The sequence below is a fragment of the Streptomyces nodosus genome (assembly GCF_008704995.1).
GTDB classification, from domain to species: domain Bacteria; phylum Actinomycetota; class Actinomycetes; order Streptomycetales; family Streptomycetaceae; genus Streptomyces; species Streptomyces nodosus.
Genome location: NZ_CP023747.1, coordinates 7,500,453 through 7,557,775, shown reverse-complemented (window position 1 = coordinate 7,557,775; position 57,323 = coordinate 7,500,453). Strand labels below are relative to the sequence as shown.

49 protein-coding genes are annotated in these 57,323 nt (G+C 70.3%); 33 read left to right on the top strand and 16 right to left on the bottom strand.

Annotation, left to right across the window (positions count from 1 at the left end; all coding sequences use genetic code 11):
• Positions 1 to 41: 41 nt before the first annotated feature.
• The 3 genes from CP978_RS33685 to CP978_RS33675 all read left to right on the top strand — a co-directional run bounded on the left by CP978_RS33685 (position 42) and on the right by CP978_RS33675 (position 2,427).
• Positions 42 to 347, top strand: coding sequence for a hypothetical protein (locus CP978_RS33685; RefSeq protein WP_043447377.1), 306 nt, complete (start codon positions 42 to 44; stop codon positions 345 to 347).
• A gap of 8 nt (positions 348 to 355) precedes the next feature.
• A complete protein-coding gene (locus tag CP978_RS33680; protein WP_043447374.1) occupies positions 356 to 817 on the top strand; it encodes an SUKH-4 family immunity protein in 462 nt (153 codons plus the stop codon).
• A 107-nt stretch (positions 818 to 924) separates the two neighbouring features.
• Complete coding sequence (locus CP978_RS33675) at positions 925 to 2,427, top strand: metallophosphoesterase family protein (RefSeq protein ID WP_043447372.1); 1,503 nt, start codon at positions 925 to 927, stop codon at positions 2,425 to 2,427.
• 271 nt (positions 2,428 to 2,698) lie between these two features.
• Here CP978_RS33675 and CP978_RS33670 read toward each other — a convergent pair whose 3' ends face one another.
• Positions 2,699 to 2,995: a hypothetical protein gene (locus tag CP978_RS33670; protein ID WP_043447369.1), complete on the bottom strand. Its 297-nt coding sequence runs from the start codon at positions 2,993 to 2,995 to the stop codon at positions 2,699 to 2,701.
• A 289-nt stretch (positions 2,996 to 3,284) separates the two neighbouring features.
• Here CP978_RS33670 and CP978_RS33665 point away from each other — a divergent pair, with 289 nt between their 5' ends.
• Together CP978_RS33665 and CP978_RS33660 are read left to right on the top strand one after the other, a co-directional pair.
• A complete protein-coding gene (locus CP978_RS33665; protein WP_207312859.1) occupies positions 3,285 to 3,722 on the top strand; it encodes an effector-associated constant component EACC1 in 438 nt (145 codons plus the stop codon).
• A complete protein-coding gene (locus tag CP978_RS33660) occupies positions 3,709 to 8,196 on the top strand; it encodes a caspase, EACC1-associated type (RefSeq protein ID WP_052454462.1) in 4,488 nt (1,495 codons plus the stop codon). Before CP978_RS33665 ends, CP978_RS33660 begins: the two co-directional genes overlap by 14 nt.
• A gap of 369 nt (positions 8,197 to 8,565) precedes the next feature.
• Here CP978_RS33660 and CP978_RS33655 read toward each other — a convergent pair whose 3' ends face one another.
• Positions 8,566 to 9,546: a quinone oxidoreductase family protein gene (locus CP978_RS33655; protein ID WP_043447366.1), complete on the bottom strand. Its 981-nt coding sequence runs from the start codon at positions 9,544 to 9,546 to the stop codon at positions 8,566 to 8,568.
• 105 nt (positions 9,547 to 9,651) lie between these two features.
• Between CP978_RS33655 and CP978_RS33650 the strand changes: the two genes are divergently transcribed.
• Positions 9,652 to 10,317 (top strand): TetR family transcriptional regulator, encoded by a 666-nt coding sequence (locus tag CP978_RS33650; protein ID WP_107070494.1) that lies wholly within the window; start codon positions 9,652 to 9,654, stop codon positions 10,315 to 10,317.
• A 151-nt stretch (positions 10,318 to 10,468) separates the two neighbouring features.
• Here the strand turns inward: CP978_RS33650 and CP978_RS33645 are convergent, their stop codons facing one another.
• From CP978_RS33645 to CP978_RS33635, 3 genes are all read right to left on the bottom strand, one after another.
• Positions 10,469 to 11,176, bottom strand: coding sequence for an isochorismatase family protein (locus CP978_RS33645; protein ID WP_043447363.1), 708 nt, complete (start codon positions 11,174 to 11,176; stop codon positions 10,469 to 10,471).
• 107 nt (positions 11,177 to 11,283) lie between these two features.
• On the bottom strand, positions 11,284 to 11,895 hold the full coding sequence (locus tag CP978_RS33640) for a TetR/AcrR family transcriptional regulator (RefSeq protein WP_043447360.1): 612 nt from the start codon (positions 11,893 to 11,895) through the stop codon (positions 11,284 to 11,286).
• A 54-nt stretch (positions 11,896 to 11,949) separates the two neighbouring features.
• Positions 11,950 to 12,318: a winged helix-turn-helix transcriptional regulator gene (locus CP978_RS33635; RefSeq protein WP_043447357.1), complete on the bottom strand. Its 369-nt coding sequence runs from the start codon at positions 12,316 to 12,318 to the stop codon at positions 11,950 to 11,952.
• A gap of 136 nt (positions 12,319 to 12,454) precedes the next feature.
• Between CP978_RS33635 and CP978_RS33630 the strand changes: the two genes are divergently transcribed.
• A complete protein-coding gene (locus CP978_RS33630) occupies positions 12,455 to 13,105 on the top strand; it encodes an FMN-dependent NADH-azoreductase (RefSeq protein ID WP_043447354.1) in 651 nt (216 codons plus the stop codon).
• 162 nt (positions 13,106 to 13,267) lie between these two features.
• Here the strand turns inward: CP978_RS33630 and CP978_RS33625 are convergent, their stop codons facing one another.
• The 3 genes from CP978_RS33625 to CP978_RS33615 form a co-directional block, all read right to left on the bottom strand.
• Positions 13,268 to 17,539: a discoidin domain-containing protein gene (locus CP978_RS33625; RefSeq protein ID WP_043447351.1), complete on the bottom strand. Its 4,272-nt coding sequence runs from the start codon at positions 17,537 to 17,539 to the stop codon at positions 13,268 to 13,270.
• Between the two features lie 554 nt (positions 17,540 to 18,093).
• Complete coding sequence (locus CP978_RS33620) at positions 18,094 to 19,170, bottom strand: fatty acid desaturase family protein (protein WP_043447349.1); 1,077 nt, start codon at positions 19,168 to 19,170, stop codon at positions 18,094 to 18,096.
• A 99-nt stretch (positions 19,171 to 19,269) separates the two neighbouring features.
• Positions 19,270 to 19,731 carry a MarR family winged helix-turn-helix transcriptional regulator gene (locus CP978_RS33615; RefSeq protein WP_043447346.1) on the bottom strand — a complete coding sequence of 154 codons (462 nt, stop codon included), beginning with the start codon at positions 19,729 to 19,731 and terminating at the stop codon, positions 19,270 to 19,272.
• An 83-nt stretch (positions 19,732 to 19,814) separates the two neighbouring features.
• Between CP978_RS33615 and CP978_RS33610 the strand changes: the two genes are divergently transcribed.
• From CP978_RS33610 to CP978_RS33595, 4 genes are all read left to right on the top strand, one after another.
• A complete protein-coding gene (locus CP978_RS33610; protein ID WP_158508378.1) occupies positions 19,815 to 21,263 on the top strand; it encodes an FUSC family protein in 1,449 nt (482 codons plus the stop codon).
• A gap of 105 nt (positions 21,264 to 21,368) precedes the next feature.
• Entirely contained in the window at positions 21,369 to 22,064 is a 696-nt protein-coding gene (locus tag CP978_RS33605) for a TetR/AcrR family transcriptional regulator (RefSeq protein ID WP_043450248.1), read from the top strand.
• 137 nt (positions 22,065 to 22,201) lie between these two features.
• The gene (locus CP978_RS33600; protein WP_043447340.1) at positions 22,202 to 23,371 is read left to right on the top strand and encodes an FAD-dependent oxidoreductase; all 1,170 of its coding nucleotides are present in this window, start codon (positions 22,202 to 22,204) and stop codon (positions 23,369 to 23,371) included.
• Positions 23,372 to 23,602: 231 nt separating this feature from the next.
• Entirely contained in the window at positions 23,603 to 24,415 is an 813-nt protein-coding gene (locus CP978_RS33595; RefSeq protein ID WP_174498707.1) for a hypothetical protein, read from the top strand.
• Between the two features lie 60 nt (positions 24,416 to 24,475).
• Here the strand turns inward: CP978_RS33595 and CP978_RS33590 are convergent, their stop codons facing one another.
• Positions 24,476 to 25,687 (bottom strand): L,D-transpeptidase, encoded by a 1,212-nt coding sequence (locus CP978_RS33590; protein ID WP_043447338.1) that lies wholly within the window; start codon positions 25,685 to 25,687, stop codon positions 24,476 to 24,478.
• A gap of 258 nt (positions 25,688 to 25,945) precedes the next feature.
• On the opposite strand from CP978_RS33590, the gene CP978_RS33585 reads away from it, so the two are divergent.
• Positions 25,946 to 26,644 carry a response regulator transcription factor gene (locus CP978_RS33585; RefSeq protein ID WP_107070493.1) on the top strand — a complete coding sequence of 233 codons (699 nt, stop codon included), beginning with the start codon at positions 25,946 to 25,948 and terminating at the stop codon, positions 26,642 to 26,644.
• Positions 26,634 to 28,415, top strand: a complete 1,782-nt coding sequence (locus CP978_RS33580; RefSeq protein ID WP_043447335.1) for a sensor histidine kinase — start codon at positions 26,634 to 26,636, stop codon at positions 28,413 to 28,415. Before CP978_RS33585 ends, CP978_RS33580 begins: the two co-directional genes overlap by 11 nt.
• Positions 28,416 to 28,499: 84 nt before the next feature.
• Here CP978_RS33580 and CP978_RS33575 read toward each other — a convergent pair whose 3' ends face one another.
• Positions 28,500 to 29,588: an acyltransferase family protein gene (locus CP978_RS33575; protein ID WP_052454461.1), complete on the bottom strand. Its 1,089-nt coding sequence runs from the start codon at positions 29,586 to 29,588 to the stop codon at positions 28,500 to 28,502.
• A 299-nt stretch (positions 29,589 to 29,887) separates the two neighbouring features.
• The gene (locus CP978_RS33570; RefSeq protein ID WP_043447332.1) at positions 29,888 to 30,805 is read right to left on the bottom strand and encodes an aminoglycoside phosphotransferase family protein; all 918 of its coding nucleotides are present in this window, start codon (positions 30,803 to 30,805) and stop codon (positions 29,888 to 29,890) included.
• Positions 30,806 to 31,147: 342 nt separating this feature from the next.
• Here CP978_RS33570 and CP978_RS33565 point away from each other — a divergent pair, with 342 nt between their 5' ends.
• The 14 genes from CP978_RS33565 (at position 31,148) to CP978_RS33500 (ending at position 46,671) form a co-directional block, all read left to right on the top strand.
• Positions 31,148 to 32,203 (top strand): ABC transporter substrate-binding protein, encoded by a 1,056-nt coding sequence (locus tag CP978_RS33565; RefSeq protein WP_052454460.1) that lies wholly within the window; start codon positions 31,148 to 31,150, stop codon positions 32,201 to 32,203.
• A gap of 103 nt (positions 32,204 to 32,306) precedes the next feature.
• Positions 32,307 to 33,095 (top strand): amidohydrolase family protein, encoded by a 789-nt coding sequence (locus CP978_RS33560; RefSeq protein WP_052454459.1) that lies wholly within the window; start codon positions 32,307 to 32,309, stop codon positions 33,093 to 33,095.
• Positions 33,092 to 33,949 carry an ABC transporter ATP-binding protein gene (locus tag CP978_RS33555; RefSeq protein WP_052454458.1) on the top strand — a complete coding sequence of 286 codons (858 nt, stop codon included), beginning with the start codon at positions 33,092 to 33,094 and terminating at the stop codon, positions 33,947 to 33,949. The genes CP978_RS33560 and CP978_RS33555 overlap by 4 nt, the downstream gene beginning before the upstream one ends.
• Complete coding sequence (locus CP978_RS33550) at positions 33,946 to 34,767, top strand: ABC transporter permease (protein WP_052454457.1); 822 nt, start codon at positions 33,946 to 33,948, stop codon at positions 34,765 to 34,767. The genes CP978_RS33555 and CP978_RS33550 overlap by 4 nt, the downstream gene beginning before the upstream one ends.
• A complete protein-coding gene (locus tag CP978_RS33545) occupies positions 34,767 to 35,615 on the top strand; it encodes an ABC transporter permease (RefSeq protein WP_150478359.1) in 849 nt (282 codons plus the stop codon). Before CP978_RS33550 ends, CP978_RS33545 begins: the two co-directional genes overlap by 1 nt.
• Positions 35,612 to 37,075, top strand: a complete 1,464-nt coding sequence (locus CP978_RS33540; RefSeq protein ID WP_043447327.1) for an amidohydrolase family protein — start codon at positions 35,612 to 35,614, stop codon at positions 37,073 to 37,075. Before CP978_RS33545 ends, CP978_RS33540 begins: the two co-directional genes overlap by 4 nt.
• Positions 37,072 to 37,959 (top strand): SMP-30/gluconolactonase/LRE family protein, encoded by an 888-nt coding sequence (locus CP978_RS33535; RefSeq protein WP_227745582.1) that lies wholly within the window; start codon positions 37,072 to 37,074, stop codon positions 37,957 to 37,959. Before CP978_RS33540 ends, CP978_RS33535 begins: the two co-directional genes overlap by 4 nt.
• A gap of 96 nt (positions 37,960 to 38,055) precedes the next feature.
• Positions 38,056 to 39,840, top strand: a complete 1,785-nt coding sequence (locus tag CP978_RS33530) for a gamma-glutamyltransferase family protein (protein ID WP_052454456.1) — start codon at positions 38,056 to 38,058, stop codon at positions 39,838 to 39,840.
• 36 nt (positions 39,841 to 39,876) lie between these two features.
• Positions 39,877 to 40,764 (top strand): allophanate hydrolase-related protein, encoded by an 888-nt coding sequence (locus tag CP978_RS33525; protein ID WP_207312861.1) that lies wholly within the window; start codon positions 39,877 to 39,879, stop codon positions 40,762 to 40,764.
• Positions 40,765 to 40,834: 70 nt separating this feature from the next.
• The gene (locus tag CP978_RS33520; protein ID WP_043447324.1) at positions 40,835 to 41,803 is read left to right on the top strand and encodes a thiamine pyrophosphate-dependent dehydrogenase E1 component subunit alpha; all 969 of its coding nucleotides are present in this window, start codon (positions 40,835 to 40,837) and stop codon (positions 41,801 to 41,803) included.
• Positions 41,800 to 42,840 carry an alpha-ketoacid dehydrogenase subunit beta gene (locus CP978_RS33515; RefSeq protein WP_043447322.1) on the top strand — a complete coding sequence of 347 codons (1,041 nt, stop codon included), beginning with the start codon at positions 41,800 to 41,802 and terminating at the stop codon, positions 42,838 to 42,840. Before CP978_RS33520 ends, CP978_RS33515 begins: the two co-directional genes overlap by 4 nt.
• Positions 42,837 to 43,607 (top strand): SDR family NAD(P)-dependent oxidoreductase, encoded by a 771-nt coding sequence (locus CP978_RS33510; RefSeq protein WP_043447319.1) that lies wholly within the window; start codon positions 42,837 to 42,839, stop codon positions 43,605 to 43,607. Before CP978_RS33515 ends, CP978_RS33510 begins: the two co-directional genes overlap by 4 nt.
• 146 nt (positions 43,608 to 43,753) lie before the next feature.
• On the top strand, positions 43,754 to 44,929 hold the full coding sequence (locus tag CP978_RS33505; protein ID WP_043447317.1) for a M20 family metallopeptidase: 1,176 nt from the start codon (positions 43,754 to 43,756) through the stop codon (positions 44,927 to 44,929).
• Positions 44,930 to 44,964: 35 nt separating this feature from the next.
• A complete protein-coding gene (locus CP978_RS33500; RefSeq protein ID WP_079162445.1) occupies positions 44,965 to 46,671 on the top strand; it encodes a PucR family transcriptional regulator in 1,707 nt (568 codons plus the stop codon).
• A 20-nt stretch (positions 46,672 to 46,691) separates the two neighbouring features.
• On the opposite strand, the gene CP978_RS33495 is transcribed toward CP978_RS33500, so the two are convergent.
• Both CP978_RS33495 and CP978_RS33490 read right to left on the bottom strand, forming a co-directional pair.
• On the bottom strand, positions 46,692 to 47,924 hold the full coding sequence (locus tag CP978_RS33495) for an MFS transporter (RefSeq protein WP_052454663.1): 1,233 nt from the start codon (positions 47,922 to 47,924) through the stop codon (positions 46,692 to 46,694).
• Between the two features lie 283 nt (positions 47,925 to 48,207).
• Complete coding sequence (locus CP978_RS33490; protein WP_144401528.1) at positions 48,208 to 49,119, bottom strand: hypothetical protein; 912 nt, start codon at positions 49,117 to 49,119, stop codon at positions 48,208 to 48,210.
• Positions 49,120 to 49,259: 140 nt separating this feature from the next.
• On the opposite strand from CP978_RS33490, the gene CP978_RS33485 reads away from it, so the two are divergent.
• Both CP978_RS33485 and CP978_RS33480 read left to right on the top strand, forming a co-directional pair.
• Complete coding sequence (locus tag CP978_RS33485) at positions 49,260 to 50,369, top strand: PP2C family protein-serine/threonine phosphatase (protein ID WP_043447309.1); 1,110 nt, start codon at positions 49,260 to 49,262, stop codon at positions 50,367 to 50,369.
• Positions 50,370 to 50,685: 316 nt separating this feature from the next.
• Positions 50,686 to 50,901: a hypothetical protein gene (locus CP978_RS33480; RefSeq protein ID WP_052454662.1), complete on the top strand. Its 216-nt coding sequence runs from the start codon at positions 50,686 to 50,688 to the stop codon at positions 50,899 to 50,901.
• A gap of 158 nt (positions 50,902 to 51,059) precedes the next feature.
• Here the strand turns inward: CP978_RS33480 and CP978_RS33475 are convergent, their stop codons facing one another.
• Positions 51,060 to 52,013, bottom strand: coding sequence for an aldo/keto reductase (locus tag CP978_RS33475; protein WP_043447303.1), 954 nt, complete (start codon positions 52,011 to 52,013; stop codon positions 51,060 to 51,062).
• 168 nt (positions 52,014 to 52,181) lie between these two features.
• Between CP978_RS33475 and CP978_RS33470 the strand changes: the two genes are divergently transcribed.
• Positions 52,182 to 53,072, top strand: coding sequence for a helix-turn-helix transcriptional regulator (locus CP978_RS33470; protein WP_052454455.1), 891 nt, complete (start codon positions 52,182 to 52,184; stop codon positions 53,070 to 53,072).
• Between the two features lie 9 nt (positions 53,073 to 53,081).
• Here CP978_RS33470 and CP978_RS33465 read toward each other — a convergent pair whose 3' ends face one another.
• Positions 53,082 to 53,915: an SDR family NAD(P)-dependent oxidoreductase gene (locus tag CP978_RS33465; protein WP_043447301.1), complete on the bottom strand. Its 834-nt coding sequence runs from the start codon at positions 53,913 to 53,915 to the stop codon at positions 53,082 to 53,084.
• Between the two features lie 165 nt (positions 53,916 to 54,080).
• Between CP978_RS33465 and CP978_RS33460 the strand changes: the two genes are divergently transcribed.
• From CP978_RS33460 to CP978_RS33450, 3 genes are all read left to right on the top strand, one after another.
• On the top strand, positions 54,081 to 54,755 hold the full coding sequence (locus CP978_RS33460) for a TetR/AcrR family transcriptional regulator (protein ID WP_043447298.1): 675 nt from the start codon (positions 54,081 to 54,083) through the stop codon (positions 54,753 to 54,755).
• Between the two features lie 74 nt (positions 54,756 to 54,829).
• On the top strand, positions 54,830 to 55,804 hold the full coding sequence (locus CP978_RS33455) for an AraC family transcriptional regulator (protein WP_052454454.1): 975 nt from the start codon (positions 54,830 to 54,832) through the stop codon (positions 55,802 to 55,804).
• A gap of 182 nt (positions 55,805 to 55,986) precedes the next feature.
• Entirely contained in the window at positions 55,987 to 56,958 is a 972-nt protein-coding gene (locus CP978_RS33450) for an aldo/keto reductase (RefSeq protein ID WP_043447296.1), read from the top strand.
• Positions 56,959 to 57,044: 86 nt separating this feature from the next.
• Here the strand turns inward: CP978_RS33450 and CP978_RS33445 are convergent, their stop codons facing one another.
• The gene (locus CP978_RS33445; RefSeq protein ID WP_043447293.1) at positions 57,045 to 57,296 is read right to left on the bottom strand and encodes a hypothetical protein; all 252 of its coding nucleotides are present in this window, start codon (positions 57,294 to 57,296) and stop codon (positions 57,045 to 57,047) included.
• Positions 57,297 to 57,323 lie beyond the last annotated feature (27 nt).

Genomic DNA, 57,323 nt, shown 5'->3' with positions numbered 1-57,323 from the left:
GGCTCTCATGAACGGACCTTGAGCAGATTGCGAGCCGCGCAGTGATACGAGACCTTTACAACGTCCGGCTGCGCCCCGCGGAGAGCATCACCACGCCGCTCACGGACGAGGAGGAGCGGCGCTTCCAAGCCGTGTTGTTCAGCGAGCTCGGCAACAAGATCGCCGACCGAGGCTGGGTACGTTTCCCGGCGTACACACAGGAAGACCGCCGTCGGCTGGTCGCCCTCGCGCACCGCCTCACCGCCCACTGGGGGCAACGGGTGTTCGTCGAAGCCGAAGACCAGTGCCGCGTCAGGCTCTACCTCGCCGGACACGAAGTGCTGCCGGAGTCGGCGGCACGGGCTTAGCTCTCGGTATGAAAGACGCTGAACTCGCCTCGCTCCTGGCCGGATGCGCTCACTGCCCGTACCCCGGGGCATGGCAGGACTCCCCCTTCAGTGAACGCACGGTCGACGGTGTGCGGTATGCCCTGGTCGCGGTCGACCCAGGACTGAGCGCGCTCGGAGTGCGGCGTGACGACCGCTCGTTGTGGTACCTGCCGGAGGACGACGCTCCCCACCTGGTGAACTCCAGCGTCGAGGCCTTCGTCGCCTTCAACCGCGCCTATGAGGAGGCCGCCGCCGAGGCCGCCGCATATGAGGGGCCCGGCGTCGGTCCGGGCGACGCCGAGGCCGTGGACCTGGCCGAGCAGGCCGCCGACGCGCTCACAGAAGCGTTGCTGGAACGATTCGGAGCACATGATGCCGAGGCCGTCGCCGACGAGAACTCCTTCTGGCACATCGGAGCCGAGGAACTGGGCTATGGCATGAGTGTGTGACCACGAACGCCTCGATTCAACAGGCGAGTTGGCCGTGCAGGGGGCCTGGCGTCGAGATCGCCGGACCCCGCTCGTACGCCGGGCATGATCGTTGTTACGGTGCCCGGGTGTCTGACTCCTCACGCGACACTGTCGCAGGCGCCGGCTGGACGGCCGCCGAACCCGGCTCGTACCGGGAGTTATTGCCCGCCAGGGTCCAGAAGCTGTCGTGGCTCGACCCGCGTGTCCTCTGGGCCGCCCGGAACGGCGTGGTCGCCTCCTGGTTCGGGGATCCCACGGGCCGGACCCGGGCCCGGTGGGTGGCACAGCGGGCGGCGGCCGGCGCCCCAGCGGACAAGGTGATCCGGAGGCAGGAGGCGGACCGGTTCTCCTTCATGGTCATCGGTGACACCGGCGCGGGCGATGACGCCCAATACGCCGTTGTGCCGGGCTTCCTGAACGCGAGTCAGGGAACGTCGTTCGCCGTGATCGCCAGTGATGTGATCTACCCGGTCGGAAGCACCGACGACTACGACACCAAGTTCTTCCGCCCGTACCAGGACTATCCGTCCCCCGTCTACGCGATCCCGGGGAACCACGACTGGTACGAGGACCTCGGCGGTTTTATGCGCGTCTTCAGTGACGACGCCCCGCCGCTGCCGCCCGAACCGGGGCCCCGGCCCCTCAGCCGCGCCTGGTGGCGTGCGCTGCTGTGGCACCGGCCGCGTCCGGTGGACGAGCAACGCTTCACCGAGGCACAGAAGTTGAGGTCGCGTCCGGGCCAACAGGCCGTCCAGCCGGGCCCGTACTGGGCGATCGACGCCGGGCCGGTACGGATCGTCGGCATCGACACCGGCCTGCTCGGCACGATCGACGCCGAGCAGGGCGCCTGGCTGCGAGAGGTCTCCCGAGGACCCCGCCCGAAGATCCTCCTCACCGGATCGCCGCTGTACGTGGACGGCGAGCACCACCCGTGCGCCATCGACGGCGGCGGCACGGTCGACGACATCGTGCGCGACCCGGCCCACCGCTATGTGGCGGCGATAGGCGGCGACATCCACAACTACCAGCGCTATCCGGTGGATGTGGACGGCCGCACCGTCCAGTACGTCGTCTCCGGCGGCGGAGGCGCGTTCATGCACGCCACTCACACCATCCCGCGTGTGTCCGTCGCGAACGTCACGGAGTCGGACTTCCGCTGCTATCCGCTGCGTGGTGACTCGCTGGCCTTCTACAGCGGACTCTACGGCCGCCGGTTGCGGCTGCGCCGCTTCTTCACGCTCAGCGAGGCCGAGGCGATGGCCGTCGTCGCCGAGCGGTTCGGCGTCCCGTCCGTCCGCGCCAACGGCGCACCGGTACGGGTCACCCGGCGCGTTCGTCTGGTCGCGAGCCTGCTCGGCGCCGGTCGTCCCCCGGAGCGCCGGGCCCGGTTCCGCCTTCCGGTGCGCGAGCTCTACACCCAGCTGTTCTCACCGGGTTCGGCCACGTACAGCCCGCCGTTCTTCAAGTCGTTCCTGCGCCTGGACGTCACTCCGGAGGCGGTCCGGTTGCGCTGCTTCGCGGCGACCGGCGGGCGAGCCCAGGAGATCGACCCGCCCGTCGAGGACGAGGTCACCATTCCCCTGACCTGACGGGGAAGGCCGGGCTGCGCACGGTCCATCCGATGGGCCGTGCGCAGCCCGAACGGGCCGGCCAGGACCGGGACGGCTTCGGCTGCTGCCGCTCACCCCCTACCAGTTGATCTCGGCCGCCAGGAAGGGCTCGTTCTCCGGAGCCTTCTTACGGGCCTCCAGGAGCCGCTGGCTTCTCGAGCCGATCGTCACAGCACGCACACCCGGCTGAGACAGCGGACGCAGAGGCCCCTTGTGGTCGGCGTCGCGGTCGAGCCCTGGTCGGGGCTCATCAGGGTGTGTCGCCGGAGTGGTAGAAGCGGCACATCACACCCAGGCCGGGCGCGCGCGGCTCGTCGGGGCGCGGGCCGTACAGGGCACGGCCGCCGGGCCACCGGGACAGTTCGGTGGGCAAGGGGGCGCCCACGTCGATCTCGTCCGGCCGCCAGCCCGTGATGTCCAGCAACAGTCCGTCCAGCGGCCCTCCTACGAGCGAGGCGTAGGTCCGGTGCGGGAGCGGTCCCGGGTCGGGGTCGTCGTGGTCACGGCCGTAGACCCGGCCGCGCAGCAGCTGCTCATCGCCGTTCATCCCTCCAGCCTTAGAGCTCCGAACAAAAGTGGGGTCCGATCAGCGGGCGGTGTCCGGTGCGTGCGATCGCAAGGCGCCGGAAGGTCCTTGTAGCGGAGCTACCAGGGCCTTCCGGCAACGCGGCGAGCGTGCGTGCCGGGCGCCGCCCGCCGGGCCCCACTTTTGTTCGGAGCTCTTACAGCCGCCACCGACATCGGTACTCCGACAGCGCGGGTCGGCGGCGTCGGGACGTCGGGACCACGCAGGAAGTCTCACCGATCGTCGTTCTGGTGGGCGTCCCTCTGCCAGGATGGTGAAGGTTGTGGGCCACGGGCGGCGGGAGGCCTGGGTGGACGAGCGGATGGTGGTCGAGGTCGTCGGCGATCGGTCGGCCGACGAGCTTCGTTCGCTGCGTGACTGGCTGGTCGCGGAGGAGGAGCTGCGCGGCCGGGTGCGGCTGGAGCTGCCTCCGCCGGAGCCCGGTGCGCTGGGTTCGGTCGTGGAGGCGCTGACCGTCGCGCTCGCCCCGGGAGGCGTGGCGACGGCTGTCGCGAGCGTGCTGATCTCCTGGCTGCGTCGGCGTACCGGCGACGTCTCGGTCAAGGTGGTACGGCCGGACGGGGCATCGACCGAGTTCAGTGCCACCAATGTCAGCGGCCTGGACGCGGCGCAGATACAGCGGATGACCGCCGAACTCTCCCGCTCCCTCGGCCCCGTCGGCGATCGGGAACCCGATGACGCGGGCTGACCTGCCCCGTGCGTCCTTGGAGACCGGCCTCAGCTCTCCCGGATCCCGCGCTCTGCTCATCGGCACCGGACGGCACCTGCCCGGTTCGCGACTGCCGGACGTGCCCGCGGTGTCGGACACCGTCCATGAGCTCGGCCGAACGCTGGTGGACCGCTGCGGGCTGCGGCCGGAGAACCTTCTCCCGCCGCTGCTCGATCCGAGAGACCCGATCGAGTTCGGCAACGCCGTCATGGCGGCCGCCCGGCAGGCCGAGGACGTCCTGCTGCTCCACTACGTCGGTCATGGGCTGGTGAGCCCGGGCAACGAGCTCTATCTGGCCACGGCCGCGACGGACGACCTGGCCGAGGGGCTGGCATTCAAGGCGCTGCCCTATCAGGCGGTGCGCGACGCCCTCAGCAACTGCCGGGCGCGTTCCGTCGTCGTGGTGCTGGACTGCTGCTTCGCCGGGCGCGCCCAGGGTTCCTTCGGTACCGCCGCCTCCGATGCGTTCGCGCTGGCCTCGCTCAGCGGCAGTTATGTCCTCGCTTCGGCCTCCCGGGACGAACAGGCGCTGGCGCTGCCGGGCGAGCCGTACACGGCGTTCACCGGGGAGCTGGTGCGCTTTCTGCGCGAGGGAGATCCGGGCGGCCCGCGGGAACTCACCCTCGAGGGTGCCTACCGGCATCTCCGCCGTGTCCTGCCGCTCCGGCAACTCCCCGCACCGCAGCGGCACCTCAGTGGCAGGGCCGGCGACCTGGTGCTGGCGGCCAACCCGGTAGCCGCACGCCGTCCCACGCCGCCGACCGTCCCGGCGGCGTCGGAGCCACCCGACGAACAGGTCTGCCCGTATCCGGGCCTCGATCCCTTCACCGCCGACGACGCCCGGTTCTTCTTCGGCCGGGCCCCGGTCACCACCGAGCTGCTCACTCGGCTGGCCGAATGGTCGCAGGACGGTGGTCCGGTCGCGCTGATGGGGCTGTCCGGCGCCGGAAAGTCCTCGCTGCTGCGCGCGGGCCTGCTGCCCGCCGTCAAGCGCGGCGAGCTCCCGCTGCCCGGGGCCGGTACCTGGCCGCAGTTCATCCTCACCCCCGGCGAACATCCGATCGACAGCCTGGCCGGTCAACTGGCCGGCCCGACCGGATGCCCGAAGGCTGAGCTGGCCGCGGAGTTGCGCGAGGACCCGGCCCGCTCGGCCCACCTGATCCGTCGCGCGTTACGCCGGCAGGGAGGAGGTGCGGACATACCGGGCGGGAGACTGCTGCTGGTGGTGGACCAGTTCGAGGAACTGTTCACCGTCTGCCAGGACGAGGACGAACGGAGGCGCTTCATCGCGGCGATCTGCTCGGCCGCGGCGAGCGACCAACCCGGCGTCGGCGCGCCCGCCTTGGTGGTGCTCGCGGTCCGGGCGGATTTCTACGCGTCCTGTATGGCGTACCCCGACCTGGTCGGTGTGCTCAAGCACCGCCAGTTCCCGGTCGAGCCATTGACGCCTGAGCAGCTCCGCGAGGCGATCGAGAAACCCGCCGAAGTGGCCGGGCTGGAGCTGGAGGCGGGTCTGGCCGACACACTGCTGCGTGATCTGCGCGCCGACCGCGAGTTCGCCGGCGGCACCCTTCCGCTGCTGTCCTACGCCCTGTGGCTGACCTGGGGCTGCCGCGAGGGCCGTACTCTGACTCTCGCCGGGTACGCCGCGACCGGCGGGATCTGGGACGCGATCACCCAACAGGCCGATCTCACCTATGACAGCCTCGCCCCGGACGCCCGGCGAGCCGCCGAGCTGATGCTGCTGGGCATGGTCCGGATCAGTGAGAGCACCGAGGACACCCGCCGGCGGCTCAACCTCGCCGATCTGCTGGCGCAGCGCCCGCCGGACGAAGCCGCCGCCGTCGCGGCCGCCCGCGACGGACTCGTCGCCGCGCGCCTGATCACCCTTGACGGCGACACCGCCCAGATCGCCCACGAGGCGCTGCTGCACGCCTGGCCACGGCTGCGCCGCTGGATCGACACCAGCCGGGCCGGCCTGCTGGTCCAGCAGAAGCTCCTGGACGCGGCCGAGTCCTGGGAGAGATCCGGACGCGACCCGAGTGGTCTCTATCGTGGGAGCCAACTGGAGCTGGTCCGGGACCAGTTCGGAGACCCCGGCCGGAGCGGCAGCCGACTCGGCCAGTCGGCGACCGAGTTCTTCACCGCGAGCGCTCGAGCCGAGCGGCAACGCCGCCGCGTGCGGACGGGAACGGTCGTCACGCTGGCCCTTCTGCTGGTGGCATCGCTGGTGGCGACCGGCTTCGCCGTGAAGGGACGCGACGACGCACAGAGGCAGCAACGAGCCGCGCTCGCGGAGGCGTTGGTGCGCGACGCGGACTCCGCCCGTCCCAATGACCCACGCCTTGCGCTGCAACTCGGCATCGCGGCCGACCGGCTCGACCACACTCCCGCGACGACCGCGAACCTCCTCAGCAGCCTGTTCACCCCCTATGCCGGCACCTTGTCGGGACACACCGCCGCGGTGGTGGACGCCGCGTTCACGCCCGACGGGCGGACGCTGGCCACCGCGAGCCAGGACGGCACCGTCATCCTGTGGGACACCGGCGATCCCCAGCACGCCCGGATGCTCGGCCGGCCGCTGCCAAGCCCCGACCACGGGGTGTACGCAGTGGCGTTCAGCCCGGACGGGCATGTCCTCGCGGCGGGCGGCGGTGACCGGGCCGGGCACACCGTCCAGATGTGGGACGTGAGTTCGCCCGGACAACCGCGCCGTCTGGGTGAGTCGTTGACCGGCCCGGCCGCCGTCCACACCATGGGCTTCGCGCCGGACGGACGCACCCTGGCGGCCGGTGCGGCGGAGGGCGGGGTCTGGCTCTGGGACACCAGCGATCCTCCGCACGCCCAACCGCTCGGACAGCCCCTGTCAGCCCAGAACGCGGACATGTCGTCCATGGCCTTCAGGCCCGACGGGCACCTGCTGGTGACCGGCGGCGCCGACGGCACCGCCGTTCTGTGGGACATGACCGACCGCACTCGCCCCCGGCGGTTGAAGAGCCCGGTCAGCCACGCGGGCGGGGTGACCGCCCTCGCCTTCACCCCTGACGGTCGCACGCTCGTCGTCGGTGGCGGAGACGGCAAGGCCGACCTCTGGAACGCCGGTGATCCGAGCCATCCCGGCTGGATCGGCCAGATCCCCGCCGGAGACGCCCCGGTGGAGGCGCTGGAGGTGTTCCGGAGCCAGATCGACATCGCACTCGCCGACCATTACACGACCGTATGGGACACCTCGGCCCCGTCCGCTCCCCGTATGACCGCCAGTTCCATCACCGGAGCGTCCAACCGGACCAGCGCGGTGGCCTTCGCCCCGCACGGCGCCCTGCTCGCGACCGGGAGCGCCGACAACACGGTGATCCTGTGGCAGAGCAAGACCGACAGCGGAAGCGTTCCGCTTTCCGCCCGCCTCGGTGGCGACTCCAGTGGTGTGCAGGCCATGGCGCTCCGCTCGGACGGCCGTGCGGCGGCCACCGGCGGAGGGGACGGCAAGGTGACCCTGTGGGATCTGGCCGATCCCAAGCATCCCGAGGGGACCACGCCCAAGAGCGCGCGCCATGGAGACAGGGTGTTCGGGCTGGCGTTCAGCCCCGACGGACGCATACTGGCCAGCGGCAGCCTGGACCGCACCGTGATCCTCTGGGACAGCAGCGACCCTCACCGTCTCCGGAAGATCGAACAGTTCACCGCCGACGGCGGCGGAGTCGACGGGCTGGCCTTCAGTCCCGTGGGGCACACCCTCGCCACCGTCGGCGGGGACGCCGCGATCACCCTCTGGGACACCTCGGACCCCTCCCGTCCCCGGCGGATCGGCCGACCGCTCCGGGGCCACAGCGCGGGGGTGGACGCGGTCGCCTTCAGTCCCGACGGACGCACCTTGGCCACCGGAAGCTGGGACGGTACGGCCAGACTGTGGAACATCGACGACCTGGCCCGGCCGCACCGACTGGGCAAGCCGCTTGCCGGCCACACCAACTGGGTCTCCTCCGTGGCCTTCAGCCCTGACGGTCACACCCTCGCCACCGGCAGCCTGGACTCCAGCATCATCCTCTGGGACATCACCGACCCGGCCGAGGCACGCCATCTCGGCCCGCCGCTCATCCAGCACGGCAGCTGGGTCCTCGGACTGGCCTTCAGCCCCGACGGTCACACCCTGGTGTCCGGCAGCGCCGACTACACCTCGATCCTCTGGGACGTCACAGACGTGGTCCACCCCTATGACCTCGGTGTGGTCGGCAGCCATCACACCGACGCGGTCACCTCCGTGGCGATCAGCGCCGACAACCGCACCCTGCTGACCGCCTCCGCGGACGGCACCGTCAACCTGAACAGCCTCACCAAGCTCAACGATGTGCGCACACGCGCCCTCGACCTCGCCTGCGCCCGCACCGCGCAAGGGCTGAGCGCCGAGCAGTGGGCCCACTACATCCCCGATCTGAAGTACCGGCGCACCTGTTGACGGCTGCCGCGGCAGTGGAGGAAAGCCGGAGGCCACCATCTCGTCGACGCCGTGAGCCCCCAGCCGGTCCGCGAAGAAGTCCGGGGGGATGGGCACCGCGATCGGCCACTCGCCGCGTCGGCGGATGACCGCAAGTGCCTCCTCCGGTCCGCCGATCCAGGGCACCCGTGCGAAGACGTGCGCCACGAGCCCGGGTGCCGGCAGCGGTCGAAGACTTCGGGCTCCGGGGGGCCGCCACGGCACCCACGTCCGCCGACCGCGCCACCATGCCCCCTGGTCCTGGGCCGGGTCCGGGTCGGTGTGGAGCGCGCCAGCGAACACCCGAGGTCGGCGCTGCCCCACCCCACGGTGGACGTCATCCCTGCCGGGTTACGGAACGAGGACGACGCGGCCGTTGACCGAGTGGTTCTCCAGCTTCTCGTGTGCGGTCGCCGCGTCGGCGAAGGGGAGGATCTCGATGTCGGGTTCGATGAGCCCGGCAGCGACAGCCTCGAGTGCGGCGCGGGCGGCCGGCGGAATGGTCTCGGGGTGTGCCGGGATGTATCCGCCGGCGTTGAATCCGGCGACGACAGTGTTGCCGTACCACATGGCGTTGCTGGGGATGGTGTGCTCCCAGTCGCCGCTGGCGTTGCCGACCAGGAGCAGACGGCCGGACGGAGCGAGCAGGTCCAGGCTCTGTGTGCGCAGGGTGCCGCCGACGGGGTCGACGATGACGTCGAACTTCTCCTGCCCGAGGGCGCCCGGCAGGTCGTCGGAGTCGACGACAGCGTCGTAGGGCAGTTTGGTGGCGGCGGCCGCGCCGGTCCTGGCGGTGCGGACCGTGCCGACGATCCGGGAAGCTCCCAGCTGCCGGGCGATGCCGGGGAAGGTGGCCGCGAAAGCCCCCAGGGCACCGTGGACGAGGACACTCTCGCCCGCGGCCAGGTGGATGGCGCCGGTGAGCGCGATGTGCGCCATGATCGCGTTGGGGACGGCGGCGACGGCGAGGGCCGGATCGATGCCGTAGGCCTCGGTGGAGATGACGCGGTCCTGTTGGCTGATGAAGACGGACGCGTATCCGCCGGTGCCGTTCCCGGGCAGCGCCACCACCTTCTCGCCCACCGTGAAGCCGGAGACCCCCTCGCCGAGGGCCCGCACGGTGCCCGCGACCTCGAGGCCGGGCACATACGGCGGCTGGGGCAGCCCTTCCCGGTCCTTGTACAGCCCCTGCCGCGCGTGGAGGTCGATGAGCCCCACCGCGGCGTGAGTGACATCGATCGCGACCTGACCGGGACCGGGCTCCGGGTCGGGCAGGTCGACGAGGGTGAGCACGGACGGGTCACCGAACCGGGTGACCTGAACAGCCTTCATGACGTTCTCTCTTTCAACACGTTCGTAACGCACCCCGTGATGCGTTACGCCGAACGTAACACGAGGAGCCCGATAAGGCATCCCGGGGTGCGTTACCCTTGCCGTATGCGTCAACGAGCCCGCTCGTCCGAGGACAAGGCACGCCGCGCCGAAGATCTGCTCGCGGCGGCCGAAGCGGTCGCGCTCGAACTCGGGGGCGTGCGGTATGTGACCCTGGCGGCGGTCACCGAACGGGCCGGGCTGCATCGCACCGGGGTGCGGCGGTACTACTCCAGCAAGGAGGAACTGCTGCTCGAACTCGCGGAGCGCGGCTGGGACCAGTGGCGCGACGCGCTCTTGGCCGACGTGGGAGACCGCACCGGTCTCGACCCCGCACACACCGCGGCGGTGATCAGCACGACCCTGGCCTCGCTGCCGGTCTTCTGCGATCTGCTGACCCATGCCCCGCTGCACCTCGAAGGCGATGTCGACATCGAACGCGCCCGCCGGTACAAGACCAATGCCTTCGCCGCCCACGACGAGATCGCGCGGGCGCTGTGTCGCGCCAGCCGCATGACGGTCGAACAGATCCAGGGCCTTCTGACGTCAGCGGTCCTGCTGGCCGCCGGCCTGTGGCAGGTGTCCCATCCGACGCCCACCCTCGCCCGGCTCTACGAACAGGAACCGCGCTGGGGCCACGCCGCCCTCGACTTCCGCCTGCAACTCGACCGCCTGCTCACCGCCTCGGCGATCGGGCTCACCAGTACGCCTCCGGCCGCTCCCCCGCGCTGAGGGGAGCGGCCGGCGCCAGGCCTGCGACGGAGACCGGCTATGAGCGGGCGCTTGTCCGGTAGACACCCCCGCGGGTGGTCGTGTTCACGGCGCCACCCGCGGTGTCGGTCGCGCAGCCGTCGAGAAAGTCGCCGACCAGGGGTGCCTGCCGTCAGGCCGAACGAAGGTGACCGACGGTCTGCTCGGTCGACCACACGGCACTGGCCAGGAAACGGAAGTTGATGACGGCGGCCAGATAGCCGTCGCCCTCGGGCAGCCGGGGCCCGGCGGTGGCGTCACGGACGACGACGGCCTCGAATCCCTGCTCCAGCAGCTCCCGGAGGTGCCCTTCGGTGCACAGATTGGCCGCCATACCGGCGAGGATCACCTGCGAGACGCCACGCTTGCGCAGCTGGAGGACGAGGTCGTTCGACTCCGGCCCCACGATCTTGTGCGGGGAGGCGATGACGGTCTTCCCGTCCAGGATGTACTCCCTGTACTCCGGCAGGAAGTCGGCGCCGGAGTCGGTGAAGCCGTCGAGGGTGAGCGGACCGGTGCGGCTGAACATGCCGACGCTGTGCATGAACTGCTCGATCGGGTCGCTGAACTGCCACTGCTGGTCGGTGGGATAGAAGTAGTGCGGTGACACGGCGACCGTGATGCCCGCCTCCTTCGCGGAGGCGAGAAGCGCACCGATGTGGCCGACGGTGCCGTTCTCCGTGATGCTGTCGCCGAAGACGGACCAGGTAGCGCCTTTGGGGCTCAGAAAGTCGATCTGCGGGTCGGTGATCACCAGCGCCGCACGCGTGAGGTCAAGTGTGAAACCGCTTCCGGGAAGTGCGGGGCCGGCGGGCTCGGCGTAGATGCTGCTGTTGGACATGAGAGAGCGCTCCTCACGAAGGGTGACTGACGACCGCGATAATAAGTGACCGGTCGTCTTTTTATAGAGTCAGCTTAGCGCCTTCTTGCCGGGCCGGCAGTCGCTTGCTACTTCACCGAAAGAGCCGACGTCCCGAGGAGACGCGGTAGTGCCACAGCCGTGAACCTCTCGTACGCATCGCGTCGCCGCCCGATACGCCCTTGCATGACGGCCCCCTCCCACGCCTCGACGATCAGGAACGCGAGTTCCTCCGGGGACACGTCACCGGGGAGTCCGCCGCTCGCCTGGGCCTCTCGGAGGCACGTGGCGATCAAACCGGTCCACCGGTCCATGATGTGATCAAGCTTCGCCCTGACCTCTGCGCTGTGGTCGGCCAGCTCGAGGGACAGGTTGCCGACGAGACAGCCCAGCGCGAAGTTGCGCTGCGCGTTGTGGTCCGTCATGGCCTGGAAGAAGGCGGTGACACGCTCGACGGACGGTCGGGACACATCCCGCAGATGGGCGCCGAAGTCCCGGTCGATGGATGCCCAGTAGTGCTCGAGCACCGCGACCGCGAAGTCTTCCTTGCTGGCGAAGTAGCTGTAGAACGACCCCTTGGGCACACCGGCGCTGTCGGTGATCTCTTTGATGCCACACCCGTTGAAGCCGTTCGTGTGGATGAGCTCGAGCCCCGCGGCAAGGAGGCGTTCACGGACGAGCGGATTGGCTGGTCGCGGCATCCTTCGATAATAACCGAACGGTCAGCTATCAGGCGCTGAGGCTGACGGAACCGGTCACGGAAGCGGTTCTCCGCACGCCCCGCCCTCGGGCAGATGCTCCTCGGCCCACTTCCCGAGGGCCAGCAGGGAGGGCTTCAGCGCGGCACCGGATTCCGTCAGCCGGTACAAGACACGCAGCGGCGGCCCCTCCTCCACCTCGCGCACCACGATTCCCGCGGTGCCGAGTTCGGACAGCCGGTCGGAGAGCATGCGCTCACTGATGCCGGGAACGGCACGGCGCAGGTCGGCAAAGTGTGCGGGCCCCTCGACCAGGACCGCCACGATCGGGCCTGTCCAGCGCTTCCCCAGCAGTTGAAAGACGCGGGTGATACCTCCGTCGACCCGCTTGCACGCACCGATGTCATGGCTCCGCTCGACCGTCATGCCTCCAGGATACTGCGCCGCCTTTTGGAGCTGAGAAAAAGTAAGCACCTATGCTATCTATAGGTACGTACGAAAAATTGGCACGTGAGCGGCGGTCGCCCCGGCTGTCCGCCACTGCCGCTGATGGGAGATCTTCGTGGCCACGCTTCTGCACATCGATTCGTCCGTGTTCCCCGCCTCCGCCTCCGCCTCCCGTGCGGTGACGAGCGCCTTCCGCGAGGCCTGGCAGGAGCAGCACCCGGAGGGCACGGTGATCTACCGCGACCTCTCCGCCGGCTCCGTGCCGCACATCACGGCCGACGCCCATGGCGCCGGGTTCATCGACCCCGCTGCCCACACCCCCGAGCAGGCCGCCGCCTTCGCCGAGCGCCTGCAGCTGATCGAGGAGCTGGAGCGCGCCGACGCGGTACTGATCGGCGCCCCGATGTACAACCTCTCGATCCCCTCGACCCTCAAGGCCTGGCTGGACAACGTCATCCTCTTCGGCCGCACCGCAGGCGAGAGCCCTTCCGCCCAGGGCACGCCGGTCACCGTGGTGGCCAGCCGTGGCGGTTCCTACGCTCCGGGCACGCCGAAGGAGTCGTACGAGTATGTGCAGAACTATCTGACGGCCGTGCTCGCCGACATGCTGAGGCTGGACCTCGATTTCATCGTGCCGGAGCTCACGATGGCCCCGCACAACCCGGCCATGGCCGAACTGGTCCCGCTGTTCGAGTCCTCCCGCGAGCGCGCGCTGCAGGACGCGGCCACCAGGGCGAAGAGCCTCGCCGAACGCTTCGCCGCATGACAGCGGCCCGGCCCAGGACTGTGGCTGACCCTGACTGACGGCAGGCCGGGCCGCAGAACAGCGTTCGGCCTTCGCTGTGCCGCGCCGGCTCCTCCAGTGCGCGACGACGCGGGGCCTCTCTCCTTGGAGAGAGGCCCCGCGCCCTTCGGTGCTGTTCGCGGTCTACTGGACGTTGATCTTGAATGTGCTGGTCGTGTTGCGGATGTCCTGGGCGTTGCCGCTCATCCGCAGGTTGCGGAAGGTGACTTCACCGACGGCGGGGCCCTGACCGGGTTCCGGGAGTTCGTTGGCCCAGATGCCGAACCCGGACTTGGCGTCGAACGCGTCCCCGCTCTTCTTGGAGTTGGTGATGGAGATGTCGGTGAAGATCGTGTCCTTCACCGGGAACTGCGGCTGACCGCCGACGTAGTTGGTCTGGAACATCACGCCTCCATAGGTGGAGTCGTCGATGTCGACGTCGTTGACACGGATGCCCTGGAAGACCTTGGAGGCGGAGAACGCCCAGATGGCCGGGAAGACCTGCGAGCCCCAGAAGTGGCCGCCCGTCCGTTCCAGGGAGACGTTCTCGATCGTCGTGGGCTCGGTCCCGAAGCCGTTCATCGCGTAGCCGAAGTCCAGCGAGGAGATCGTGATGCCGGAGTAGACCAGGGTGTCGGCGACTCGGATGTTGCGGAAGGTGTTGTTGTAGCCGCCGTAGACGGCGATTCCGGCGGCCCGCCAGGTGAGAGCGGACGTCAGGTTCTCGTAGAGGTTGTTCTTCTCGTCGGCTCCGCCCGCGTCGATCGCCGAGAAGAGGGCGAAGCTGTCGTCGCCGGTGGCCCGGGCGTCGTTGTTGACGACATGGTTGTCCGTGGAGCCGTTCGTCATGTTGATGCCGTCGGCGAACATGTCCCGGATGCGGGAGTTCTTGATGGTCATGTTGTCGGTGTTGGCGCCCCAGTAGAGGCACACCATGTGCTCGACCCAGATGTTGTCGATGGTGATGTCGGAGACATTGGAGAAGTCGAAGACCTTGCCCGGGCCGTCGATGCGGGACGTGTAGTTGCCGAAGTAGGCGAATCCGGCGAACGTCGAGCCCTTGGCGGTGGCGTCGGCCCGGAAGCCGACGTCGGTGTTCTCCTGCGAGGAGGGCGCGTGGAAGCGGGTGAACCACGGTCCCGCTCCGACGATCTTGATCGCCTTGCCGTAGACCTGGAACTTGCTGGAGGTCTCGTAGTCTCCGGCGGGCAGATAGACACCGACCAGCTTGCCCGTGGTGTCCATGCGGACCTTGTCGAGCGCGTTCTGCACGTCCTGGTGCGAGAAGCCGGCCGGGACCGCATAGGCGGCCGGGTCCGGGTTCGAGGCCGCGGTCGCCTGCTCGGTGTTGATGAAGTCGATGGCGTAGGTGGAGGTGTTGGCCGCGTCCTTCTGGAGCCGGATCTTGGAACCGGCCGGAACGGTCTTGCCGAGCAGCAGGTTCGCCTCGTCGTAGATGTGGCGGGGCGCACCGGAGCCGGGCGAGTTGCCGGGCGCGGTCTCGTCGCCGTACAGCCAGGCGTACTTCGAGGTCAGATCGACCGTCTTGAGGAACTGGCCGTCCACATAGACGTTCAGTGTGGTGTTGGTGCCGTCGGGGATGGAGAAGCGGGTCACCAGGGTGTTGGTGTCCGCGCGGGTGGTCCACTCGACGTACTGGCCGGTCGCACTGAGGGTGACCGCCTTGCGGCCGCTGGCCTCGCCGGCGATGTCGCCGATGGTCCGGTTCGGTCCGACGACCTTGGCTCCACCGCCGACCGTGCCGTCCTCGGCCTCGTACATGTCGTACGGCATGTCCGCGCCGCGGCCGACGAACAGGGGCTGTGTGGTGGTGTTGTTGGCCCGTTTGACCGGCAGTTCGTTGGCGTCGTCGGCGATGACGGTCTTGACGGTGTACTTGCCGTTGACGGCCGTCCACGAACCGAGGCTGACGGGTGCGGTCGTCTGACCGGCCGCGATCACGCCGTTGTAGGAGCCGGTCAGGGTCTTGACGGTGGCGCCCTTGGAATCCTGGATCGTCAGCGTCACACCGTGGGCACCCGAGGCCGAGTCCGTCGTGCCCTGGTTCTTGATAGCGACGGTGAACTTGACGTCGTCACCGTTCGACGCGCTGGACGGGGTCCATGAGACGGGCGCGGCGACCAGATCGGAGCTGGAGACCGGCTTGACGACGAGGGGGTCGGAGCGGGTGAAGACGTTGTTGGCCTCGTTCTGCTCGATGACCTTGTTCGACGGGTCCACCTCGGCGCCGACCGTGTAACTGCCCGCGTCCCGGGTGCCGATGTTCGCGGTGACCGTCGCCGACTGGCCGGCCGTGAGGGCCGGGACGTCCGCCGTGGCCACCTTTGTGCCGCCGAGCGTGAAGTTCAGGTCGGTGGCCTTCGACGCCTTGGTGCCGCTGTTGGTGACGGTCGCCGAGAGGCTGACGGCGTCCGTCTCCAGCGGGGCCGCGGGCGTGTTGGTGATGCCGGTGACCCTGAGGTCCGGGTTGGCGGCCGGGGTGCCGATCACCTGGAACTCAGCGACCTGCGCGCCCGGAGCGCCGGTGTTGGAGGTGAACTTCAGCTGGATGTCAGCGGCCGCGCCGGAGACCGGGATCGTCACGGTGTTGCCACTGGACGGGTTGAAGGTGTAGTCCTTCGCCGCCACGAGGCTCGTGAAGGCCGTCGCGTCCTGGTCACGGCCCAGCACCTGGATGTTCTGGGTGCGCGTGGACCAGGCGGGGTCCGGGTTGAGCTTGACGACGACCTGGCTGAGGTCGGCGTTGGCGCCCAGCCTGGTGGTGAGGGTGGCCGGGTATGCGCCGCCCGCGCTCTCCCAATAGGTGCTGATCTGGCCGTCGTTGGCGTTGGCGGCGGCATAGGTGAAGGTGTAGGAGGAGGCCTCGATGGGCTTGCCCTGAGCGAGGTCGGAGCCGGCACCGGAACCGGGCCGGGTGACGCTGTTGCTCGCCGCCGACACGTTCCCGGCGGCGTCCCTCGCCTGCACGTAGTAGGTGACCGTCGCCGCGGCCGACGGGGTGTCCGTGTACGTCGTGACGTCACCCGCCACGGACTTGAGGAGCTGGCCGTTGGCGTAGATGTCGTAGCCGGTGACCTTGACGTTGTCGGTCGACGCCTGCCAGGTGAGCTTCACATCGCTGCCGGACTGCGTGTAGGCGAGGTTGCCGGGCGCCGTGGGGGCCTGGGTGTCGCCGCTCGTTCCCTTGCGGGTGACGCTGTTGCTGTTGGCGGAGACATTGCCCGCGGCGTCCCTGGCCCGGACGTAGTACGTGATGTCGCTGCCGGCCGGCTGGGTGTCCGTGTACGTCAGGACGTTCCCGGCGACACTCGCCCGCAGCTGGCCGTTGGCGTAGATGTCGTAGCCGGTCACGCCGGTGTCGTCGGTGGCCGCGTTCCAGGTCAGCCTGATCTGGCCGCCGGCCGGCTCGGTGTAGTTCAGGTTCGTCGGCGCGGTGGGGGCCTGGGTGTCACCGGTGGTCGGTCCGTAGACCTCGAGCTCGGACACCTGGCCTGCGGGCCAGCCGGTGTTGGCGGTGATCAGCACGCGTACGTAGCGTGTCGTGACGGTGTCGAGGCTGATGGTCGCCGACTGGTCGTTGCCGCTGTCGAAGGTGTACGCCCGCGAGGCCGTCAGATCGGTGAAGTTCTGGTTGTCCGTCGAGCCCTGGATCTTGAGCGTCTGACTGCGGCTCGGCCATCCGCCGGGCAGCCGCAGGATCACCTGGTTCACCTTGACCGACGACCCGAGGTCGACCTGGAGCCACTGGGGGAAGGCGTTGTTCGTGCTCTCCCAGTAGGTGGCCCGGTTGCCGTCGCCTGCGTTGGCCGCCCCGTAGACGTCGGCGTGCCCGCTCTCGGTGAAGGTCTTGCCCTGGGCGAGGTTGGAAGTCGAGGCGGCGGCCGTGAAGACCTGCATCTCGCCGAGTTGAGCGGTGGAGGCGGCCGAGTTCTTGCTGAAGTCGGCGCGCACGTACCGGGCGAGGGTCGCCGGGAAGGAGATCTTGACCGTGTTGCCGTTGCCGGGGCTGAAGACGTACGGCGCCGACGACTTGAGCGTGGCGAAGCTCTTGCCGTCGGCGCTGCCCTGGAGGGCCAGTGTCTGCTTGCGGGTCTGCCAGTCGGCGGGCAGGCGCAGCACGACCTGGCGGACGCGCTCGGTCCGGCCGAGGTCGGTCTGCACCCACTGGGCGGACTTCTTTCCGGCCTGCCAGTAGGTGTCGGCGTCGCCGTCGGCGACATTGGCGGCCGAGTGGGTGCCGAGGGCACTGCCGGACGTGGCCGGGGCGTCCGAGGCGGCGTTGGGGCCGCCGGCCGCCTGCGCGCCGACGACGGGCAGGCCTAGCACCATGACGGTGGAGGCGAGCGCAGCAGTTGCTGCGCGCCGTCCCCAGGATCTCGGCTTGTGTCGAGTCATGCGGGGTCACTCCCTGCGGAGGTTCGCGCGCGCCGGAGGGGCGGCGAGGCGGCTCTTTCCTGGTTGGAGCGGTGGCGCGGTACGACAAGGCGGCGGGAGCTCTCCGTATGGAGGGAACGAACCCATACGGATTCCCATGCGCGACTTCTTGCAGCGTTCCATCGAAATATTGCAGACGACTGTGAGTGCGTCTACGGTCGCGGCGACACATTTTTCACCAGGCGCACCTTGGACCTCGACCAGGAATGGGGCTCCGGCTCGGATCCCGAGCCGGTCGGCAGGGCGGTGAGCCGGCAGCGGGCAGGGCCGTCGACATACGCCTCCTGAGCCTCAACGCCCCGCCCGGCACTCGGATCTGATGCTTCACTCCCTTACCCGGCACTCCCCCGAGGAGGCCCGGAACAGACTGCTGTCGTCTGATGCGGCGACTTCGGGAGCGGGCGGAGCGAGACCTTGCCCCCTACAGCGCAAGCGCACGCAAATAACGCAAGTTCTTGCGCAATGCTGCGAGTGCCGGGCGGATTCGGCGTCAGGCGGAGTCCCGCACAGCCGGGTCAGGACGCCTTGCGCTGCCGTCTGATGGGCTCCCCCGTCCGGTGCAGGTGGACAAGAGCCTCGCGGTAGGACTGGATGAGCCCGGTCTCGTGGTACGGCACGCCGATCTCCGCGCAGTATGCGCGCACGACGACTCGGGCCCGCCGCAGTTGAGGAGTGGGCATGCTCGGGAACAGATGGTGCTCGATCTGGTAGTTGAGCCCACCCAGCATCAGGTCGGTGAGCCGACCGCCACGCACATTGCGGGAAGTGAGCACCTGGCGACGCAGGAAGTCGGGTCGGTCGTCCCCGGTGAAGGTGGGCATGCCCTTGTGGTTCGGGGCGAAGGTGCTGCCGAGATACACACCGAAAAGGCACTGGTGCACGGCGAGGAACGCCACCGCCTTGCCCGGGGAGAGCACCAGGAACAACGCGGACAGGTAGGCCGTCATATGCAGGAAGAGCAGGCTTCCCTCCAGCAGGCGGCTCTTCATGAACGGCGAGCGCAACGCCCGCACGCTCCCCACGCGCAGGTTGAAGCCCTCCAGTGTCAGCAACGGAAAGAACAAGAACGCCTGGTGTCCGCCGATGAAGCGGGCCACACCGCTGCTGTTGCGGGCCTGCTCGGTGGACCACACCAGGATGTCCGGGGCGACGTCGGGGTCGAGTTCCTCATGGTTGGGGTTGGCATGGTGGCGGGTGTGCTTGTTCATCCACCAGCCGTAGCTCATGCCGATGCCCAGGTTGCCGAAGAGTTGGCCCCAGATCGCGCTGGTGCGGCGCCGCCGGAACACCTGCCGGTGTGCCAGATCGTGGGCCACCAGCGCGATCTGACCGAAGATCAATGCCATGAAGACGGCAACCGTCAACTGCCACCAGGAGTCGCCCAGCGCGACGAAGGCGGCCCAACCCGCCGCCAGCAGCCCGATCACCAGACCGAGCCGCACCGTGTAGTAGCCGGGGCACCGCCCCAGCAGTCCCGCCTCGGTGATACGCCGGGACAACCGGGCGAAGTCGCTGCCGGCGTCGGGGGCGGATCTACGGGGATGCAGGGCGGGCGGTGCGGTCTCGACCGAGGTGTCGGGGGAAGTCGTCATGCAGCGAGTCTGGCAACGGCCGTCCCGCCGGGACAGCCTGTCAACTGCAGGTCTCCTCGGGGGCAGACCCCCCGCCACCCCAGGGGGTTTTCACCACCCTCACGCCTCTGAGCTGGGCCTTTCCGGGCGAGCAGTCACCGCGGGCCTGTCGGCGAGTTGGTTCATCAAGCGACCGGCCAGAACGAGGACCTGCTGTTCGGTCTCGGTCAGTGCCTCCATGGCCCCTGTCAGCCATGCCTCGCGCTGCGCCAGGTCCTGTGCCAGCGCGCTCCGTCCGGCATCCGTGATGGCCAGCACCGAAGCACGACGGTCCTGCTCCGAAGGCGCTCGGGTGATCAAACCCTCCGCTTGCAACTCGGCGAAGGTCCTGGTCAGGGACTGCGGATGCTGACACTCCACCAGCGCGATGGCGCCGGGAGTGCTCGGCCCTCGGCGCCTCAGGTGTCCCAGGACGCTGATCTTGTTCGAGCTGAGGGCTCCAGCCGGCCTCTCATGGCGCAGCCGCGAACCGAGCCGCAGGACCCCTTGAAGCAGCGCGTGGGTGGGAGTGGTGTCATCCATGCCTGCAATAGTAAGCGATGACGTACTACATTGGCGACATCGAGTCGCATGCAGTGGCCCATCCTCACCCGACAGGCAGGAAAATGCTACGCAAGACGTACGAGCTATTGCTGTTGATGTTCTCGATCCTGCTCTCCTCCACCTCTGCCGCAGCGCTGGCCCGCCTGGCGGATGTGCCCCCGGCTGCGCTGGTCGTTCCGGGTGTGATCTTCGCCTTCACGCTCCTTCGGCGGCCCGGCGGAGAACCGGTGCGGGAGCAGATCGGGAGCGCTGTCCTGTTCTCGGTGACGGCCGGGACGAGTGTGTGGCTGGGATCGCAGATGTCGCCCCACCCGGTGATCGGCGCGGTGGTGTTCGTCGCCTTGATGACCGCCTCCGTCTGGACGCGGCGCTTCGGACCGATGGCGACCCGACTGGGGGCGATGGTGCCGCTGGCTCTGCTCGCTTCTCTGTTCACCACCGGCGGCGTGGAACAGGTGCCCTGGTGGCCTCGGTCCGGTTGGGCGGCGCTGGTCGGTCTGCTGGCCTTCTGCTGGGTCCATGTCCTGCGACGGGCCGGCCAGCGCCTGCTCCGCCTCCCCCGGCCGGAACCGCGCGCGGCGGCCTCGCACCGGCAACGAGCACGCAGGGGACCTTCCGTCAGCACCCGCATGGCCGCGCAGACGGGCCTCTCACTCGCCGTCGCCTTCACGGCCGGACACTTGCTGTTCGGGGAGCACTGGCAGTGGGCGGTCCTGAGTGCCCTGGTCGTCAACCTGGGGACGATCGGACGTGGGGATCTGGCTCTGAAGGGAGTGGAGCGGGGTGCCGGGGCAGTCCTGGGAACCCTGTTCGCCACCGGCCTCACCGTCCTGCTGCATCCGCACGGCTCGGCCTCCGTCGTGTTGATCTGCGTCGTGCCGGCCGCCGCGACGCTGGTGCGGCAGCACAGTTACGCCGGCTACGCGGCCTGTATGACCACCACGATGTCGCTGTTGTACCGCTACTACGGCGAGTCCGCGGAGCAGTTGCTGCTCATCCGGTTGCAGGCCCTGATGGTGGGGGCGGTCCTTGCGGTCGCTGTCGGCTGGCTGCTGCTGCCCGTACGGGCTGGTGACGTGGTGCGGGGCCGGATCGCCGCCGCACTGGCAGGGCTCGCCGCCGTTCTCGAGGCACACCGCAAAGGCTCCGACACGGTGGCCCCGCTCAGGAGGTTCGAGGCCACCGTCCGTGAAGTGCACAGCAGTGCCCGGTCGTTGTGGCTGCACAGGAGGATGCTGCACCTGATGGGCCGTCGGCGGACGACGCCGCACCGCACGGCACCGGTGGAGGCCCTGGTGAACTGTCTCGAACCCCTGCGCGCCCTGACCGCCGCGCCGGGGAACCTTCCCGGCGCGGCGGCGACGGCAGCCAATGTCGCTGTCATACGGCGCAGCCTCGCCGCGCCCGAGGTTCCGTCGCCCGGCCTGCGGCCACCCTCCCCCGAGCCGCCGCTCGCAGCTCTCGACACAGCCTTGGAACGCCTGGCCGAAGGACTTCCCGCCCTGCGGTGAACCGGGCGCGACGGGGCACACGTTGCCCGATGCGGCACTGGCGTGGGTGCGCGGGTGAAAGGCGGAGCAACCATGTCCGACGAACGCGTTCGTTACGATCGGGGCATGACTCCCCAGCGAGAACCGATCAGCCGCCGTGAACGTCCCGCCAAGCCCGCCCTGACCCGACGGGGGATCATCGACACCGCCGTGCGGATCATGCGCTCCGAGGGACTGGAAAAGGTGACCATGCGCCGCCTGGCGCAGGAGCTGGACACCGGCCCGTCCTCGCTGTACGTCTATGTGTCCCATACCGCCGAGCTGCACGCGGCCGTCCTGGACGCGCTGCTGGGCGAGGTCGACCTGGCCGTCAGCGACGCCGGAACCGGCTGGCGCGATCAGCTGGTCGCGGTGCTCACCTCATACACCCACGTCCTGTACCAACACCCGCAGCTGGCCCGCTCGGCTCTTGTGGCACGCCCGAGCGGCGAGAACTATCTGAACCTCGTCGAGCGTGTGCTGAGCCTGCTCTCCCGCAGCGGCGCGCCCCAGGGGCAGATCGCCTGGGGAGTCGACAAGCTGCTGCAATACGCCACGGCCACTGCCGCGGAGCACGGGACGCAGGAGCACTCCCCCGGGTTCCAGGACGACTGGAACGCCCTCATCCACGCCGCGCACACCGTGCAGGAGGCCACCCATCCGATGATCAAGGGACATATGCCCGCCCTGCTCGCCGGTTCGGCCGAGGACCGGCTGTCCTGGGGCTTCGATGTTCTGATCAACGGCATCCTTCATACGCCTCTCCCCGGCACCGCCGGCTGAACGGCCGCGCCCCGGCACCGTCTCGTCGACACCCTGACCCCTGCCTGCCTTCTTCGGCAGTTCGACGAACTTGTTCGTAACGAACACGTTCGCTACGGTGGGCTTGTCGGAACAGCACCCAGCCTGGGAGATACGAGATGACGACCCACCACCCCATCGCGATCGTCGGCGGAGGTCTCGGCGGTCTCACCGCCGCCCGGGTCCTGCACGTCAACGGCATCGAGGCGACCGTCTTCGAGCTGGAGGCATCGGCGCACGCCCGCGCCCAGGGCGGCATGCTCGACATCCACGAGGAGAACGGCCAGAAGGCCCTGCACGCCGCCGATCTGTACGAAGGCTTTCGCAAGATCATCCACAGCGGTGGGCAGGCACTGCGCCTGGTCGGCCCGGACGGCACCGTCCATGTCTCCCACGAGGACGACGACACCGGGGGCCGCCCCGAGGTGGACCGGGGAGAGCTGCGCGAGTTGCTGCTGGCGTCCCTCCCGCACGGCACGATCCGCTGGGGCAAGAAGGTGAGCGGCGCCCGCCCGCTGGACGACGGACGCCACGAGGTGACGTTCGCCGACGGATCCACCATCACCACCGACCTCCTGATCGGCGCCGACGGCGCCTGGTCGCGCATCCGTCCGCTGCTCTCGTCGGCCCGGCCCGCCTACACCGGCATTTCCTTCGTCGAGACCGAGCTGCTCGACGCCGACACCCGTCATCCGGGCAGCGCCACCCTCCTCGGCGGCGGATTCTTCATCTGCCTCGGTGATCAGCGCGGCTTTCTCGCGCACCGGGAGACCGACGGCAGCCTCCACGTCTACACCGCGCTCAGGGCTGCCGAGGACTGGCTGGACACGATCGACTTCGGCGACGACGCCGCTGCCAAGGCCGCGCTTCTGTCCCACTTCGACGGCTGGGACGAAAACCTGCGTGCCCTGCTCGCGGACGCCGACGGTGCGCTCGTCCCCCGCCGCGTCCACGCCCTGCCCGTCGGGCACCGCTGGGACCATGTCCCGGGCGTGACCCTGCTCGGCGACGCCGCACACCTGATGTCCCCCTTCGCCGGGGAGGGCGCCAACCTGGCCATGTTCGACGGAGCCGAACTCGGCCAGGCGATCGCCGCCCACCCCGGCGACGTGGAGGCGGCCCTGGCCGCGTACGAGGAAGCGCTCTTCCCACGCAGCGAAGCATCCGCCGCCGAGTCCGCCACCAGCTTGGAGATCATGTTCGGCGAGCGGGGCCTCGAGCGAATGGTCGAATTCTTCACCTCTCACCAGGAAGCCGGGCCCACGGCAGGTGCCGACGAAGGTCGCTAGTGCTGTGACGAGCGGACGCACAGCACCAATCGGCACAGCCCGGCGGAGGCGGTCGGCCGCTGAGGGGCATCAGGACCCAGCAGGGCCTCGCGAAGGGCCCGTTCGAGGAAAGCAGCACGCACTCACGGTCTGACGAGATCCTTAAAAGTGTGCTCCAAGGTGAGGCCATGTCCACGGGTGACGCCGGTCGGCCGCCCGTGCTTCCGCTGTCTTCGCCGTACGGAGTACTCCATGCGTTCACCCGTGTTCTGCATACGTCTGTCCATCGCCTGCGGGGCCGCCGTCTCGATGCTGTCGGGGTGCGCCACCGCCGGGGGCCCGGGCCCCACGGGTCAGGTCGTCGTCGCGGCCGAGGGGAAGGACGCGAACGCGTCGGCCGACTCGCCCCAGGCCGTCGTCCCGCCCCCGGCAGATACGGCCGGCTCGGCCTCGGCGCACAAGGAAACCGCGTCCGTGTCCGCCGGGCTGCCCGGTGTGGGGCCGCAGACGTCGGCTTCGATTCCCGAGGAGAGCAGGCAGGTCGTGCTCGTCACCGGGAACGGCGTCAACTCCTCGGAGTCGACGGTGGTGTTGTACGACCGCACCGCCTCGGGATGGCAGCCCGGGAGCGTCTGGAAGGCGCACAACGCCCTCAAGGGCTGGACCGAGGACCACCACCTCGACGATCTGCGCTCGCCGATCGGGGTGTTCGAGCTCACCGATGCCGGCGGTCTTCTGCCGGACCCCGGGTCCCGGCTTCCGTACAGCCGCTCCAACGCTTTCACCATCGGCGGGACCGGATTCGCGGGTGAGTCGCTGGCGGGCTCCTTCGACTATGTCGTCGCCATCAACTACAACCGCAAGGCGGGCACTTCACCGCTCGACTGGACCCGGCCCCTCGGTGCGGAGCGGGGCGGTGGAATCTGGCTGCATGTGGACCACGGCGGTCCCACCCATGCCTGTGTGAGCCTGGAGAAGGCCCATATGAAGGCGTTGCTGCTGGCGCTGGATCCCGGGCGGCATCCCGTGATCGTCATGGGCGACGCGGGCTCACTGGCCCGCTGAGCACGCGCGGTCCGGTGGCGACGGGGCCAGGGTCCTGGCGCCACCGGACCGCGCGGTGTCTCAGTGCGCGGCAGAACCCGCCTGCCAGTCGGCCCAGGACATGTTCCAGCCGTTCAGACCGTTGTCGGGGGCGATCGTCCGGTCCTTCGAGTTCTTCACGATCACGACGTCTCCGATCAGCGACTGGGAGTAGAACCAGGCGCCGTCCCGCGCCGCGTCGCCGCCGCCCTGTGCGTCCTTGAGTCCGATGCAGCCGTGACTGATGTTGGACCGCCCGAAGACCGAGTCGGCTCCCCAGTAGTTGCCGTGGATGAAGGTGCCGGATGCCGACAACCGCATGGCGTGCGGCACGTCCGGGATGTCGTACTGTCCCGCGAAGCCGACCGTGGCCCCGTTCATACGGGTCTGGACGAGCTTCTCGGAGACGACCATCTGCCCGTTGTAGGTGGGGGATTCGGGCGCGCCGGCGGTGATCGGCACGGTACGCAGGGGCTTTCCGTCCCGGCTGACCTTCATGGTGTGTGCGGCGGCGTCGACGGTCGAGACCTGACTGCGTCCGACGGTGAAGGTGACGGTCTTGTTCTGATACCCGTAGGCCCCGTCCGCGCCTTTGACTCCGTCGAGTGCGATCTTCACGCTGACGGTGGAGTGGGGCTTCCAGTAGTCCTGCGGCCGGAAGTCGAGACGCCGGTCGCCGAACCAGTGGCCGACGACGGGCCGGCCGCTGCTGGAGCGTACCGTGATGGCCTCCTCCACGGCCCGCTTGTTCGCGATCGCCTTGTCGAACGTGAACGAGACGGGCATGCCGACCCCGACGGTCGATCCGTCGTCCGGGGTGAAGGTCCCCACAAAGCGCTCGCTCTCGCGCAGCGTGGTGAACGACGCCTTCTCGGTGGCGTCACGGCCGTCCTCCGAGGTCGCCGTGGCCACGAGTGTGTACCGGCTGTCGTAGTCGAGATCCCCGACGGGCGTCCAGCTGAGCCGGTCGGGGCTCATCCGGCCCGGGACGGTGCGTCCGCCGGTGGAGAGCACCACGTCCCGAAGGGTTCCGCCCCGCACGGTGACACGACCGCTGCGCCGCACGGAAGCGTGACTCTGACCGTCCGTCACCGCAAGCACGATCCGGGAGCCGGGCCTCTTGCCGGGTTCCGTGCTGCCGGCTGCGCCGGCCGAGGCGGAGTTGTCGTCGGCCCGGCTCCCTCCGTCGGTGCCGCACCCGGCGAGGAGCGTCGCCAGAACGACGGGTATGGCGGCTGAGGTGGGCCATCGCATGGAATGCACGGGATCTCCGGTCTGCGTCAAGCGGAAGGACGAACATGGACGGGCCCGGACGGCGGAAAGCCCTGCGCGGATGCACGGACGACGCCCGCGGCCGACCAGGGCCGCATGTCACGCGTTCGTGCGTCGACCACGCCGCACTCGCCGTCGGGCACGGCCACAGGGTGGCAGGCGGATTTCAGGAAGTTGTCAGGATGCGAGATACCACTCTTTCCATAGAATCCGCAGGTCAGCACGGTTAGAGTCAGCGCCGTGTGCGCACATATCCTGGTTGCCGAAGACAATGAGCTGCAGTCCGCACTGATCCGACGACTACTGCTGTCGGAGGGTCATGAGGCGGTCGTGGTGCACGACGGCAGGGCCGCCGTCGACGAGGCGCTGAAACGGATTCCGGACCTGATCGTCCTCGATGTGATGCTCCCCGAGATCGACGGCATCGGCGTCTGCCGCGCTCTGCGGCGCCACCACGACATTCCCGTGCTGATGCTCACCGCTCGTTCCACCGAGGAGGACGTCCTCGCCGGCCTGGACATCGGTGCGGACGACTACATGACCAAGCCCTACAGCCCCCGGGAGCTCCTGGCCAGGATCCGCAGCGTGCTGCGCCGGACCCAGCGCCACGGCGACGGCGGCGACCGCGCGCTGCGGGCCGGTGACATCACGGTGGACCCGGTGCGGCACGAGGTCAGATGCGGGGGCCGGATCGTGCTCTGCACCCCCGGCGAGTTCGAGATCCTGCTCGCCATGGCCGCCGAGCCCGGCCGGGTCTTCTCCCGGCAGCAACTGCTGCAGCACTCCAGCGGCTTCGACCGTGCGTCGACCGAACGGGCGGTGGATGTGCACATCATGAACCTGCGGAAGAAGATCGAATCGAATCCCCGTAAACCGGTGCGTCTGCAGACCGTGTTCGGTGTGGGGTACAAGCTCGTGGGCGGCCGCGGTGCTTCCTGAGGTTCCTCTCCATCGCAGCCTGCTCTTCCGGCTGCTGCTCACCTCGGTGGTCATCGCGGTCTGTTCGGTGGCCGCCACCGCCTGGCTCGCCGTGCAGACCACGACCAGGGCCGTGACCGAGGCCCGCGGCCACGTCCTGTCCGAGGACACGGACATCCTCCGGCGTCTGAGCGGATTCGCCGCCACCCACCCCCGCTGGGACGGTGTCCAGAGCGTCGTCACCGAGCTGTCCCGCACCACAGGCCGCCGAATCTCCCTCACCACGACCGGCGGGGACGTGATCGCGGACTCGGCCTCGCAGGGCGTTCGCCCGTCGACCCAGGCGTCGGCGATCGTGGATCCGCTCCATGTCGACACCTACACCTCGCCCGGGGCGCAGCTCGGCGGAATCGATCCGCGTGCGGTGGGGCCCTACCTGCTGTCCGACAGCGAACGGGCCCAGCTACGCACCCTCGCCGACGAACGCCTCGCCTGCCTGCGAAAACAAGGACTCGACGGTGACATCGAGGAGACGCCGAGCGGCCGTCCCCGAGTGAACAGCGCCGCCGAGGTCCCATGGCAGTGCGCCGACGGCAAACTGAACACCCCCACGTCCGGCGAACTGGCGGCGCTGAACGAGCTGAACAAGTTCTTCCAGACGTGCCTGGGCAGCCACGACGCGTTCCTCTCGCTACCGGGATCCGAGCGGGAGGCCTACGTCCACAGCAAGCGCATCGACGAGAAATACGACGAGAAGGCCCGCAACTGCGCGGACGAGTCGCGTCGCCGGCAACTCGGCCCCTATGTGGCACCGGCGGCCGAGCTGTACCTCGGGGACGTCTCACGCAGCGACCCGCGCTTCGACCTCTCGACCGCCAACAAGATCAAGGTCATCGGCGTCACGGGGCTGATCCTGGTTCTCACCATCGCCATCACCTCCGTGGTCGCCGTCCGGCTGGTACGCCCACTTCGGGTTCTCGCGGCCGCCGCCCAGCACCCCGCCGATCAGCACATCCGGGTGCCCGTCACCACCCGGGACGAGACCGGATACCTCGCTGCCGCGTTCAACGAGTTCACCGCGCGCCGCGAGCGTCTAGAGGCGCAGCGCAAGGCCATGGTCAGTGACATCGCCCATGAGCTGAGGACACCCCTCACCAATATCCGCGGATGGCTGGAGGTCACCCGGGACGGGATCGTGGAGCCCGACCCCGCGCTCATCGCCAGCCTCCACGAGGAGGCGCTCCTGCTGCAACGCGTCGTCGACGACCTCCAGGACCTCGCCGCGGCCGATGCCGGCACGCTGAAGCTGCACCGCGAACTCCTGTCGGCCGGCGAACTCCTCTCCCATGTCGCCGCAGCGCACGGAGCGCAGGCCGAGGCATCGGGCATCACCCTGCTCCAGCAGGTGCCCGACGGCGTTCAACTGGACGCGGACCCGGTCCGGATGCGCCAGATCGTGGGCAACTTGGTGTCGAACGCCATCCGTCACACTCCGGCGGGCGGCACGATCACCCTCACCGCCGAGCAGACCGACGACCATGTCCTACTCACGGTGCGCGACACCGGAAGCGGCATCGCCCCGGGGGATCTCCCGCACATCTTCGACCGGTTCTGGCGGTCGGAGAAGTCACGCAGTCGGCGGACCGGCGGAAGCGGCCTGGGGCTGGCCATCGTGCGACACCTCGTCACCGCCCACGGGGGCACCGTCACGGCCATGAGCGACCCGGGCGTCGAAACGGCGTTCACCCTGAACCTGCCGAACCCGCAGCGAGCGGAGCAGCACCGGGAGTGAACGCCGAGGCATCCCCCGGTCAGCTGCCTCCGGAGTGGAAGCACCTCAGTCATGCCTGGGGTCAATGAAGCAAGTGGGCGCGGACTACCGGATGCCGTTCCGCGGTCCGCGGATCATGGTTTTCCACGATCTGTTCCGCTTGAAGGGCATCTCGAAGATCCGGGAGAACAGCCATGCGCCGAGCACCGAGACCGGCAGGGCCAGGATGAGCGTGAACCAGAACGTGGGCAGGCCGGGCGAGACGAAATGCGGGGCTGCCCGGCGGATCACGGCCATGACGATCGGCAGATGGATCAGGTAGAGACTGTAGGAGAAACCACCGAGACTCCGGACAGGTCGCGCGGTCAGGAGCCGTACGAGGATGGCGGGCCTGCCGGTGGCGACCGCGGCAAGCAGCATCGTCATGGCCGGAGCAAGGGCGAGGTCTATCCAGAAGTAGTGGTTCACCGTCCACACAGAACCCTGGATGAACCCGAGAGCGAGGACAGGCAGAGCGGCCAGTACGGCGAACCACCCCCATGGCAAGCGCTGAACTCGGTCCGAGGCAGCGACGATCCCTGCGCCCAGCATGCCTGCGACGAACACGGGAGCGAGATGGGGAGTGAGCCAGTTGTCACCCTCCACGGGGGACGCGCCGGCCGCCATCAGCCCATGGGCGATCACCGGAAGCGTCACGCATGCGGCCAGGACCGCGGCGCTGAACCGCCGCCGGACAAACAGGAGGAGGGGAAAGAGGAGATAGAGTTCGGTCTCCACTCCGATCGACCAGAACGCTCCGTTCGGAGTCGGGGCGGTGAACATGTCCTGAGCGACGAGGCCGTACACCAGAATGGACGCGCCGGTGGGCGGGCCGTAATGCGAAGCCGGTACCACGAACCAGGAAATGGCCAGGCTCATGGCCAGCGCCGCCCAATAGGGAGGCAGGATGCGCCAGGCGCGTCGCCGCAGGAACGGGGCGACGCCCTCCGACCGCCAGCCGTGACGCGTCGGCGAGATCGCCAGGGAGAAGCCGGACAGCACCAGGAAGAAGACGACGGCGACGCGCCCGAACATCAGCACATCCAGCCACGCGGGCGCCGAACTGTCGGGGTAGCCCGGGAACGTGTACAACCAGCAGTGGAACAGGACCACATACAGTGCCGCCAGGCCGCGAAGGCCGTCCAGACCCCGCACATGCCGATGGACCGGTGCTCCGCTCGCCCTCTCCTCCTGTCCTGCCGACGCGGTCGAGACGAGAGCGCCACCGACCGGGCGGCTCGAAGCCACTGAAATCGTTCATCCCCTTCTCCGGGCAGCGCGCGTCCCGAACTCCGCCGGCCCGTTTCCCCGGCAGGACGCCAGGTGGCACGGCGCCACCCACCCGCAGTGGGTGATACGTGGCATCCGGCTGAGCAGTTCAGCAGACAGCCGAGAAGACCGCCGGTCGGTCGACACCTGCGCTTCTCATTCACCTCACCGCACGGGGTGCTTGATCACTGGTGTACCGATGCGGTGAGGCGTCGCAGTGCGGCGTGGGCGGGCGGGCCCCAGGTCGGTTTGCCTCCGGGGCGGCCGTGAACGCCGGCGTCCCCGATGTGGATGCCGCTGAGAGCGCGCAGCACCGCCCAGCCGCGGGCGCGGCGCAGGGTCGCGGTGTCCGGGCTCGGCCGGTAGGTCTCGTGGAAGTGGTCGACGGCGCCGTCCGGCAGCAGGACCCAAGCGGCGGCGAGGTCGCAGGCCGGGTCGCCGGCGAAGAGGTCACCGAAGTCGATCACGCCGGAGAAGGTGCCGTTCGTGGTCAGGATGTTGGCCGGATGCAGGTCGCCGTGGAGCCAGAGGCGTGGGCCTTCCCACTCGGGCGCGGCGGCGGCGTCCTCCCAGACCACGCGAACGGCGTCCGGTTCGCGGATCAGCCCCCTCTCGGTGGCCGAGGCGAGCGCCTGGGTGAAGTGTTCGGCGGTGTCGGCCAGCGGTCCCCCGCGGTCTCGGCCGGTCGGCGCCCCGTCGGGGGCGGGGCGGTGAAGAGCGGTCAGGAAGGTGGCCAGGGTGACGGCCGCCTCCGCGCCGCGCGTCGCCGGGGCGCGGTCGGCAGGCTCGCCGGGTACCCAGGTGGTGACGAGCCAGGGCCGTGGAAAACGTTCGGATGGCTCACCAAGGCGCTGCGGGACGGGGATCTGCAGAGGAAGGTGCGGGGCGAGGAGGGGCAGCCAGGCGTGTTCCTTGCGCAGCAGGGCGTCCGCGGACTGTGTCGCCCAGGGCAATCGGACGGCGAGGTCGTCGCCGAGCCGCCACACCTGGTTGTCCCAGCCGAGCGCTCCGAGCTTCACGGGGCGATCCGCCAGGTCGGGGTGCTGCTCGCGCAGCAGATCCCGGATCAGATCCTCGGTGATGTCCCTCTCGGTGGCTGTCATGTGGAGCAACGGTAGCCGGGGGGGACACCCTAGGCGGCGTCGCCGCTGCCCCGATGCGCCGCCTCGTCAGGATCACCGCGGGCGCGTCGGCCCAGCTCAACGCCTTCCCTGCCTCATAGGCCTCTTGTGCGCAGCTCTCCCGATGTTTTCGGCCATGGATGCGGGCGCCTCGTCGCGTGGACGGTTCGTTAAGTGATCAATCCATCAGCAGACAGTTTGTTCATTGTGGACCACCCGGGGGTTCGCCAGGATGACGTCACGGAACAGCGGATGTCTTCCGTCTGACCTGCACCGATCCCTGGCCTTCTCGCATTGTTCGTTGACGCCCCGTGGAGGATTCGGATGGACCCAGCACGTATATTTCCCGGAGCCCCCGCGCGCCGTGACGTTCTCCGGCTGTTCGGAGCCGGCGCCGGGCTGTTGGCCGCCGGCGGACTACTGACGGCCTGCTCGGACGGCTCTTCCGGCGGAAAGTCCGCCGACGGCTCGCTGAAGATCAACGACCAGCTCGGCTGGCTGAAACTCACCCAGTTCGGCGGGTTCTACGCCGCCGAAGTGAAGGGGTACTACAAGGCGGAGAAGCTCAGTACGTCGTTCACCGCCGGTGGCCCCAACATCCTGGCCTGGCAGCAGGTGGCCTCCGGCAAGTCCTTCACCGGGGACGACGACAACACCAATGTGCTGGTGGCCGTCGCCAAGGGCCAGCCCCTCGTGATCTACGGAGCGATCTTCCAGACCTCGCCCTTCTCGATCATCAGCAAGGCGGACGACCCGATCACGTCGATCGAGGACTTCGCCGGCCGGACGATCGCCGTCACCGAGGCGTCACGGCAGCAGTTCGAGGCGCTGGTGAAGAAGGCCGGCGTCAAGGACGTCCGGTTCATACCCGCCGGAACCGACCCGACCCAGCTCACCACCGGGCAGGCGTCCGGCTACTCCGGCTACGCCACCTCCCAGGCGGTGGCGCTCAAGCGGCAGGGCGTGGACGTCCATGTGCTGTACCTGGAGGACCTCGGCGTCCCCAGCTACGGAAACGTGCTGATCACGACCCGGGACCACCTGGAGAAGCAGCACGACGAGCTGGTGCGGTTCCTGCGCGCGACGATCAAGGGCTACGAGTACATGAACGCCCACCCCGACGAGATCGGGCGGCTCGTGGCGACCAAGTGGAACACCGGCGGCCTCAAGCCCGAGGAGGAGGCCGCCACCGCCCGGTTCCAGAAGGACCTCATCACCTCGCCCAAGGGTGTGCTCCAGGTCGACCCGGCCAAGATGCAGAAGATCATCGACCAGCTGGTGAGCGTCGGCACGATCGGCAAGAAGCTGAAGGCCGCGGACGTGGTGGACACCTCCGTCCTCGAAGCCGCCTACGGCGGGCGTACCTCCCTGCTGACCTGAGCCCGATCCCGTCCGGCCGTACCCGGCTCGCCCCGTCCCGGCCCGCGACACCTCGGCGGGCCGGTCGGTACCCGACAACCAATCGAAGCGGAGTGAAACACCCGTGATCATCGACGCGTACAACAACGTGTGGCAGGCCGGGGGGACTTCGGACTACCTCACGGCCGAGTCCTACACCCCCGAGAACATGATCGCGTCGATGGACGCGGCGGGCGTGGACATGGCCGTGGGGTGCTCCCTCGGCCAGATGATCGACAACGACTTCATCGCCAGGACGGTCGCCGAACACCCGGACCGTATCGTCGGCTTCGGCCAGGTGGACCCCAGGCGGCCGGACGCGGTGGAGACCGTCCTGAAGTGCGGGCAGGAGTACGGACTCAAGGGTCTCAAGCTCCACCCGACGATGCACGGCTACCACTTCGCCGACCACGGGCTGCTCGACCCGGTCTTCTCGGTCGCCCGTGAGGCCGGGCTGATGATCCTGGTGAACGCGCTGGACGACCCGTTCTGCGCCCCGCTGTCCATCGAGGAGATCTCCAAGGGCTTCCCCGAAGTGCCCCTGCTGATCGCCCACATGGGCACGATCTGGAACGTCAACGAGGCGATCCTGGTCGCCGAACGCAATGAGCACATCTATCTGGAGACGTCCGGCACCCAGCTCATCGAGGTGCAGATGGCCTACGGGCGGCTCGGCGCCTCCCGTCTGGTGATGGGTACCGACTGGCCGGGAAGCCACTTCGACCTGGAACGGGCCAAGATCGCCCGGGCCGTCCCGGACGAGGCGGACCGGGCCCTGGTCGAGGGCGCCAACCTGGCCCGTCTGCTGGGCCTGGACGGCGGCCCCGGCGCGACCGACGCCGACACCGCGGCGAGCGACGGAGTCCGGGCGTGAGGGCCGCGGGCCGGCACCCCGGTCCGGCCCTCGCAGCCGCGAAGACCGCGGCGGGGACGGCAGGAGGCGGCAGCGGCGCGGTGGTGCGCGCCGAGGGCATCGGCAAGCGGTTCGATGTCGGGGGCTCGCCCTTCACCGCGTTGGAAGGCATCGACCTGACTGTCCGTGAGGGCGCCTTCGCCACGCTCATCGGCCCGTCCGGATGCGGCAAGTCGACCCTGCTGCGGATCCTCGCCGATGTCGTCCAGCCGACCACCGGCACCGTCGAGGTGTTCGGCCGGACCCCGACGCAGGCCCGTAAGGCGGCGGAGTTCGGCTTCGTCTTCCAGGACCCGGTGCTGCTCCCCTGGCGCAGCGCGCTGGCCAACGTGGAACTGCCGTTGCAGGTGGCCGGAGTACCGAAGGACGAACGCCGCGAGCAGGCCCGCGATCTGCTGCGCCTGGTCGGTCTGGAAGGCTTCGAGAAGGCTTTGCCGGCGAAGCTGTCCGGCGGTATGGCCCGGCGGGTGGCCATCGCCCGCGCGTTGATCCTTCGTCCTCGGCTGCTCTTCCTCGACGAGCCGTTCAACGGCCTGGACGAGATCCGGCGCCGGCAGATGAACGACGAGTTGCAGCGGATCTGGCTGGAGACCGGGACGACCGCGATCCTGGTCACCCACAACGTGTCCGAGGCCGTCTTCCTCTCCGACCAGGTGTTCGTCCTGGGCCGCGGACCCGGCCGGATCATCGCCGAACTGGAGATCGACCTGCCCCGCCCGCGGACGGCGGAGACGATGCTGCTGCCGGAGTTCACGGCCTACGAGCAGCGGCTCACCGACCTGCTGACCGAGGTGTACCGGGAGATCGAACCGTGAACCGGAACGCTCCGGCGGCTTCGGGAGTCCTCGGGCGGCAGCCGCTGAACCGCCGTACATCGGCCCTGATCGCCGCCACCGTCTACTGCGCGCTCCTCGCCGCCTGGGAGGTGTACGGCCGGACCGAGTACCGGCCGGGCGGGGTGCTGCCGCCCCCCTCGCGGATCCTCGGGGTGCTGTGGGACGGCCGCACCGCCTACTGGAGCAACACGCTGACCACCGTGGGAGAAGCCGCGGCCGGGTTCATCGGCGGAGTGGCTCTCGCCGTGGTACTGGCACTGGTCATGGACCGGTTGCCGCTGATCGGGGACGGCGTGTACCGCCTCTCACTGATGATCTACAGCATCCCCGTGGTCGCGCTCGCACCCGCGCTGGTCGCCTGGCTCGGCCTCGGCTTCACCTCCAAGGCCGCGGTGGCGCTGCTGGCCGCGTTCTTCCCGGTACTGGTCAACCTCACCGGCGCACTGCGCTCGACCGATCGCCGGGTGCGGGAGCTCGGCGAGGTCCTGAACACGGGCTGGGCGGGCTCCCTGCGCTTCCTGCGGCTGCCGTACGCGCTCCCGGCCTTCACCGCCTCCCTGAAGATCGCCGCTCCGGCCGCGTTCATCGCAGCGATGATCGCCGAGTGGGTGGGCGCCGACCAGGGTCTCGGACTGGCCCTGCTGTACGCGATGTTCGGCTATCAGATGCCCCAACTGTGGGCCGCCCTGGTGCTGTCCAGCGCCATCACCGGCCTGCTGGCGGCGGCGTTCGGATGGCTGGCCCGGATCGCCACCCCGTGGCATGCGTCGGTCGACGCGGGAAGTGAGCGCCGCTGATGAGGATGCAGACACCCTTCCGGCCGGGCAGCGCCCCCGGTGCCGTCGCCTCGGCCGGCAAGGCGGAGGCCATGAGCACGGAGAAGCGCCGTGGGCCGTCCCTGCCCGGTGTGCGTGGCCCGGCCGTCTCCGTAGCGGTGCTGGCGGCGGCGCTCGCGGTGTGGGAGGTCGGGGTACGGGTCACCGGTACCCCGTCGTACGCCCTGCCCGCGCCCAGCGAGATCGTCACCACCGCCGACTGGGGTGCGGTGCTGGAGGCCGTGAAGTCCACCGTGCTCGCGGTCCTGGGGGGCTTCGCCGCGGGTAACGCGGCCGGTTTCGCGCTCGCGTTGCTCATCTCGGCGTCGCCGGTCCTGGCCTCCGTGCTGTACCCGCTCGCGCTCACCCTGCGGGCGATCCCGGTGGTGGCGCTGGCGCCGTTCATCACCCTGGCGTTCGGCCGGGGCGCGACGCTCACCATCGTGGTGGCAGCGCTGATCGTGTTCTTCCCCACCCTGATCAATGTGCTCCTCGGGCTGCGTTCGGTCGAACGGGAGGCGCTGGAGCTGATGCATGTGCTCAACTGCCGCCCGGTCACCGTCTACCGCCGGGTGAGACTGCCCGCGGCGATGCCCGCCTTCTTCGACGCGATGCGGATCGCCGCGCCGTCGGCCGTGCTCGGGGTGATGACCGCCGAGTGGATCATCGGCGGTCAGGGACTCGGCAAGCTCGTGATCACTGCGGCGCTCTCCCTGGAGACCACGACCATGTGGGCGGCGATCCTCGCCTCGTCGCTCGTCGCCGGGCTGCTGTTCTCCCTGGTCACGCTGGCCGAACGGCTGCTGCTGCCCTGGGCGGAGCGGCGATGAGTCCCTTCCCGCCTCCCGCCGGCCCGCTGCTGCTGCGCTGCCGGACCCTGCTGACCCACGCGCGGGCCGTCCCGCTCAGGGATGCCGGTGTACTGGTCGAGAACGGCACGGTGGTGGCCGTCGCCCCGTTCGCCGAACTGGCCGACCGCGCACCCGCCGATCGCACGACGGAGCTCGACGGCGTGGTGCTCCCGGCGTTCACCGACGCGCATTCGCACCTGCGTGCCCTGCCGCTCGGCGAACAGGGCGTGGCGGACACCGACCTGGAGACCTGGGTCGTACGGCTCACCGGAACCACCGCCCTCGACCCGTACGACGACACGACGGCGGCGGCCGTGGCCCTGGTGGCCACCGGGGTGACGACCGTGCAGGCGATCCACCACTCCTTCGCCGACGCGGACACCTACGCGGCCGGGGTGCGCGCGGTCGCCTCCGCGCTGACCGAGGCCGGGCTGCGGGCCGAGCTGGCGGTCGGGATCACCGACCGGGCCGAGTTCCTGCCCGAGCCGCTGCCGGTGGCATGGCCAGGACCGGCGCGGGAACCGCGGTCACTGGCCGCGCCCGCACGGGGCATCCCGCCGGGGGATCTGCCGGCCCTGGCCGCTTCCTTGGCCCCCTCGTGCCCCGGAGTGCGCCTCGGGGTGGCGCCGGTGGCGCCGCAGTGGTGCTCCGACGAGGCGCTGGAGGTGCTGCGCCGATGCGCCGACGACGGGCTGCGGCTCCACACCCATCTGCTGGAGAGCCGCCACCAGCGCACCTGGCTCGGTGGACGCGACGGCGGCAGCGACCCGGTGAGCAGGCTCGACCGGCACGGGCTGCTGGGTCCGGGGCTCTCCGCCGCGCACGGTGTCTGGCTGACCGGCCCCGAGATCGCGCTGCTGGCGCGGCGCGGTGCCGCGCTCGTGCACTGCCCGGTCTCGAACGCGCGGCTCGCCTCCGGCGACGCCCCGGTGCGGTCCTGGCTGGACGCCGGGGTGACCGTGGCGCTGGGGATGGACAGCCAGCACACGGCGGCACCGGACATGTTCGCGGAGATGCGTGCGGCGCTGGCCGCCGCCGAGCGCACGGGCGGCCCGCTGACCCCGCACGAGGTGCTGGCCATGGCCACCGAGGGAGGGGCCGCCGCGACCGGGCACGGCGGGCGGCTCGGCCGGATCGCCCCCGGTTTCCGCGCCGATCTGATCTGCGTCGCGACCGGGACCACGGGCGCGAAGGCCGACCTGGACCCCGTGGAGCGGATCGTGAGCGGCGCGGCGGCGACCGATGTCACCGATGTGTTCCGCTCCGGCCGCCCGCTGGTGGCGGGGGGAGCGGTGCATGGACGCCCCGCGGCCGAGGCCGCGCTGGCCCGGCTGCGGACGGTCCTGGAGACGGACCGGGAGGCACGGACGCGCCGGCTGGACTCCCTGGCCGCATACGAGGAGCCGCTGCGCGGCCTGCTCGCCGGGACGGAGTCATGATGCGCGTGCTGCCCGCGCCGACGGGACCCGTCCTGCGCACCGGCGATCAGCTCGGCGAAGGTCCCGCCTGGGACGGTGTCAGGGGCGAGCTGCTCTGGGTCGACATCCTGCGTGGCCGGCTCCACCGCTACACGCCCGCGACCGGGGAATTCTCGCACCGGCAGTTCGGGCATGCGGTGAGCGCGGTGCTGCCCCGAGCGGGCGGCGGCCTGGCCGTGGCCGCACACCACGGCGTGCTGCTGCTCGATGCCGACGGCGAGGTCGAACGGACGATCACCGTCCCGGGCGAGCCCGGGAGCAACCGCCTGGGCGACGCCGGGGTGGACCCGGCCGGCCGTCTGTGGTTCGGCACCCTCGACGCGGAGATGCTCCCCGGGCGCGGCGCCCTCCACCGGCTGGCGCCGGGCTCTTCGGTTCCGGAGCGGGTCCTGGACCGCACCAGTGTGGCCAACGGGATCGGCTGGTCACCGGACGGCAGCCGGATGTACTTCGTGGACAGCGCGACCCGGCGCATCGACGTGCTCGACTTCGACCCGGCGACGGGTGAGGCCCGCGACCGCCGCCCCTGGGTGAGTATCGAGGACGAGGCCGGGGTGCCGGACGGCCTCGCCGTCGACGCGGAGGGCGGGGTATGGGTCGCGCTCTGGCGAGGCGGCCAGATCCGCAGATACGACGCCGGCGCGCGCCATGACGCGACCCTGCCGCTACCGGTACGTCAGGTGACCAGTTGCGCGTTCGGCGGTCCCGCGCTCGACCGGCTGTATGTCACCACCGGCCGGGTCGAGATGGACGGACGCCGGCTGGCCGCCGAACCCGACGCCGGAGCGGTGTTCGCCGCGGACGTCGGAGTGTGCGGGCGCCCGGTCCCGCCGTACCCGGGCTGACCCGGCACCGGGCGGACCACCGGAAGACACCGGCACGGGCCGGTCCGCGCCGGAGCCGTGAGAACGCAGCACCAGACAACTCGGAAGGAGAACGCGATGACCATCGCACAGGGATTCGAACCCATGGGCGACGGGCCGGAGCAGGGCTCGGGCATGGGCGGCGGCATCGTGCCCGGCGCCTTCCCGGGACCCGAGTCGATGCGCCCCACACTGCTCGGCGAACGCTGGGCGGTCGTCGGAGGGCATCCCCTGGTCAGCCAGGTCGCGGCGGAGGTGCTGGGCCGAGGCGGCAACGCGGTGGACGCCGGGGTCGCAGCCGGCCTCGCCTCCAATGTGGTCCAGGTCGACATGGCGAACTTCGGCGGTATCGCCCCCATCCTGATCCGCCCGGCCGGCTCGGACACGGTCCACAGCGTCGCGGGGGTCGGGGTGTGGGGCCGGGAGGCGACCCTTGACGCCATGCTCGCCCGGCACGGCGGGGCGCTCCCGCTCGGCGGGGCTCCGTCGATCGTGCCCGGTGCCCCCTCCGGCTGGATCACGGCGCTGCGCGACTTCGGCACCATCAGCTTCGCCGAGGCCGTCGCTCCCGCCGTCGCACTGGCCGAGGAGGGCTTCCCCGTCGATGTGCGCACCGCGCGCAGTCTGGCCGTGATGGGACGGGGCTTCGCGGCCTGGGAGTCCAGTCGGGAGGTGTACTGCCCGCTCGGGCGGCCTCCTCGGCCGGGTGAACGGCTGGTCCAGCGCGACCTCGCCGCGCTGCTGCGTTCGCTGGCCGACGCCGAGGGGGCGGCGCTGCGCGCGGGGGCGGACCGGCACGGCGGGCTGACGGCCGCGCACGACGCGTTCTACCGGGGCGAACCGGCCGTCCGGATCGCCGAGTTCGTACGGGCGGCCGGCGGGTTCCTGGAGGCGGACGACCTCGCCGAGTTCTCGGCGGACGTCGATGTCGCGCCGTCCGTGCGCTTCGGGGACCGCACCGTGCACGTCACCCCGGCCTGGAGCCAGGGCCTGATCATCGCTCAGTCGCTGGGCGTTCTGGACCGCTGCGGTCTCCCGGCCGACGGGCACAACGGTGAGGAGTATCTGCATCTGGTCACCGAGGCCCTCAAGCTCGCCTTCTCCGAGCGCGAGCGGGCCTTCGGGGACCCCCGGTACACGTCGGTGGACCCGCAGAGCCTGCTGGCCCCCGGTCATCTGGACGATCTGCGGGCCAGGATCGGGCACCGGGCGCTGCCCAGCCTGCCGACGCTGCCCGACGGCAGGCCGAGGCTCGGCAGCACCACGGCGGTCGTGGTCATGGACGGCGAGGGCACCGCGTTCGCCACGTCCCCCAGCGACACGCTCGACGGCGCCCCGATCGTCCCCGGCCTCGGCATCCTGTGCTCCCCGCGCGGTGTGCAGAGCCGCCTGGTCGCGGGCCATCCGAATGTGATCGCTCCGGGCAAGCGGCCCTGTGTGACACCCGCCGCGCTGATCGCCCTTCAGGACACGGGCGGGGAACCGGCGGTCACCGCGATGGGCTGCCCGGGCGGTGACGTCATCGTGCAGGCGATGCTCCAGGCGTATCTGAACCAGACGGTCTTCGGGATGACCGCCCAGCAGGCGGTCGAGGCGCCACGGGTCTTCGGCTCCAGCTATCCCGGGGGCTTCCACCCGCACCCGTCCGGCGACGGCCTGCTGCTGGTCGAGGACCGGATCCCGCAGGCCGTACGGGACGGCCTCACGGCCCGCGGCCACGACGTGCGGGCGTGGCCCGCGTACGAGTTCGACGCCGGATCGGTGCAGACCGTGGGCGATCTCGTGCCCCCTCCCCCGGACGGGCCCCGGGTCCTCGCCGCCGGCGCCGACCCCCGGCGCAGCGCGTACGCCATGGCCCGCTAGCCGATGCCCTCCGACGACCTCCGGAAGAAGAACCTCGTGGACACCGAGCCGACGACCGAAGCCACCACCGCACCGACCACCGACCTGTTCGTCAACGGAACCCTGATGCGGGGGCTCGCCCTGCACCCCAACCTCGCGGGCGCCGAATTCCTCGGCGAGGCCCGCACCGTGCCCCGGTACCGGCTGCATTCCGTCGGCGATGTGCATCCGGGGATGTACCGGCTGACCTCGGAGGAGAACGGCCCGCACGGGGTCTCGGTGGCGGGCGAGGTCTACCGGGTACCGGCCGATGTGCTGCGCCGCGTGGAGGCCGGGGAGCCCCCGGGCCTCTACCGGGGGCCGGTCGAACTGGCGGACGGCCGCACCCTGGACGGCATCCTGTATCCGCGGGAACTGGCCGAGGGACGCCACCTGGACATCTCGGCGTACGGGGGCTGGCGGGCCTATACCGCGGCCCGTCCGCGGCCGGCCCGCGCGGGCACGGCCGGGACCTGGTCCTGGCACCACAGCGGTGTGGTCGTGCCGGACCTGGGGGCGGCGGTCGACTTCCACCGGCGGGTGCTGGGCTTCGAGGTGGCCTTCGAGGCCCTGGGGATGACGGATCTGATCAGCGGTCTGCTCGGCATCCCGGGGCTCGGCTGCGACCTGGTCCAGTGCGTGTCCCCGGTGAGCGGGGTGCGGCTGGAGCTGCTGTCCTTCCGGGATGTGCCCGCGGGTACCGATCCCCGGCTGCCGGTGTGGCCCGGCGTCGCCCACACGGCTCACCTGGTGGACGACCTCGACGCCGCGCTCGACGGGCTCGTCGGGGCGGGCGGGGAGCTGATCGGGCAGGTCACCGAGTTCTCCGAGGGCCGGGCCGCCTACTGCTGGACGCCCTCGCGCACCGTCGTCGAACTGGAGGAGCAGCCGTGCCCGGACCACTAGGGCGTGTTTCGAAAGTGCCGACGAGCCCGACGAGCCCGACGAGCCCGACCAGGAATGAGGAGTGAAGAGCATGGACGGACCCACCCTTGTGGCCCGCTACACCGAGATGGTGCGCATGCGCCGCTTCGAGGAGGCGTGCCTGGAAGGCGTACCCACCCGGGAGATCCACGGCGAACTCCACACCGGGATCGGGCAGGAGGCCGTGGCGGCGGGGCTCGTCGGCACGCTGCGGGACGACGACGCCCTGGTCAGCACGCACCGCAGCCATCTGCACGCGCTGGCCAAGGGAGTCCCGGCGCGGCCGATGCTGGCGGAGATCTACGAGCGGGCGACCGGGCTGTGCGGAGGCTACGGCGGCCATATGCATCTGTTCGACCTGGAGCGCCGCTTCTCCACCACGGGCATCGTCGGCGCGACGCTGCCGGTCGCGCTCGGACACGCCTGGGCCGCGCAGTTGGAGGGGCGGGACTCGGTGGCGGTCGGGGTGACCGGTGACGGCGGCGCCAACACCGGCGGCTTCCACGAGAGCCTCAATATGGCCGGTGCCTGGAACCTGCCGCTGGTGGTGCTCATCGAGAACAACGAGTGGGCGATCTCCGTGCCGTTCACCGAGTCGACGTCCACCGCCACACTGGCCGAGCGGGCCGCCGCCTACGGGGCGTGGGGCAGACGGGTGGACGGCCTGGACGTCGAGGCCGTCGCGGAGGCCTTCGCCGAGGCGGTCGCACACGCGCGGGCGGGGAACGGGCCCGCCGTCCTCGAGGCCACCTGCTACCGGTTCCGGGGCCACTTCGAGGGCGATCTCGATCTGTACCGGCCCACCGGTGAGAAGGACCGGCGCCGCCAGGAACACGACCCGCTGCCCCTGACCCGGGCCCGGATCCTGGAACGCGGCGCGGCGACCGAGGCTCAACTCGACGCGGCGGAGGCGGCGATGACCGCCGAGATCGCCGCCGCCCTCGCCGCGGTGCGCGCCGACCCGCTGCCCGACCCCGCCACTGCCCGTGACCATGTCTTCGCGAAAGGCCCGAGCGCATGACCACCACCACCGGAGGGCCGGCCCGGGCTGGCACCGACGTACGGAACATCAATGTCTCCCAGTGCGTCGCGGAGTCGCTGCGCCTGGAGATGGAACGCGACGACCGCGTCGTGGTGTTCGGGGAGGACGTCGGGCTTCAGGGCGGCGTCTTCGGCAGCACCCGCGGGTTGCAGAAGGCGTTCGGCAAGGACCGGGTGCGGGACACCCCGATCTCCGAGATGGCGTTCACCGGCGCGGCCGTGGGGCTGGCCATGGAGGGCTACCGGCCGGTGGTCGAGATCATGTTCGTGGACTTCATCGGCGTCTGCCTCGAGCAGGTGTACAACGCGGCGGCGAAGATCCGGTACATGACCGGCGGCCGGGTGGGCATGCCCATGGTGATCAAGACCGCGGGCGGCTGTATCGGCTCGGCCGCGCAGCACTCGCAGTGTCTGTGGGGCACCTTCGCGCACCTGCCCGGACTCCAGGTGGTCGCGCCGTCCTCGCCGTACGACAGCAAGGGCCTGATGGCCGCGGCGGTGCGCAGCGACGACCCGGTGGTGTTCATCGAGCACAAGGGCCTGCTGCTGCAGAAGGCGGGCAGCTTCACCCATGGGGCGCAGGTGCCCAAGGAGTCCTACACGGTGCCGCTCGGCCGGGCCTCGGTGGTCCGCCCGGGCTCCGATCTGACGCTGGTCACCCTCAGCGCCACCGTGGGCGAGAGCCTGCACGCCGCGGAGGAACTGGCCGGCGAGGGCGTCGACGTCGAGGTGATCGACCTGCGCAGCGTCGTTCCGCTCGACCTGGACACGGTGTGCGCCTCGGTGGCGCGGACCGGTCGGCTCCTGGTCGTCGACGAGGACTATCTGGGGTTCGGGCTCAGCGGCGAGGTCATCACCGGGGTCGTCGAGCGGCTCGGGACACGGGCGCTGAGCCAGGTCGCCCGGCACGGCACACCCGATGTGCCGGTGCCCGCCGCGCTGAGCCTCGAACAGGCCGTCGTCCCGCGCCGGGCCTCGATCGCCCGGGCCGTACGGGACATGGGGCGGGCGTCATGACCGGGCAGCCGAAGTCCGTGGTGGCCGTGGTCGGCGCGGCGGGCGCGCTGGGCCGTGCGGTGTGCGACGCGGTCGCGCGGCGCGGCCACTCGGTGTGGGCGGTGGACACCGTCGATCCCTCGGCCGCCCTGGCCGATCTGCCCGGCTCCGGCCACCGGGCCGGGCTGGTCGATGTGACCGATCAGGGATCGGTCGAGGAGATGCTGCGGGACGCCGCCGGCCCCGGCGAGCGCCTTGACGGGCTCGTGTACACCGCCGGCGTGAACTACACCGGCCCGGTGGCGACCACCGACTGGTCGCAGTACGACCGGCTGATGGAGGTCAACCTGCGCGGGGCGTTCCGCACCGGGCAGGCCGTGGCGCGAGCGCTGGCCGATGACCCGCACCCGTTCGGCGCGGTGTTCCTCTCCTCCACCGCGGGGCTGCGCGGTGAGGCGGGCGGGTCGGTGTACTGCGCGTCGAAGTTCGGCCTGATCGGCTTCGTGCAGTCCTTCGCGGCGGAGATCGCCGCCTACGGCGGACGGGCGAACGCGGTCTGTCCCGGCAATGTGGACAGCCCCATGCTGCGACGGCTGGCCGCACAGGTGGCGGAGCGCGAACACACGTCCGAGGCCGAGGTGCTGGCCCGGTTCGCGGACGCCTCGGCGTTCCGCCGTCTGATCGACCCGGCGGAGGTGGGCCGGACCTGCGCCTGGCTCGTGTCCACCGAGAGCTCCGGGATCAGCGGTCAGACCCTGGTCGTCGACGGCCCGCCCCCGGCCGGCTGACCCACCACCCGCCCACGGCCGGGCCGACCCGTCCGCCGGACACCGGCCCCCACCCCCGCGGCTCGGCGTCCCACGCCCACCCGGCATCGGGTCGCCGACCGGCCATCCGTCCCCGGCGCCTGCCGCACCGAACCAAGGAAAACGCAATGATCTCTCCGGACGTCGTCCTCACCGACACCCGCACCCTGATCGGCATCGACAGTCAGAACCCCGGACCGCTCGAAGGCAAGTGCGCCGAGTGGGTCGGCAACCGGCTCTCCGACGCGGGCGTGGCCACCGAGCGCATGCCGGTGGCGGAGGGCCGCGACAATGTCGTGGCCCGAGTGCCCGGCGAGGGGTCCGCCCCCCGGCTCGTGCTGCTCAGCCATATGGACACGGTGCCCGTGGGCGAGGGCTGGACCTTCCCGCCGCTCGGCGGGGCCGTGGCCGACGGCCGCCTGTACGGGCGGGGCGCCTGCGACATGAAGGCGGGTCTGGCGCTGTCGATCAACCTCCTGGACGCGCTCACCGCGAGCGGCCGTCCGCCCGCCGGGGATGTCCTCCTGGTGGCGACCGTGGACGAGGAGGCCCCGGACATGGCCGGTGCGCACCGCCTGGTGGAGAGCGGTCTGCTGCGCCCCGACGACCAGATACTCGCCCTGGAGCCGACCGGGATGCGGCTGCGGATCGCCCAGATGGGCCTGCGCTGGCTGACTCTGCGTGTGCACGGCCGGATGGCGCACGCGGGCCGGGCGAACCTGGGCATCGACGCCAACCATCTGATGGCCAAGATCGTGGACCGGCTGAAGACGGTGTTCGCCGCGCTGCCCTACGAGGATCCCCTGCTCGGCCGGGCGCGCTTCACCTGCGGCACCGTCCAGGGAGGGGTCGCGACCAATGTCGTCCCCCCGGTGTGCGAAGCGGGCCTGGACATCCGGATCGTCCCCCCGCTGACCCCCGCACACGCCGTGGAACTGGTCGAGCGGGTCGCCGCGGACGTGATCGCGGAACATCCCGGAGCACGGTACGAGATCGATCCGCTCGGCGCCGAACGCCCCCCGGTCCGTGCCGCGGACGACTCACGGATCGTGCGGGGCATCAGGGCCGCCTACCGGGAGCACACCGGACACGCCGTGCCGGTCGGAGGGGCCGACGGACATGAGGCGTACACCGACGCCTCCATGGTCGCGGCGCTCACCGGCAGCACCTCGTGCACCGTCTTCGGACCGGGTGCGACCGACCAGGCCCACACCGCCGACGAGTTCGTCCCGCTCGCCGACCTGGACCTCGGAGCCCGGGTGCTCTGGACCCTCGTGGACAATTGGCGGAACAACCCGGGATAAGAACGATAAGAACACCGAGAAGGGGTGCCAGGGGCATGGCCGACACAGGAGAGGAATCGCACCACCGAGCCGAGCCCCAGGGATTCCCTGACGGCCACGCCGACGGCGGTCCGGACGGCGGCCTCCCCACTGCCGGGGGGCTGCCGACCCTGGCCCAGGTGCTGGAGTTTCCCTCGCTCCGGGAGGGACTGCCCCAGGTCGTGGCCGGCTCGGACGGACTCACCGCACCCGTGCGCTGGGTGCATGTCAGCGAGTTGCCGACGATCGCACCGATGCTGCGCGGCGGCGAACTGATCCTCACCACCGGCATCGCACTGCCCTCCGGCGACGCGTCCCTGGCCCGCTTCATCGATGATCTCGCCGATGTCGGAGCCGCCGGGGTGGTGGTCGGCCTCGGGCCGCGGTTCCATGACGCGCTGCCCGAGGAGATGCGGGCCGCCGCCGAGCGGCGCGGCCTGCCGCTGGTCGTCCTGCTGCGCACCACCCGGTTCGTGGAGATCACCGAGGATGTGCACCGCAGGATCCTCGAGAACCGGATCGAGGAGTTGCAGGCGTCCGAACGCATCCACCAGACGTTCAACGAACTGGCGGTCGAGGGGGCCGGGCCGGGGGACGTACTGCGTCAGGCCGCTCGGATGTCCGGGCGTCCGGTCGTCCTGGAGAACCTCTCCCACCAGGTGCTCGCCTTCGACACCGCCGGACACCCCGCGCAGGAGGTGCTCGGCCAGTGGGAAGCGCGGTCCCGTGGCGTCCAGTCCGCCACCCGCACCGCCTACGACCAGCACAGCGGCTGGCTGGTGAGCACCGTGGGCGCCCGCGGCGAGGACTGGGGCCGGCTCGTCCTGATGTCGGTGCCGGCCGTCTCGCCCCGGTTGACGATGCTCATCGAGCGGGCCGCCTCCACGCTCGCCCTGGGCCGGCTGGTCGCCCGCGACCAGGAGACCCTGTCCCTGCACACGCACCGCACCCTGCTCTCCGGCCTGCTGTCGCCCCGGCGGACGAGCGCGGAGATCGCCCTGGAGGCCCGGGCCATCGGGGTGCCGCTCGACGGCCGCCGTCTCCTCCCGATGGTGCTGCGCACCCGCGAGACGCTGCCCGACAACGCGTTCGACCGGCAGTCCGTGCTGCGGACCACCGCCCAGGTGGCCAGCGACGCGGTGCGTGAGCTCGGGCTGCTGGCACTGGTCGGGCCGGTCGAGGAGACCGTGATCGGCGTACTGGTCTCGCTGGGGCCCCGCGAGGACCCGACAGCGACCGTCGAACGGCTCGCGGGCCGGGTCCACCAAGGCATACCGCAGAATCGTTACATCATGGCGGTGGGCGACTCCGTCTCCTCGGTCTCCGAGGTGCGGCGCGTCCTGCTGAGCACGCTTCAGGTCGCCGACGCCGCGACCCGGCTGCCGGACCGGAGGCTGTACTACCGCCTGCCGGATCTCCGGTTGCGCGGCCTCCTCCAGCTGCTGCGCGACGACGCGCGACTGCAGACCTTCGCAGAACGCGAGCTTCGGCCTCTGCTGGTGTACGACGAGAAGAACGGCACGTCGCTGGTGCCGCTGCTGCACGCCTACCTGGAATCCGGACGGAACAAGACCGCCGCTGCCGAGGCGGCTCATGTCTCCCGTGCCTGGATGTACGAGAGCCTCACCCGCATCGGCCGCATCCTCGAGGTCGACCTGGACTCCGAGGACGTCTGTGTCTCGCTGGAGGTGGCACTGATGGCGCTGGATGCCATCCGCGACTGAGACAGTGCGCCGGGTCCGCGTCAGTTCCTCGGCCCCGGAAGCTCCCGTCCCAGGAACGCGAGCGGAGACAGCGCCATCACCGCTGGGGACAGCATCATGCCCGCGGCCGTGACCAGGAGACCGGTGCGCAGCCCCCACTCCTGCGCGAGCAGTCCGCCGAGCAGCGAGCCGAGCGGGGCCGAGCCCATGCCGACACAGGTGATCGTCGCGGCCGCGCGGCCCTGCATCCCGTCCGGAGTGACGGCCTGCCGGACGGCCATGACCGTGACGTTCACCAGCTGACCCCCGCACCCGAACACAAAGCTGATCGAAAGGAGCGCGAGGACCGTCACCGCGGAGGAGCCGTGCAGAGCGGGAACGCACAGGAACACGCCGTCGCCGAGTGCCGCCGCGCACACGAGCACCGTGCCATGGCCGAACCTGCCCGGCAGGCGGGCGGCCAGCAGCGAGCCCAGGAGCGCGCCCGGCCCGGCCGCCGCGAGCGTCAGCCCGACGACGGTGCCCGACACCTGCAGTTCTCGCGGCAGGAAGAGCAGATAGACGGTCATCACCGCCGCGAAGCAGAACTGGAAGGCGGCCGAGGCGAGGCACACGGTCCGCAGCGAGGTGTCGCCGAGGACGAAACGGAGACCCTCATGGATCCGCCGCCAGACCCGCGGGCGACCTTCCGAGAGCTCCGGGATCGACTCGATCCGGCGGATCCGCCGGATCGAGAGGAACGACAGCGCGAAGAACAGCGCGCCGGAGGCGGCAGCGACCGGCGCCGACAGCAGTGACACCACCGTGCCGCCGAGGGCGGGACCGCCGATCTGGGCCGCGGACCGGCTGCCCTCCAGCGCGCTGTTGGCCCGCACCAGTTGATCGCGTTCCACCATCCGTACGAGAGACGCCTGGTAGGCCACGTCGAAGAACACGGACAGCGCCCCGACGGCGAAGGCGACCACGAACAGCGTCGGCAGGTCGAGTCGGCCGAACAGGCCCGCCAAGGCGGCAGCGCCCAGTGCCAGGGTCCGGCCGGCGTCCGTCAGCACCATCACCGTGCGGGCCCGCCATCCGTCCACCCACGCGCCGACGAAGAGCGAGAGCAGCAGGACGGGCGCCTGCCCCACCGCGCGAAGGACGCCCAGCTGGCCGGCACCGGCGTGGAGCGTCAGGACGGCGAAGAGCGGCAGAACCACCAAGCTCGACTGTTCGCCGAGTTGGGAGGCGGTCTGACCCGCCCAGAGCCTGCGGAAGTCGATGTCCCGCCACAGGCTTGACGAAACACGGCCGGAATCGGATGCAGCGGAGGAAGCGGACGGCACGGGGATCCCTCGGGTTGCCGACAACGAGGCCCGTCACCCGGCGCACCATGGGTGCACCGACGGTGCGGGCAGAGGAAGGCTCGCTGTGCCGCGACATCAAGAACAGCACGCGATGACAGGCCGGTCACGGCCACACCGTCAACGCGTGCTCTGAAGACCGGGCATCTCTCAGCTCCTCGTGGGTGATTCCCGGCTCAACCCTAGCCGCGGGAGGCAGCGTTGAGCCAGCACCTCAACGGCGCATCGGCAGGCGTACCAGGGTGGCCAGTTCCTCGTCGGACGCCGGCCTGAGTCCCGACAGGATGTGGCGGGCCGCGGTCAGTTCGGCGGCTCCGGTGCCCCGCATGGTCACGGTGTAGACCAGACCGGCACGGCGGAGTATCAGTTCCCGGTACTCGACATCGCCCTCGTGGTTCACCAGCAGGCGGCCGCCGCCGTCGTCCGTGCAGTGGATCGGCTGCCCGAAAGGAACCGGGCAGCCACGGGCGTCAGCACGCCGGGTGTCATGCCCCGCCCGCGCCACGCCGAGATGCAGTCCCGCAGAGCCGGAGCCCTCGTAAGTGGCACCGAAGCCGTCCTCGCCCGCGCCCACGGATCCCAGGGTGTAGCCCGAGGGCGGGTCGCCGACCCGCAGCAGGGCCCTGTCCACGCCGTTCGCGGTGATCCACTCATCGAGAGTGGGAGGCTGCGCGGCATCCCAGGCGGCGTACGTCCCGCCGGCCGCGAGGACGATCGCCGCCCCGAGAGCCGTCAGCCTGGCCCGGACGCCGGGCAGGAAGAACGCGGCCATGAGCGCGTACCAGATGCCGCCGCACAGGTAGAACAGAGGACCGCTGTCCACAAGGGCGCGGCCGGTCTGCTCGTCCACCATGACGGTCCCGACCAGGCCGGCCGTGCCGAGACCGTACACACCCGACGCCCATCCCCACAGGCCGCGCGCCCGCCGGGTGAGCGGCACGATCGAGCGGGCCGCGGCTCCCAGACACACGAACGCGTACACCGCGAGGGGAACCATGACCGCGAGGGTGATGACCAGAGCCGCCGTGCTTCCGGAGAAGCCGGCCAGGATCACCGCATAGAACTGGAGGGCGGTCAGTGCGGAGCCGATGAACCACACGGCTGCCAGGTGGGTGACGACGAGCATCACTCGGTCCTTGGGGATCATTCTCATGACCACGTCAGGTCAGCGCGTCCGGTTCCTTGATCGCTCCACGGTCCGTGTGCGGTCAGCCCCATCGTGGAGTGCGGTCGCGGGTCGATCTGTAGCGGTGCACTGTGGAAAGCGTGGGTCCCAGGCAGGAACGTGTGAAGCTCGGGCAGCCGAGGCAGCCGAGTCCTCTGCTGCTGCTGATACCTGTTGCGCTGATCGTGGTGATCACGGCCGCGGACATCGGCAGTGGGCCCTATATCGTTCTCAGCCCCCTGCTGGTGATCGCGCCCACACTCACCGCATGGTTCGCGGGCCCCTGGACGACGGGCGGCATCGGAGCCCTGGCGGTGGCCGGCGAGGTGATCAGCGGCTGGCACAGTGGAGCGATCGCTTCACGCAATGTGACCGTCGAGGTGGCGTCCATCGCGGTGCTCACCTTGTTGATCGTGGTCCTGTGTGCGGTGCGCGACCGGCACGCACGCCAGCTGGCCAAAGCCCGGTCGGTCGCCGAGGCCGCCCAGCATGTGGTGATGTGGCCACTGCCGAGCCGGCTCGGCCCGCTACAGCTCGCCTCTCTCTATCTGGCCGCCGAGGAGGAGGCCGAGATCGGTGGCGATCTGTACGCCGCCGCCCGCACCGACAGCACGGCCCGCGTGATGATCGGTGATGTACGGGGCAAGGGGCTGCCCGCCCTCGGTGAGGCCGCCCTGCTGCTCGGCGCCTTCCGCGAGGCCGCCCACGAGCACGCTTCCCTGTCACAACTCGCCGCCGCCCTCGAGCGGAGCATGGCCCGCTGCCTCGCCGACTTCGAACCCGACACGGAGGCGGGTGAACGCTTCGTCACCGCCCTGCTGCTCGAGATCCCCGACGACGAACCCATCGCCCGCATCACCAGCTGTGGCCACCCGCCGCCCCTGATCCTCGGCCCGGACAAAGCCGTCGCCCTCCCCCACCTCCACCCCGCACCGCCCATCGGCGTCGACGTCACAGCCCCCGGCAACCATGTCGTCGATGTCCTGCCCTTCGCTCCCCAGGACACGCTGCTCCTGTACACCGACGGTGTGGCCGAGGCGCGTGACCACAGCGGTGTCTTCTACCCGTTCGCAGATCGTGCGGCCCAGTGGGCCGACCACTCTCCGGAGGCTCTGCTCGACCGCGTCGAGCGCGACCTGCTCGCCTACACCGGCGGACGCCTCTGCGACGACGTCGCCCTGCTCGCCATCCGCCGGACTCCCGGACCGTAGATCGGCGGGTGGGATCACCGACCACCTCGATATCGGACACAGGGCTACGAAGACATGAACCGGTGGGGCGGGTAGGCTGCCCGCAGCGACCCCGTCCTACGGGGTATGTGGTGTGCCGGGAAGCCTGGTCGGCGACGTAACTGTCGTGCCCGGAAGGACCAGGAATGCCGCTGACGCTCCCTCTCTCCCCCCACCTGTCTCCATCGCCGTGTGCGTCGAGAGCACGCGCTCGATCCGCGATCCGGACGCCCCGTACGTCGCGGACAGCGCCTTGTCCTCCTGGACCAAAGCCGTCCGATCAGAGAAGAGTTCACTGATGTCGCCGCAGAGCGATGCGCCCTCCCCGTCGCCGTCCCCGTCTCCGTCGCAGGAGCTGCTCCACGACCTCCTCGCGTGCTTCGACGCCTACGCTCAGATCCGCGGACGCGGCAACAGCCTCCTCCAGGCATCCCGTACCACCCCGCAGCAGGAGCAGCGCGCCTTCGACTACCTCGAGCAGGCCGTCACACGGCTGCGCAACGCCCTTGAGTGAAGGCACACCGGCGGCCCCCGTGCGGCCTGCCTCCCCAGGACTGACAGGCACGAAATGTTCGACACCCCGCCGGCGCCGCTGACATCACGTTCCGCCCGCGTCTCGGCAGCGCCCCCGACAGGCGCCGCCGAAGCCGAGCCCGTCCCGTCGATCCCGTATCAGTACCGGGCGCCGACGACCTGTGCGGCCAGGGCGTCCAGGGCCGCGAGATCGTCAGGGGTCAGCTCGACATCGAGGGCAGCGGCGTTCTGCTCCAGCCACTTCACCCGCTTCGTGCCGGGGATCGGGACCACCGGGGTGCCGAGCCTCTCGCCCTGGGCGACGACCCAGGCGATGGCGATCTGTCCGGCGGTGACCCCCTTGACCTCGGCGATCTTCCGCACCGCCTCGGCGACGGCCTGGTTCGCGGTGGCGGCTTCCTCGGTGAAGCGGGCGAGTCGGCGCCGCCCGTCGTTCGCGGCCAGGGAGCTCGCGTCGACGGTTCCGGTCAGAAAGCCACGGCCGAGGGGGGAGTAGGCCACCAGGCCGACACCGAGTTCCCTCGCAGCGTCGGCGACGGTGGTCTCGGGGTCCCGGGTCCACAGCGAATACTCGCTCTGCACCGCCGCGATCGGGTGGACGGCATGCGCCGTGCGCAGCTGCTCTCCGGTGACCTCGGAGAGACCGAGGTGACGGACCTTGCCCTCGGTGACGAGGTCGGCCATGGCGCCGATCGACTCCTCAAGCGGGACCTCGGGGTCGACCCGATGGAGGTAGTACAGGTCGATGTGATCCGTGCCGAGGCGCAGCAGTGACGCATCGGCGGCGGCCTTGATGTGGTCGGGGTGGTTGTTGATGACGACCTTGCCGCGGGCGGTGGTGAAGTCCATCCCTGCCTTGGTGGCGAGGGTGACGTGGTCGCGACGACCGGCGACCGCGCGGCCGACGAGGACCTCGTTGTGACCCTGGCCGTAGGCGTTGGCGGTGTCGATATGGGTGACGCCCAGGTCGACGGCCCGCCGGATGGTGGCCGTGGACTCGTCCCAGTCGGCGTCGCCGTACACCGAGCTCATGCCCATGCAGCCGAGGCCCTGCGCCGAGACCGTCAGACCGCCGAGCTGTACCTGCTTCATCGTGCTGTTCCTTCCTCTCCGGACGTTCGTCCCGATGCCGCTCGGATCGCCGATCCGCACCGGGCACCGACGAGGCTGGCGCAGGACGAGACCGGCAGGCAGTGCCGACGTCTTCCTGGGAAAATCAGGGACAGTCACGGCGTCCGGTGACGGCATACCGTTGACGGCATGCAGCCTCCTACCGCTCCGAACACTCTGGGTGAGTTCCTGCGCGCGCACCGGGAGCAGGTGCGGCCCGAGGACGTCGGGCTGAGCAGCGCCGGTCACCGGCGCACCCCCGGCCTGCGGCGTGAAGAGGTGGCGATGCTCGCCGGCATCAGCACCGACTACTACCTGCGCCTGGAGCAGGGCCGCGACCGTACTCCGTCGGTCCAGGTGGTCGAGTCCATCGGGCGTGTCCTGCGACTCGACGACGACGAGCTGGCCTACCTCCATGGGCTGACGCGGCCCAAGCCGCGCCGGCGCACCCGTACGGAGAAGCCCGAGGAGGTGCCGGCCGGGACCCTGCGTCTCCTCCACGCACTGCCGATGCCGGCCTTCGTCCAGAGCCGCCACCTCGAGGTTCTCGCGGCGAACCGGATGGCACGGGCTCTCTCCCCCACTCTGCGCCCGGGAGTGAACCGGTTGCGTGCCGCGTTCCTCGACCCGGCCGAGAGCGAACTGCACCTGGACTGGGAGCGGGCCACCGCGGCCGCCGTCGGCCAGCTCCGCGCCACCATGGGCACCGAGACCGACGACCCGCGGATGGTCGCTCTGGTCGGCGAGCTGTCCCTCAAGAGCGACCGGTTCCGTCGGCTCTGGGCCCGCCAGGACGTGGTACGCCCCGCCGGGGGACCCGCCCGGATGCGCCATCCCGAGGTCGGCGAGCTCGTCCTGCATCGGGAGAAGCTGATCGTCGCCGGTTCCGACGGCCAGGTCCTGGTCGTCCATCACGCCGAGGAGGGAACCGCTTCCGCCGATGCCCTCGCCCTGCTGGGCACTCTCGCGGTCTCCCGGGAACCGGACGTCTCCGGCCCCGGGTGCGACCCCGGCCGGGTGGGGCGGCGGACCGCCCGCTGAGGAGTGTGATCAGTCCCAGACGGACTCGGAGACCGGCCGCCACTTCTCGTCGGACTCGGCGAGTTGCCGGGCTGCGGCGCCACCGTACTGGACGGCGTCACGGCCGAGCAGGAGGCGGAGCGGGGCGTCGTCACGTCCGGCCAGATCCACGACGGTCCGGGCGATCCGGGCGGGGTCCGCGGAGTGCGCCGAGGCGGTCTCGGTAAGGCTCTTGACCATGTCCGCGAAGCCGCCGACCGTCTGCTGGTAAGGCTCGCTGACGGGCGGGACGGTCATGGAGGATCCGGCCCAGTCGGTGCGCATGGCGCCCGGTTCGAGGACGGTGACCTTGATCCCGAAGGGCGCGACCTCCTGGGCGAGGACGGTGGAGAAGCCGCCCACGGCCCACTTGGCGCTCTGATAGGCGGCCAGGCCGACCGAGCCGATCCGGCCTCCGACGGAGGAGACCTGGAAGATGTGTCCCGAACCCTGCTCACGCAGGAGCGGCAGTACGGCCTTGCTGACGTGGACGACGCCGTAGAGGTTGGTGTCGATCTGAGCGCGGAAGTCCTCGACCGTGACGTCCTCGACGGAGGCCAGGTCGGCGTAGCCGGCGTTGTTGACGACCACGTCGTAGCGGCCGAAGACCTTCAGACCCTCCTGGACGGCGCTGTGCACCTGTTCGGGGTCGGTGACGTCGAGGCCGACGGGGTGGATGCGGTCGCCGTGGCGGGCGACGAGGTCGTCGAGCTGGGCGGGCTTGCGGGCGGTGGCGACCACCCGGTCGCCCGCCTCCAGGGCGGCGACGACGATCGCGCGGCCCAGACCGCGGGAGCTTCCGGTGACGAACCAGACCTTGGACATGGGGGTGCTCCATTCCTGGGGCAGAAGGGGGGAGCCGGTCACGGCCGTGCGGGGGCAGGGCGAACCCGCCTCCGCAGTTTTCAGACCACCGGTCCGTTGCGACTCCCTCAACGTAAGGGACCGGTGGTCTGATGTCAAAAGACCGGGGGTCTGTAGCATGAGGGCATGACGACGTTCCAGCGCGCACGCAGTGAGGAGCAGCGCGAGATCCGACGCCAGGCGATCCTGGACACCGCCGCTGCCATGCTCGAGGAGCTGCCGGTCGGCGCGATCAGCCTCAATGAGCTCAGCCGCCGTGTCGGACTGGCCAAGTCCAATGTGCTGCGCTACTTCGAGTCCCGCGAGGCGATCCTGCTGGAACTGCTGGACTACGCCTGGCAGCAGTGGACGGCCGAACTGCCCGAGGTGCTGGGCGCCGGTATCGACGCGAAGGCGGCAGTGGGCGAGCGCGGCGAGCAGTTCGCCGCCGCCGTCACCGCATCCCTCGCCGGGCACCGGGTCCTGTGCGACCTGCTCAGCGCGCAGGCCGGCGTACTGGAGCACAATGTCTCCCCCGAGGTCGCCGCCCGCTACAAGAGAGCCACGATCGCCAACGTCGGCAGGCTGGCCGCCCTCGCCCGCGAACACCTGCCCGAACTGGGCGACAGGGCCTCCTGGCTGGCCGCCTCCGCGACCATGGCGATCGGCGCGGTATGGACCCATGCGCGCCCCTCGCAGGCCATGCTCGACGCCTACGAGGCCGACCCCTCGCTCGCCGTCCTCAGAATGGACTTCGCGAGCTCCCTGCGGCAGATGCTGGCCACTCTCACCGCCGGCACCCTGGCCCGCACCACGCCCTGACCCACGCCCCCGAGGCCGCGCTGCGGGCTCGGCCCGACTGCCGGAGCCGTCGCGGACAACGCCATGGAAAACCGATGGATCCCTTGATCGACGTTCTCGCGCTGGTGGACATGCGCAGCGCCCGGTTCGCCCGCCTGGAGGCCGCGGAAGCCTGGGCGATGTCCTTCCCCGGATACCAGCACATCAAGCTGGGGGCGGTCCTCAAGGGCAGCTGCCGGGTCGAGACGGATGGGGCGGCACCGGTCCTGGCCGGCGAAGGGGACTGCTATCTGCTGGGCAACGGACGCCCGTACCGGCTGTCCAGCGCACCCGGCGTTCCCGCGCGTCCGAGCAGTGATGTCTTCGCCGGTTTCACCGAGGGCGGCACCGTTCGGCTCGGGGCCCCGGGAAAGCCCCCGCACACGGTGGTCGTCGGGTGCGGCTTCCATCTCGACCCCGCCAATGCCGCGGTCCTCATGGACGTCCTGCCCTCGATGGTCCACATCCCGGCCTCCTCGGACCCGGCCGGTTCCATCCGCACGGCCCTGGACATGCTGCGCCGGGAGAGCGCCTCCTCGGCTCTGGGCAGCGCCCTGGTGGTCGAGCAGCTGGCCCATATCGTCCTCGTCCAGGTGCTGCGCAGCCACGTCGCCGCACAAGGACCGACCGGTGGAGCCTGGTTGACCGCCCTGGCGGACCCCGCGATCGGGGCGGTGCTCGCCCTCATCCATGAGACGCCCGCCCGTCCATGGACCGTGGCCGACCTGGCGACCGAGGCCGGCATGTCGCGGTCCCATTTCGCGACCCGCTTCAGCGATCTGGTCGGTACCCCGCCGCTGGAGTACGTCGCCGGCTGGCGGATCCGCTCGGCGGCACGGGACCTGCGCGCCGGAAGCCGCACCGTCGCCTCCATCGCCACGCAGTGGGGCTACGGCTCGGAAAGCTCCTTCAGCCATGCGTTCAAACGCGTCATCGGCATGGCTCCGGGCCAATATCGCACCGAGACACAGCGCCGCACACACGTGACTGAAGCGGGTGCGGAGGATCGCGCAAGTACGCCGGGGTCTTGAGCATTCGAAACGCTTCCTCGCGCTCCTAGGGTCGAAGGTGTCCGAACCCACCGCACTGGGCTGGGAGGTCGGAGCAGTCGAGTTACCCAGTTCATCGGCCGGCCCCGACAACGGCGCCAGGATGTACGACGGCGCACGCCTCCCTCCCCTTCCCCCCGCAACCCATCGAAGGATGAACAACCATGCACACCCTCAGTCTCGGAAGTCAGGGCCTCGTCGTCTCCGCGCAGGGACTGGGCGCCATGGGCATGAGCGTCTGGTACGGCGAACGCGACGAACAGGAGTCGATCGCCACGCTGAACCGAGCCGTGGACCTCGGCATCACCCATATCGACACGGCCGAGGCCTACGGACCCTTCGCCAATGAACTTCTGATCGGCCGCGCCCTCGGCGGACGCCGCCAGGAGATCACCCTGGCAACGAAGTTCGCCACCGAGTTCGACGACGACGGCACGGCGCACGGCCACAACGGCACCCCCGCCTACGCCCACCGGGCCGTGGACCGCTCGCTCAAGCACCTGGGTGTCGACGTCATCGACCTGTACTACCTGCACCGTGTGGATCCGAAGGTGCCCGTCGAGGAGACCATCGGCGCCATGGCCGACATGGTCACCGCAGGCAAGGTCCGTCATCTGGGCATCAGCGAAGCCGATCCGGACACCATCCGCCGGGCACACGCCACCCATCCCCTGACGGCACTGCAGTCCGAGTATTCGCTCTTCAGCCGGGACGTCGAGCACAACGGCGTGCTCGACACCGTTCGCGAGCTGGGCATCGGCTTCGTGGCGTTCTCTCCGCTGGGGCGCGGTGTGCTGTCCGGGAAGATCGCCCGACGGGACGACCTGGCCGCCGACGACGCCCGCCGTGGACTGCCCCGCTTCGCGGAGGACAACCTCGCCGCGAACCAGACGATCGTCGATCGGCTGAGCAGCCTGGCCCGCAGTAAGGGGATCACATCGGCCCAGCTCGCCCTGGCCTGGTTGCACCACCAGGGAGTCGTACCGATCCCGGGCACCAAGCGCCGCAGCTACCTCGAGGAGAACGCCGTCGCCGCAGAGGTGCAGCTGAGCAGCGACGATCTGGCCGCCGTCGAGGCCGCCGTACCGTACGGTGCCGTCGCCGGCGACCGCGAAGGCTCGCGACCGCGGAGCTGAAGTCACCTGGTGGGGAAACACGCCCTTCACCGGTGCATTCCTCCAGCAGTCCGGCGGCTGCTCGCCTCCTGGCTGACGGGGGGTGCCTACCGCCGGGCCCGCAGAAAGCGCACGCCCAGTGCGACGCCGCTCACCGCGGAGAGCGCGCCGAAGAGCAGATGGGGTCCGGCACCGGCACCGGTGATCGACCACACCAGATTGCCGGTGGCGCTGAGGCCGAGCACCAGCCACAGCACGATGCGCAGGACATCCGTACGGCCGGCCGGCGTCGGCCTCCCGTGCGAGCCGTCGACGGACGCGGGAGCGCCGTCGGCGCGGTGGAGATCGGAGTACGTCATGGAAATGTCCTCCCCTTGGTTCGCCGG

Excerpts from the sequence above, each read along its gene's own strand:
- CP978_RS33470 (WP_052454455.1), top strand. The coding sequence starts at position 52,182 with ATGCAGCCTCCTACCGCTCCGAACACTCTGGGTGAGTTCCTGCGCGCG.
- CP978_RS33570 (WP_043447332.1), bottom strand. The coding sequence starts at position 30,805 with ATGACAGCCACCGAGAGGGACATCACCGAGGATCTGATCCGGGATCTG.
- CP978_RS33655 (WP_043447366.1), bottom strand. The coding sequence starts at position 9,546 with ATGAAGGCTGTTCAGGTCACCCGGTTCGGTGACCCGTCCGTGCTCACC.
- CP978_RS33450 (WP_043447296.1), top strand. The coding sequence starts at position 55,987 with ATGCACACCCTCAGTCTCGGAAGTCAGGGCCTCGTCGTCTCCGCGCAG.
- CP978_RS33480 (WP_052454662.1), top strand. The coding sequence starts at position 50,686 with ATGTCGCCGCAGAGCGATGCGCCCTCCCCGTCGCCGTCCCCGTCTCCG.
- CP978_RS33665 (WP_207312859.1), top strand. The coding sequence starts at position 3,285 with ATGGTGAAGGTTGTGGGCCACGGGCGGCGGGAGGCCTGGGTGGACGAG.
- CP978_RS33520 (WP_043447324.1), top strand. The coding sequence starts at position 40,835 with ATGGACGGACCCACCCTTGTGGCCCGCTACACCGAGATGGTGCGCATG.
- CP978_RS33540 (WP_043447327.1), top strand. The coding sequence starts at position 35,612 with ATGAGTCCCTTCCCGCCTCCCGCCGGCCCGCTGCTGCTGCGCTGCCGG.
- CP978_RS33565 (WP_052454460.1), top strand. The coding sequence starts at position 31,148 with ATGGACCCAGCACGTATATTTCCCGGAGCCCCCGCGCGCCGTGACGTT.
- CP978_RS33640 (WP_043447360.1), bottom strand. The coding sequence starts at position 11,895 with ATGCCGCGACCAGCCAATCCGCTCGTCCGTGAACGCCTCCTTGCCGCG.
- CP978_RS33490 (WP_144401528.1), bottom strand. The coding sequence starts at position 49,119 with ATGCTCGTCGTCACCCACCTGGCAGCCGTGTGGTTCATCGGCTCCGCA.
- CP978_RS33615 (WP_043447346.1), bottom strand. The coding sequence starts at position 19,731 with ATGGATGACACCACTCCCACCCACGCGCTGCTTCAAGGGGTCCTGCGG.
- CP978_RS33620 (WP_043447349.1), bottom strand. The coding sequence starts at position 19,170 with ATGACGACTTCCCCCGACACCTCGGTCGAGACCGCACCGCCCGCCCTG.
- CP978_RS33530 (WP_052454456.1), top strand. The coding sequence starts at position 38,056 with ATGACCATCGCACAGGGATTCGAACCCATGGGCGACGGGCCGGAGCAG.
- CP978_RS33660 (WP_052454462.1), top strand. The coding sequence starts at position 3,709 with ATGACGCGGGCTGACCTGCCCCGTGCGTCCTTGGAGACCGGCCTCAGC.
- CP978_RS33510 (WP_043447319.1), top strand. The coding sequence starts at position 42,837 with ATGACCGGGCAGCCGAAGTCCGTGGTGGCCGTGGTCGGCGCGGCGGGC.
- CP978_RS33635 (WP_043447357.1), bottom strand. The coding sequence starts at position 12,318 with ATGACGGTCGAGCGGAGCCATGACATCGGTGCGTGCAAGCGGGTCGAC.
- CP978_RS33475 (WP_043447303.1), bottom strand. The coding sequence starts at position 52,013 with ATGAAGCAGGTACAGCTCGGCGGTCTGACGGTCTCGGCGCAGGGCCTC.
- CP978_RS33645 (WP_043447363.1), bottom strand. The coding sequence starts at position 11,176 with ATGTCCAACAGCAGCATCTACGCCGAGCCCGCCGGCCCCGCACTTCCC.
- CP978_RS33545 (WP_150478359.1), top strand. The coding sequence starts at position 34,767 with ATGAGGATGCAGACACCCTTCCGGCCGGGCAGCGCCCCCGGTGCCGTC.
- CP978_RS33500 (WP_079162445.1), top strand. The coding sequence starts at position 44,965 with ATGGCCGACACAGGAGAGGAATCGCACCACCGAGCCGAGCCCCAGGGA.
- CP978_RS33670 (WP_043447369.1), bottom strand. The coding sequence starts at position 2,995 with ATGAACGGCGATGAGCAGCTGCTGCGCGGCCGGGTCTACGGCCGTGAC.
- CP978_RS33515 (WP_043447322.1), top strand. The coding sequence starts at position 41,800 with ATGACCACCACCACCGGAGGGCCGGCCCGGGCTGGCACCGACGTACGG.
- CP978_RS33445 (WP_043447293.1), bottom strand. The coding sequence starts at position 57,296 with ATGACGTACTCCGATCTCCACCGCGCCGACGGCGCTCCCGCGTCCGTC.
- CP978_RS33680 (WP_043447374.1), top strand. The coding sequence starts at position 356 with ATGAAAGACGCTGAACTCGCCTCGCTCCTGGCCGGATGCGCTCACTGC.
- CP978_RS33605 (WP_043450248.1), top strand. The coding sequence starts at position 21,369 with ATGACTCCCCAGCGAGAACCGATCAGCCGCCGTGAACGTCCCGCCAAG.
- CP978_RS33610 (WP_158508378.1), top strand. The coding sequence starts at position 19,815 with ATGCTACGCAAGACGTACGAGCTATTGCTGTTGATGTTCTCGATCCTG.
- CP978_RS33505 (WP_043447317.1), top strand. The coding sequence starts at position 43,754 with ATGATCTCTCCGGACGTCGTCCTCACCGACACCCGCACCCTGATCGGC.
- CP978_RS33535 (WP_227745582.1), top strand. The coding sequence starts at position 37,072 with ATGATGCGCGTGCTGCCCGCGCCGACGGGACCCGTCCTGCGCACCGGC.
- CP978_RS33625 (WP_043447351.1), bottom strand. The coding sequence starts at position 17,539 with ATGACTCGACACAAGCCGAGATCCTGGGGACGGCGCGCAGCAACTGCT.
- CP978_RS33465 (WP_043447301.1), bottom strand. The coding sequence starts at position 53,915 with ATGTCCAAGGTCTGGTTCGTCACCGGAAGCTCCCGCGGTCTGGGCCGC.
- CP978_RS33600 (WP_043447340.1), top strand. The coding sequence starts at position 22,202 with ATGACGACCCACCACCCCATCGCGATCGTCGGCGGAGGTCTCGGCGGT.
- CP978_RS33595 (WP_174498707.1), top strand. The coding sequence starts at position 23,603 with ATGCGTTCACCCGTGTTCTGCATACGTCTGTCCATCGCCTGCGGGGCC.
- CP978_RS33590 (WP_043447338.1), bottom strand. The coding sequence starts at position 25,687 with ATGCGATGGCCCACCTCAGCCGCCATACCCGTCGTTCTGGCGACGCTC.
- CP978_RS33460 (WP_043447298.1), top strand. The coding sequence starts at position 54,081 with ATGACGACGTTCCAGCGCGCACGCAGTGAGGAGCAGCGCGAGATCCGA.
- CP978_RS33455 (WP_052454454.1), top strand. The coding sequence starts at position 54,830 with ATGGATCCCTTGATCGACGTTCTCGCGCTGGTGGACATGCGCAGCGCC.
- CP978_RS33650 (WP_107070494.1), top strand. The coding sequence starts at position 9,652 with ATGCGTCAACGAGCCCGCTCGTCCGAGGACAAGGCACGCCGCGCCGAA.